This window comes from Paraburkholderia sp. WS6 (assembly GCF_030464835.1).
GTDB lineage: Bacteria > Pseudomonadota > Gammaproteobacteria > Burkholderiales > Burkholderiaceae > Paraburkholderia > Paraburkholderia madseniana.
On record NZ_JALQCK010000035.1, the window covers coordinates 1 to 57,671 of the forward strand.

52 protein-coding genes and 6 pseudogenes (1 of these 58 running past the window's edge) are annotated in these 57,671 nt (G+C 57.7%); 13 read left to right on the forward strand and 45 right to left on the reverse strand.

Annotation, left to right across the window (positions count from 1 at the left end):
- The first annotated feature begins 658 nt into the window (after positions 1-658).
- The 5 genes from M0D64_RS31805 to M0D64_RS31825 all read left to right on the forward strand — a co-directional run bounded on the left by M0D64_RS31805 (position 659) and on the right by M0D64_RS31825 (position 6,309).
- Entirely contained in the window at positions 659-1,624 is a 966-nt protein-coding gene (locus M0D64_RS31805) for an AraC family transcriptional regulator (RefSeq protein ID WP_266260708.1), read from the forward strand.
- Positions 1,625-1,750: 126 nt separating this feature from the next.
- Positions 1,751-3,148, forward strand: a complete 1,398-nt coding sequence (locus M0D64_RS31810; protein WP_266260709.1) for a Rieske 2Fe-2S domain-containing protein — start codon at positions 1,751-1,753, stop codon at positions 3,146-3,148.
- Entirely contained in the window at positions 3,145-3,642 is a 498-nt protein-coding gene (gene benB, locus M0D64_RS31815; RefSeq protein ID WP_266260710.1) for a benzoate 1,2-dioxygenase small subunit, read from the forward strand. The genes M0D64_RS31810 and benB overlap by 4 nt, the downstream gene beginning before the upstream one ends.
- Positions 3,643-3,664: 22 nt before the next feature.
- Positions 3,665-4,684, forward strand: a complete 1,020-nt coding sequence (gene benC, locus M0D64_RS31820) for a benzoate 1,2-dioxygenase electron transfer component BenC (RefSeq protein WP_266260711.1) — start codon at positions 3,665-3,667, stop codon at positions 4,682-4,684.
- Positions 4,685-5,187: 503 nt separating this feature from the next.
- Positions 5,188-6,309 (forward strand): hypothetical protein, encoded by a 1,122-nt coding sequence (locus M0D64_RS31825; protein ID WP_266260712.1) that lies wholly within the window; start codon positions 5,188-5,190, stop codon positions 6,307-6,309.
- A gap of 396 nt (positions 6,310-6,705) precedes the next feature.
- Here the strand turns inward: M0D64_RS31825 and M0D64_RS31830 are convergent, their stop codons facing one another.
- The 5 genes from M0D64_RS31830 to M0D64_RS31850 are packed head-to-tail and all read right to left on the reverse strand — an operon-like array spanning position 6,706 to position 12,885.
- Complete coding sequence (locus M0D64_RS31830; RefSeq protein WP_266260713.1) at positions 6,706-7,860, reverse strand: CaiB/BaiF CoA-transferase family protein; 1,155 nt, start codon at positions 7,858-7,860, stop codon at positions 6,706-6,708.
- An 18-nt stretch (positions 7,861-7,878) separates the two neighbouring features.
- Positions 7,879-9,486, reverse strand: a complete 1,608-nt coding sequence (locus tag M0D64_RS31835; protein ID WP_266260714.1) for a class I adenylate-forming enzyme family protein — start codon at positions 9,484-9,486, stop codon at positions 7,879-7,881.
- A complete protein-coding gene (locus tag M0D64_RS31840; protein ID WP_266260715.1) occupies positions 9,483-10,331 on the reverse strand; it encodes an enoyl-CoA hydratase-related protein in 849 nt (282 codons plus the stop codon). The genes M0D64_RS31835 and M0D64_RS31840 overlap by 4 nt, the downstream gene beginning before the upstream one ends.
- A gap of 48 nt (positions 10,332-10,379) precedes the next feature.
- On the reverse strand, positions 10,380-11,564 hold the full coding sequence (locus M0D64_RS31845; protein ID WP_266260716.1) for a porin: 1,185 nt from the start codon (positions 11,562-11,564) through the stop codon (positions 10,380-10,382).
- A 40-nt stretch (positions 11,565-11,604) separates the two neighbouring features.
- A complete protein-coding gene (locus tag M0D64_RS31850) occupies positions 11,605-12,885 on the reverse strand; it encodes a nitrate/nitrite transporter (protein ID WP_266260718.1) in 1,281 nt (426 codons plus the stop codon).
- 181 nt (positions 12,886-13,066) lie between these two features.
- Here M0D64_RS31850 and M0D64_RS31855 point away from each other — a divergent pair, with 181 nt between their 5' ends.
- A complete protein-coding gene (locus M0D64_RS31855; protein WP_266260719.1) occupies positions 13,067-13,825 on the forward strand; it encodes a FadR/GntR family transcriptional regulator in 759 nt (252 codons plus the stop codon).
- A gap of 844 nt (positions 13,826-14,669) precedes the next feature.
- Here M0D64_RS31855 and M0D64_RS31860 read toward each other — a convergent pair.
- From M0D64_RS31860 to M0D64_RS31935, 16 genes and pseudogenes are all read right to left on the reverse strand, one after another.
- Positions 14,670-14,852, reverse strand: a complete 183-nt coding sequence (locus M0D64_RS31860) for a hypothetical protein (protein WP_266260720.1) — start codon at positions 14,850-14,852, stop codon at positions 14,670-14,672.
- Positions 14,853-14,886: 34 nt separating this feature from the next.
- A complete protein-coding gene (locus tag M0D64_RS31865) occupies positions 14,887-15,735 on the reverse strand; it encodes an HNH endonuclease (RefSeq protein ID WP_266260721.1) in 849 nt (282 codons plus the stop codon).
- Between the two features lie 18 nt (positions 15,736-15,753).
- Positions 15,754-16,305 carry a GNAT family N-acetyltransferase gene (locus M0D64_RS31870; RefSeq protein WP_266260722.1) on the reverse strand — a complete coding sequence of 184 codons (552 nt, stop codon included), beginning with the start codon at positions 16,303-16,305 and terminating at the stop codon, positions 15,754-15,756.
- A gap of 81 nt (positions 16,306-16,386) precedes the next feature.
- Positions 16,387-16,752, reverse strand: coding sequence for a hypothetical protein (locus tag M0D64_RS31875; RefSeq protein WP_266260723.1), 366 nt, complete (start codon positions 16,750-16,752; stop codon positions 16,387-16,389).
- A 42-nt stretch (positions 16,753-16,794) separates the two neighbouring features.
- Positions 16,795-16,950, reverse strand: coding sequence for a hypothetical protein (locus tag M0D64_RS31880; protein WP_266260724.1), 156 nt, complete (start codon positions 16,948-16,950; stop codon positions 16,795-16,797).
- Between the two features lie 16 nt (positions 16,951-16,966).
- Positions 16,967-17,734, reverse strand: coding sequence for a hypothetical protein (locus M0D64_RS31885; protein ID WP_266260725.1), 768 nt, complete (start codon positions 17,732-17,734; stop codon positions 16,967-16,969).
- Between the two features lie 48 nt (positions 17,735-17,782).
- Entirely contained in the window at positions 17,783-18,589 is an 807-nt protein-coding gene (locus M0D64_RS31890; RefSeq protein WP_266260726.1) for a hypothetical protein, read from the reverse strand.
- A gap of 98 nt (positions 18,590-18,687) precedes the next feature.
- On the reverse strand, positions 18,688-19,131 hold the full coding sequence (locus tag M0D64_RS31895) for a hypothetical protein (protein ID WP_266260727.1): 444 nt from the start codon (positions 19,129-19,131) through the stop codon (positions 18,688-18,690).
- 10 nt (positions 19,132-19,141) lie between these two features.
- A complete protein-coding gene (locus tag M0D64_RS31900; protein ID WP_266260729.1) occupies positions 19,142-19,318 on the reverse strand; it encodes a hypothetical protein in 177 nt (58 codons plus the stop codon).
- 145 nt (positions 19,319-19,463) lie between these two features.
- Positions 19,464-20,153 carry a hypothetical protein gene (locus M0D64_RS31905; protein ID WP_266260730.1) on the reverse strand — a complete coding sequence of 230 codons (690 nt, stop codon included), beginning with the start codon at positions 20,151-20,153 and terminating at the stop codon, positions 19,464-19,466.
- A gap of 48 nt (positions 20,154-20,201) precedes the next feature.
- On the reverse strand, positions 20,202-20,378 hold the full coding sequence (locus M0D64_RS31910; RefSeq protein ID WP_266260731.1) for a hypothetical protein: 177 nt from the start codon (positions 20,376-20,378) through the stop codon (positions 20,202-20,204).
- Positions 20,379-20,429: 51 nt separating this feature from the next.
- Positions 20,430-20,771 carry a hypothetical protein gene (locus M0D64_RS31915; RefSeq protein WP_266260732.1) on the reverse strand — a complete coding sequence of 114 codons (342 nt, stop codon included), beginning with the start codon at positions 20,769-20,771 and terminating at the stop codon, positions 20,430-20,432.
- A gap of 9 nt (positions 20,772-20,780) precedes the next feature.
- Positions 20,781-21,002, reverse strand: a complete 222-nt coding sequence (locus M0D64_RS31920) for a hypothetical protein (protein WP_266260733.1) — start codon at positions 21,000-21,002, stop codon at positions 20,781-20,783.
- A 38-nt stretch (positions 21,003-21,040) separates the two neighbouring features.
- The gene (locus M0D64_RS31925) at positions 21,041-21,634 is read right to left on the reverse strand and encodes a hypothetical protein (protein WP_266260734.1); all 594 of its coding nucleotides are present in this window, start codon (positions 21,632-21,634) and stop codon (positions 21,041-21,043) included.
- Positions 21,635-21,794: 160 nt separating this feature from the next.
- Positions 21,795-22,493, reverse strand: coding sequence for a site-specific integrase (locus M0D64_RS31930; protein ID WP_266260735.1), 699 nt, complete (start codon positions 22,491-22,493; stop codon positions 21,795-21,797).
- A 210-nt stretch (positions 22,494-22,703) separates the two neighbouring features.
- A pseudogene (locus M0D64_RS31935) lies at positions 22,704-23,282 on the reverse strand (tyrosine-type recombinase/integrase); the annotation flags it as partial.
- Between the two features lie 495 nt (positions 23,283-23,777).
- Between M0D64_RS31935 and M0D64_RS31940 the strand changes: the two are divergent.
- Positions 23,778-24,434, forward strand: coding sequence for a hypothetical protein (locus tag M0D64_RS31940; RefSeq protein WP_266260736.1), 657 nt, complete (start codon positions 23,778-23,780; stop codon positions 24,432-24,434).
- 238 nt (positions 24,435-24,672) lie between these two features.
- On the opposite strand, the pseudogene M0D64_RS31945 reads toward M0D64_RS31940, so the two are convergent.
- From M0D64_RS31945 to M0D64_RS31970, 6 genes and pseudogenes are all read right to left on the reverse strand, one after another.
- Positions 24,673-25,528, reverse strand: a pseudogene (locus tag M0D64_RS31945) (ISKra4 family transposase); the annotation flags it as partial.
- Positions 25,529-25,566: 38 nt separating this feature from the next.
- Positions 25,567-26,175, reverse strand: coding sequence for a plasmid pRiA4b ORF-3 family protein (locus M0D64_RS31950; RefSeq protein ID WP_266260737.1), 609 nt, complete (start codon positions 26,173-26,175; stop codon positions 25,567-25,569).
- Positions 26,176-26,486: 311 nt separating this feature from the next.
- Positions 26,487-27,651: pseudogene (locus M0D64_RS31955) on the reverse strand (porin).
- Between the two features lie 154 nt (positions 27,652-27,805).
- Entirely contained in the window at positions 27,806-28,105 is a 300-nt protein-coding gene (locus M0D64_RS31960; RefSeq protein WP_266260739.1) for a hypothetical protein, read from the reverse strand.
- Positions 28,106-28,347: 242 nt separating this feature from the next.
- Complete coding sequence (locus M0D64_RS31965) at positions 28,348-29,817, reverse strand: ammonium transporter (protein WP_266260740.1); 1,470 nt, start codon at positions 29,815-29,817, stop codon at positions 28,348-28,350.
- A 32-nt stretch (positions 29,818-29,849) separates the two neighbouring features.
- Positions 29,850-30,188 (reverse strand): P-II family nitrogen regulator, encoded by a 339-nt coding sequence (locus tag M0D64_RS31970; protein WP_266260741.1) that lies wholly within the window; start codon positions 30,186-30,188, stop codon positions 29,850-29,852.
- A 958-nt stretch (positions 30,189-31,146) separates the two neighbouring features.
- Between M0D64_RS31970 and M0D64_RS31975 the strand changes: the two genes are divergently transcribed.
- Positions 31,147-32,436, forward strand: coding sequence for an EAL domain-containing protein (locus tag M0D64_RS31975; RefSeq protein WP_266260742.1), 1,290 nt, complete (start codon positions 31,147-31,149; stop codon positions 32,434-32,436).
- Positions 32,437-32,665: 229 nt separating this feature from the next.
- Complete coding sequence (locus M0D64_RS31980; protein WP_301717701.1) at positions 32,666-33,703, forward strand: methyl-accepting chemotaxis protein; 1,038 nt, start codon at positions 32,666-32,668, stop codon at positions 33,701-33,703.
- Between the two features lie 383 nt (positions 33,704-34,086).
- Here the strand turns inward: M0D64_RS31980 and M0D64_RS31985 are convergent.
- The 6 genes and pseudogenes from M0D64_RS31985 to M0D64_RS32010 form a co-directional block, all read right to left on the reverse strand.
- Positions 34,087-34,539: pseudogene (locus tag M0D64_RS31985) on the reverse strand (DDE-type integrase/transposase/recombinase); the annotation flags it as partial.
- Positions 34,517-34,663: pseudogene (locus M0D64_RS31990) on the reverse strand (chemotaxis protein); the annotation flags it as partial. The pseudogenes M0D64_RS31990 and M0D64_RS31985, both read right to left, overlap by 23 nt.
- 87 nt (positions 34,664-34,750) lie before the next feature.
- The gene (locus M0D64_RS31995) at positions 34,751-35,173 is read right to left on the reverse strand and encodes a Zn-ribbon domain-containing OB-fold protein (protein ID WP_266260743.1); all 423 of its coding nucleotides are present in this window, start codon (positions 35,171-35,173) and stop codon (positions 34,751-34,753) included.
- The gene (locus M0D64_RS32000; RefSeq protein WP_266260744.1) at positions 35,170-36,321 is read right to left on the reverse strand and encodes a thiolase domain-containing protein; all 1,152 of its coding nucleotides are present in this window, start codon (positions 36,319-36,321) and stop codon (positions 35,170-35,172) included. Before M0D64_RS32000 ends, M0D64_RS31995 begins: the two co-directional genes overlap by 4 nt.
- A complete protein-coding gene (locus M0D64_RS32005; protein WP_266260745.1) occupies positions 36,318-37,994 on the reverse strand; it encodes an AMP-binding protein in 1,677 nt (558 codons plus the stop codon). The genes M0D64_RS32000 and M0D64_RS32005 overlap by 4 nt, the downstream gene beginning before the upstream one ends.
- A gap of 1,150 nt (positions 37,995-39,144) precedes the next feature.
- Positions 39,145-39,573 carry a helix-turn-helix domain-containing protein gene (locus tag M0D64_RS32010; RefSeq protein ID WP_266260746.1) on the reverse strand — a complete coding sequence of 143 codons (429 nt, stop codon included), beginning with the start codon at positions 39,571-39,573 and terminating at the stop codon, positions 39,145-39,147.
- A 152-nt stretch (positions 39,574-39,725) separates the two neighbouring features.
- Here M0D64_RS32010 and M0D64_RS32015 point away from each other — a divergent pair, with 152 nt between their 5' ends.
- From M0D64_RS32015 to M0D64_RS32025, 3 genes are all read left to right on the forward strand, one after another.
- Positions 39,726-40,394 (forward strand): FMN-dependent NADH-azoreductase, encoded by a 669-nt coding sequence (locus tag M0D64_RS32015; RefSeq protein ID WP_266260747.1) that lies wholly within the window; start codon positions 39,726-39,728, stop codon positions 40,392-40,394.
- Positions 40,395-41,011: 617 nt separating this feature from the next.
- Positions 41,012-41,491: an Lrp/AsnC family transcriptional regulator gene (locus M0D64_RS32020; protein ID WP_266260748.1), complete on the forward strand. Its 480-nt coding sequence runs from the start codon at positions 41,012-41,014 to the stop codon at positions 41,489-41,491.
- Between the two features lie 65 nt (positions 41,492-41,556).
- Positions 41,557-42,492 (forward strand): hydroxymethylglutaryl-CoA lyase, encoded by a 936-nt coding sequence (locus M0D64_RS32025; protein ID WP_266260749.1) that lies wholly within the window; start codon positions 41,557-41,559, stop codon positions 42,490-42,492.
- A gap of 28 nt (positions 42,493-42,520) precedes the next feature.
- Here M0D64_RS32025 and M0D64_RS32030 read toward each other — a convergent pair.
- Positions 42,521-42,781: pseudogene (locus M0D64_RS32030) on the reverse strand (transposase); the annotation flags it as partial.
- Between the two features lie 94 nt (positions 42,782-42,875).
- Here M0D64_RS32030 and M0D64_RS32035 point away from each other — a divergent pair.
- Positions 42,876-43,196, forward strand: coding sequence for a hypothetical protein (locus M0D64_RS32035; protein ID WP_266260750.1), 321 nt, complete (start codon positions 42,876-42,878; stop codon positions 43,194-43,196).
- A 423-nt stretch (positions 43,197-43,619) separates the two neighbouring features.
- On the opposite strand, the gene M0D64_RS32040 is transcribed toward M0D64_RS32035, so the two are convergent.
- From M0D64_RS32040 to M0D64_RS32090, 11 genes are all read right to left on the reverse strand, one after another.
- Positions 43,620-44,555 (reverse strand): LysR family transcriptional regulator, encoded by a 936-nt coding sequence (locus tag M0D64_RS32040; RefSeq protein WP_266260751.1) that lies wholly within the window; start codon positions 44,553-44,555, stop codon positions 43,620-43,622.
- Positions 44,556-45,502: 947 nt separating this feature from the next.
- Positions 45,503-46,792: an EAL domain-containing protein gene (locus tag M0D64_RS32045; RefSeq protein WP_266260752.1), complete on the reverse strand. Its 1,290-nt coding sequence runs from the start codon at positions 46,790-46,792 to the stop codon at positions 45,503-45,505.
- A gap of 482 nt (positions 46,793-47,274) precedes the next feature.
- Positions 47,275-47,697, reverse strand: coding sequence for a nuclear transport factor 2 family protein (locus tag M0D64_RS32050; RefSeq protein ID WP_266260753.1), 423 nt, complete (start codon positions 47,695-47,697; stop codon positions 47,275-47,277).
- Positions 47,694-48,578, reverse strand: coding sequence for a fumarylacetoacetate hydrolase family protein (locus M0D64_RS32055; protein WP_266260754.1), 885 nt, complete (start codon positions 48,576-48,578; stop codon positions 47,694-47,696). The genes M0D64_RS32050 and M0D64_RS32055 overlap by 4 nt, the downstream gene beginning before the upstream one ends.
- 549 nt (positions 48,579-49,127) lie before the next feature.
- Entirely contained in the window at positions 49,128-49,364 is a 237-nt protein-coding gene (locus M0D64_RS32060; RefSeq protein WP_266260755.1) for a hypothetical protein, read from the reverse strand.
- 171 nt (positions 49,365-49,535) lie between these two features.
- On the reverse strand, positions 49,536-50,486 hold the full coding sequence (locus M0D64_RS32065; RefSeq protein ID WP_308102524.1) for an alpha/beta hydrolase: 951 nt from the start codon (positions 50,484-50,486) through the stop codon (positions 49,536-49,538).
- Positions 50,487-50,840: 354 nt separating this feature from the next.
- Positions 50,841-52,700, reverse strand: a complete 1,860-nt coding sequence (locus tag M0D64_RS32070; protein ID WP_266260756.1) for an FAD-dependent monooxygenase — start codon at positions 52,698-52,700, stop codon at positions 50,841-50,843.
- 27 nt (positions 52,701-52,727) lie between these two features.
- Complete coding sequence (locus M0D64_RS32075; RefSeq protein WP_266260757.1) at positions 52,728-53,345, reverse strand: VOC family protein; 618 nt, start codon at positions 53,343-53,345, stop codon at positions 52,728-52,730.
- A gap of 258 nt (positions 53,346-53,603) precedes the next feature.
- Positions 53,604-56,030, reverse strand: coding sequence for an RND family transporter (locus tag M0D64_RS32080; protein WP_266260759.1), 2,427 nt, complete (start codon positions 56,028-56,030; stop codon positions 53,604-53,606).
- Positions 56,031-56,066: 36 nt separating this feature from the next.
- Complete coding sequence (locus M0D64_RS32085; protein WP_266260760.1) at positions 56,067-57,158, reverse strand: YCF48-related protein; 1,092 nt, start codon at positions 57,156-57,158, stop codon at positions 56,067-56,069.
- 165 nt (positions 57,159-57,323) lie between these two features.
- Positions 57,324-57,671: the 3' end of a DUF1329 domain-containing protein gene (locus tag M0D64_RS32090; protein WP_266260761.1), read on the reverse strand. Its footprint extends 1,056 nt past the window's final position; 348 of the gene's 1,404 nt are visible here — the last part of the coding sequence; its start codon lies beyond the right edge, outside the window; the stop codon is at positions 57,324-57,326.

The window sequence follows — 57,671 nt, forward strand, 5'->3', positions numbered from 1 at the left end:
ACCTCCAGCGTCAGACCGTAGCCCCTACCGCGCGAGCGGTTTAGTCCTTCGACCCTCAACCGCCGTTGGACCCGTGCCACGTCAGCGGCGGCTTCCGAGAGATACAAGGGTCATTCATTCCTTCGAGTCTATCGACAAATCCTAGGCCGGAGCGGATCTTCGAGCCTGGGCCGTTACGAGCCAGGGCCGTTACCTCTGTTCAGATGAGAAGTGGTCATACTTCATTTGCTTAGAGAAGGAATGGCGACGAGTTCCTTTGTTCCAGGCCGGCCGGGGCCTGGCACGCTGCGCCTAGTCTCCGGCTTTCAGAAGAACTTTTCCGCCTCGCACGTGATGGGAGATTGCGGCGCCGATTTCCTCAAAACCTATATGTCTCGGCCACTGGAATTGCAACTTCGCCTGCGGCCACCATCTTTGATGCCTACATGATGGTGCCGGGAATCTGTCCGACAAAGTCCGGATTACCTATTGGTCAGGTCAGTTAAGATGACCTCGAAAGGGCTAACTGCCATGGCCGCAAAGCTCTGGGTAGCGTGCGACATAGACATATCCTCATCTGGCACACCCCACATACTTGCGTTTACCCGAATGTACAAAACATGGCGTCCTGTAGCTAAGTCAGTGTCAAGCAGATCATCCTCCATACAGATAGGGTCACATGGCAGCGCTCCTGCAGTCTATTCATCTATCAACAAAAAGTTCGATTTTCGATAGCGCCGACCCGCGAGACGTTTCGGCGTACGTCAACGCCTTTGTTGGCCGACATTCGATCCAGCTAACGTCCGCTACGACTGCACATGCCAGGCTGCTTTTCCGCAAATTCTCGGACATCGGGCTTTGTGATATCAGCTATGGAAATCAGGTCGACATCACGACCGAAGCGCTCGTTGATTCCTACCAGCTTCAAGTCCTGCTTAGGGGCACTTTTGCCTGGACAGGAACAGAGAGCCGACATCAGTTCAGACCGGGCGAATTTCTTCTGGTTAATCCATCTGACCCAATACGTGTTCGGTACTCCAACGACTGTGAAAAACTGATAGTCACGCTTCCTGTAGAAGCGCTGGAGGCGATGCGCTTCGAGGAGCGCCAAAGCTGGCCGCATGACGGTATTCGTTTCCTAAGGCCGGTGCATGCGCTGTCATCCGTTGACGGACTTGCTGGCTTGCTCTCACTGATGTGCGAGGAAGCCGAAAACACGACGTGCACTCCGACAATACAGCAACACTATGCCCAGATCCTCTTACGCAAGCTCCTTTCTCAGCTTGAAACGAATACGGTTGATGCGCGCTCGCCGGGAGATAGTCAGGTATTCAGCAAGATAAAGGACTATATCCTTGCGAATCTGCAAGAGAACATTACTCTCGAAGAGATTGCAAGTTTGGCAAATGTCAGCCTGAGAAAGCTTTATGTGCTGTTCAAGATCCACGCTCAGGAAAGTCCTCGCGATTTCATTCAAAGCCTCAAGCTTGGACGCGTCCGCGCCGATCTCCGGCGTGCCCGTCCCTCAGACAATGTGACCGATATCGCGATGCGATACGGTTTCTCGCATCTTGGCCGTTTCTCGGCAGTCTATAAGGCCCGCTTCGGCGAGTTGCCATCGCAAACCCTCAGTCGCTCCCGATAGCTGTTTAAACCGGCTGTCCACTGTTGGACGTGCAGAAAGTGGACAGCAAGTGTGCATGGCGCGGATATTGCCGGGGCTCATCCTCGATAAGAATGGGTAACACCACAATTCTTGGAGGAGCAAACCATGAGTACCCCACTCATTGGAGGCACGGGCACGAGTGTCTTGCGTCAATTGATTTCCAACGCTGTGCAGAACGACCCGATCGCCGGGAATTTCCGATGCCGCCGCGATATCTTCACCGATGCGGTTCTGTTCGACTATGAAATGAAGTACATATTCGAGCAGAACTGGGTATTTCTCGCCCACGAAAGTCAGGTGGCAAATCCCAACGACTATCTCGTCTCAAACATCGGTCGACAACCCGTCATCGTCACGCGTGACAAGGCGGGAAATCTGAGCGCTGTGATCAACGCGTGCGCGCATCGAGGCGCAGAGCTGTGCCGTCGCAAACAGGGCAACAGAAGCACGTTCACCTGCCAGTTCCATGGTTGGACATTCAGCAACACCGGCAAGCTGCTCAAGGTCAAAGATGGTCAGGATGACAACTATCCGGAAGGCTTTAACGTTGACGGCTCGCACGATCTTACGCGTGTTCCATCGTTCGCGAACTATCGCGGCTTTCTGTTCGGCTCGATGAATCCGGACGCATGCCCCATCGAGGAGCACCTGGGAGGCAGCAAGGCCATACTCGATCAGGTCATCGACCAGACGCCCGGCGAGCTTGAAGTGCTGCGGGGAAGTTCTTCGTACATCTATGACGGAAACTGGAAACTGCAGGTCGAAAACGGCGGCGACGGATACCACGTCGGCTCGGTGCACTGGAACTACGTCGCTACGATCGGGCGCCGAGATCGTTCGAGCGACACGATTCGCACCGTTGACGTCACCACCTGGTCGAAAAAAAACGTCGGTGGCACCTACACATTCGAACACGGGCACATGCTTCTTTGGACGCGGCTCCCCAATCCGGAAGTTCGGCCCGTGTTCGCCAGACGCGAAGAGTTGAAGGCACGTGTTGGTGAAGAGGTGGCCGACGCCATCGTCAACCAGACGCGCAACCTGTGTATCTATCCGAATTTGTACGTGATGGATCAGATCTCCACTCAAATTCGGGTCGTCCGTCCGATCTCGGTCGACAAGACCGAAGTCACCATCTACTGCTTCGCACCGCGCGACGAGAGTGAGGAGGTCCGCAATGCACGAATCCGTCAATACGAGGATTTCTTCAACGTCAGCGGCATGGGAACGCCTGACGATCTCGAGGAGTTCCGCGCATGTCAAAGCGGCTACAGGGGTAGCGCAGCTGAGTGGAATGACCTGAGCAGGGGCGCACCACGCTGGATTAGTGGACCCGACGATAACGCGCGTCGCCTCGGTCTTGCACCACTCATGAGCGGTGCGCGAATGGAAGATGAAGGATTGTTCGTGCTGCAGCACACGTATTGGGCCGAAACGATGCTCCGCGGCATTGAGGGTGAACCGAAAGTGTTTAAAGTTCAGCCAGTTGAGGTCGCACAATGACTTCATTAGAAAGCTCATACTTGGACGTTTGCGCGTTCATCTTTCGCGAAGCTCGTCTTCTCGACGACCGCAGCTGGGACGAATGGCTTGAGTGCTATGACCCGAAGGCGGTGTTCTGGATGCCGTGCTGGGATGATGCCGATACGCTCGTCGACAACCCGCGGAAGCATGTGTCGCTGATCTACTATCCTGATCGCATGGGACTTGAAGACCGTGTTTTCCGGCTCAGGTCAGAGCGCTCAGGTGCCAGCACTCCTGAACCTCGCACTACTCACAACATCGCCAACGTCGAGATCCTTGAACGAGCTGAAGGACAGATCGAAGCGCGCTTTAACTGGCACACGATGAATTATCGCTTCAAGTTGCTCGATCACTACTTCGGAACCTCGTTCTACACCTTGAAGGTCAGCAGCTCCGGACTGTCAATCCTGAACAAGAAGGTGGTGCTGAAGAATGACCTGATTCACCAGGTTATCGACGTGTATCACGTGTGATTTTTGTGGGTAGGCGCTTATCATGTTTCACTCAATTGCTTTGCGGTTCGAGGACGATGTTACATATTTCATCACGTCGTCTGAAAACGAAACTGTAGCCGACGCCGCATACCAGCAAGGCATCAGTATCCCCCTCGATTGCAGAAACGGAGTGTGTGGGACCTGTAAGGGTCTCTGTGAGCGCGGGGAGTATGACGGCGGCGACTATATCGAGGACGCCCTCAGCGCCGATGAGGCACGCGAGGGTTTTGTGCTCCCTTGCCAGATGCGGGCGCGCACTGACTGCGTGATACGGATCCTCGCGTCGTCTTCGGCATGCCAGGTCAAGAAATCGACCATGACGGGCCAGCTAACGGAGATCGACCGTGGTAGCTCGTCCACGCTGCAGTTCACGCTGGCAATTGATCCTTCCTCAAAGGTGGATTTTCTACCGGGGCAGTACGCGCAGCTCCGTATTCCGGGGACCACGGAGTCACGTGCATATTCGTACAGCTCCATGCCTGGAAGTAGCCATGCGACCTTTCTGGTTCGTGACGTGCCGAACGGGAAAATGAGCGGATACCTCCGGGACCAAGCGACGATCACCGAAACGTTTGCGTTTGACGGGCCATACGGCGCGTTCTACCTCCGGGAGCCAGTACGCCCGATCCTAATGCTCGCAGGTGGCACCGGACTGGCTCCGTTTCTGTCGATGCTGCAGTATATGGCGAGCTTGGAACGCAATGACCTGCCGTCGGTCCGGCTTGTTTACGGAGTCAATCGTGACGACGATCTTGTCGGTCTAGATAGGCTCGATAAGCTGGCAACACAGCTTCCAGGTTTCAGCTATATCACTACCGTCGTGGATGAGACCAGCGCACAACCGCGGCGTGGATATGTGACGCAACAGATCACGAAAGACGACATCAATGGTGGGGACGTCGATATCTACGTGTGCGGGCCGCCTCCCATGGTCGAGGCGGTTCGCAGCTGGCTGGCGGCTGAGAAACTGAACCCCGTCAATTTCTACTTCGAGAAGTTCGCCCCAACAGTTGGCGACTAGGTTCATCGAAAACGCTGACTGAGTTCTGGCGCAGTTCGCACGTGGTCCAGATTTTTGTACTTGCGAACGGCGAGAAATGTCTCGGTTGCGGCGGTGAGCAGCCATTCGCGCTCCAGTGCTGAATGACCGAACTTGCCGCCGGTCTGAGACTGTCGCCGGCCGGTTCGTGCGACGACGTTCGCAGATAGAAATCGATCGCACATAGGCTTTCGCGTTCCATACGAGCTGCCAACAATCCGTTAGTAAAATCAAAATGTATCAACTGAATTTACCAAATCGAGAGTAATCATATAACTGGTTGAATACGCAACGAAATATTCCACTTGGCGCGCAAGACCGCGCGCCTTTTTGCGCCGGCTGAAAATTATGTCTTCGACATTCCGCATTGCTCGTCCTAGTGTGCTTGCTGACGTGGCGTCCATTCGTGGCCTCGCCTCGCCATCTCGCAGCCAATAATGGTTCCCGTTCTGGATCGAACGTGCGGACCTGTTCCGGAGACAACAATGCAAAGACAGCTTTTGTTAGCGTTAACGCTTGGCGCATCGATTTTGCTCGCATCGTGCGGTGGAGGCTCGGACGTCACCTCCACTGCGCCGACCATCAAGACCACCGTCGCGGTGCCCAATTCGGCAACCCCGCCGTTCAGTTTCGACATCAGTTACGCCGGTAGCGGCAAGTACTTCCTTGCGGACCGCAACAACGCGGCGGTCGACGTCGTCGACACGAAGAGCAACACGCTCATTGCACAGATCAAGGGCGGCTTCACCGGCGTCGGCGCGACATCCGATACTTCCGGCCCGGACGGGCTCGTCGGGATTCCCGGCACGAACACCATATATGTCGGCGACGTCAACGCGGTGAAGATCGTCGACGTCGCCGCGCAGCAGGTCGTCGGCACCATCCCGATCAGCACCGCGGGGCACCGCGTCGACGAAGGCTGTTATGACCCGGACGATAACCTGGTAATGTTTTCGAGCCCGGGCGAGGCGCCTCCGTTCGCGACTTTCATTTCAACGAAGACGCAGGCGATCGTCGCGAAGCTTACGTTCGCGACGTCGTCTGGTCTCGAAGCGTGCGTGTACGACTCGAAATCGAAGAGCTTCATCGTCAATAACGACGGCACGCCGGCCAATCCGGAAGGTGAGGTGAACGTGATTGCCGCGAGTTCGGTGGTCGCCGGCACACCGGCAGTCAGCAAGGTGTTCCCGCTCGGCACATGCGCGCCGACGGGACTCGATCTCGGTCCGAACAACGACATGCTGGTGGGCTGCGATCCGCCCGCAGGGAAGCCGCTCATCACGTTGATCCTCGATCGCACGACGGGTGCCACACTGGCGAAATTTCCGTTCGGCGGAGTCGATCAGATCACGTACGATCCTGTGTCGAACCGCTATTTTCTACCGGCACGCCATGAGACCTCGTCCGGCACCGCGGCATCCTCCGGCTTTACGCCGATACTGGGTGTAGTCGACGCGTCGACGCGTACGCTCATCGACCAGCTGCCAGTGGGCACCGGCGTGCATTCGGTCGCGGTGGATGGCGCGTCTGGTCAGGCGTACGTGCCCTTTCAGCCAGGTGCCGCGGCTTTCCCGAATGGCGGGATTCTTGTCGTCACCACGCATTGAAGACGTATGAACCGCTGCCGGCGCGAGGTTGCTGCACGATCCCCGCCGGTAGCATTCCTTGAAAGCTGGAGGCTTCAAGGAGCGCGTGCCTGGTGCGCAGGAATGCATTGGGGTTGTCTCCTCCTCACCGACTGCGAAGGTCGAGACCGACCGCCGATCCATAGCGGCCCGGCTGCAACTCGCCGATCAGCAGACATTCGTACCCAAGTGTGCTACCGATTAGCTCGGCAAATAGTACTTTATCGAATTTCCGTCAGCGGAACGTCGCCAATCTGAGGGCATCTCAAGAAAGGGAAATTTACGCGCCCCAAGCGGCCGCGAGGTGTGCAGTTCGAATGTCTCTGATCCCACTACGGCCGGTGGACCCCGCAACCCCCAACGTCCGCAACCCGGCTGCTACCGGACGTTGCGCGTGAGGCGTGTCTGCATAACCTGCTCGGTGTGCTCTCCGAGCAATGGCGGCGGCAGTCTTATGTCCACGCTGTTCGCCGACATCTTGATCGGATTTCTGAGTACCGACACATCGCCTGCCGTTGGATGCCGGACTGACTGCACGATTCCATCGCGCACGACAGGATCAGCGAACACCTCTTCGAAATTGCGCACTGGCGCAAACAAGACGCCAGCCTCCGTCAGACGCTCGCTCCAACCGGCCAGCGTATCAGCCGCAAACGCACCGCTCAGTTCCGCTTCCAGCGCCTCCCGATGTGCCAGCCGTTCCCCGTTCGACTTGAAGCGCAGGTCTTCCAACAAATCCGGTCGCCCCACTGCTATCGCGAGCGAGCGCCAGAATTTTTCAGCGTGAGCCACCACCATGACGTACCTGTCGTCGCGCGTTCTGTATGTATTCCACGGCGATATCTGATAGTGCGCGTTGCCGAATCGACCCGGAGTCTGTCCGGTGGAGAAATAAAATCCCTCTCGAGGGATCATAGAAAAAACCGTTGCGTCCAGCATCGATACGTCAACGCGCTGCCCCTTCCCGCTCGACGAGCGCGCGTACAAAGCCGCCATCACGCCGATCGTGCCAAACAAAGGCGGCACGAAGTCGGAAATGAGTACACCTGCTTTGAGCGGACCACTGTCGGGCGTGCCGGTGAGTTGCATTACGCCGGACATCGCCTGAATGACCGGATCGAGCGCCGGCCGGTCGCGATAGGGTCCGTCGTTGCCGAATCCGGACATGCCGCAGTAGACGAGTCCCGGATTGAGGGTAGATAGCACGTCGTAGCCGATACCGAGTTTCTCCATCGTTCCCGGCCTGAAATTCTCGACGACAATGTCCGAATGGCTCGCAAGCGCCTTAAGGGTGTCGATGCCTTGCGCAGACTTCAGATCCAGCACGATGCTGCGCTTGTTACGGTTGAGGCTCAGAAAATAATCGCTTTCGCCACACGCCCGATTCACACCAATCTGCCTGCTCGCGTCGCCGTCGGGCGGCTCGACCTTGATCACGTCCGCCCCCAGATCGCCGAGCAGCAATGTACACAACGGGCCGGCCACCATTTGCGTCAGGTCCAGTACACGAATTCCATCAAGAACGCCGTTCATGGTCTTTCCGTAAGAGAGTCAAAGCGAGCTGACATCACGGGGCCAGCGCTGCACGACGTCGCGCTTCACGACCTTGCCGGATGCATTGGTCGGCAGCGCGTCGTACGTCAACCACCAGCGCGTGGGCACTTCAAATTTGGCGAGGTGTTGCGCCGCGTGACGCGTCAGGTCGGCGGCACTGACGGTCGCGCCATCGCGCAGCACAACTGCAGCCCCCACCTCTTCACCGAGATCCGCGTGCGGCAGCGGCACAACGGCGGCTTCGAGTACGTCGGGATGCGTCCGGATGCAACGTTCGACATGCACGCTCGCGATGTTCTCGCCGCCACGGATAATGGTGTCCTTTTGTCGGCCGACCACATATAGATAGCCATCGCCGTCGAGGCGTCCCAGATCGCCGGTCGCGATCCACCCGTCGGCGTCGTCAATCGGCGTCGGGTCGCCGACGAACCCGCTGGTTGCGCTCGGTGTGCGCGCCATAATCTCGCCGACGCCATCCAGATTTGGATTGCTGATCCGCACTTCGACGGTCGGCAACGGCTTACCGACGCATTGCGGTCGCTCGTCCAGGTCCTTTCCGGACCCCGCGGCCAGCACACCGCCAGCTTCGGTCAGGCCATACATGTTGCCGACCCGCTTCTGCGTCTTCGGAAACGCGCGAGCGATTTCCGCTCGTAGCTCGTGCGGGATGGCCGCACCACCCATGGGTATCGACGCAATGCTCGCGGTGTCGTACTTCGCGAAGTCGTCATGGTGAATAACACGCGAGACCATCGTGGGGACGCTGCCCCACGCGCGCACCTGTTCGCGCTCGATCAGCCGCAAGACTTCGAGGGCATCGAAACGGCCCTCAAGAAAAACCAGCGTGCCGCCTGACAGCAGGTTCATGATCTGAATCTGAAGGCCCGCGAGATGGAACAACGGCATCGTCATCAGGCTGACGGTTCCTGCGTGCGACGCCGGCAAAGCCGATGGCAGACGGCCAGTGAGGACCAGCAGATTCTGGATGTTCGCAATCACCGACCGGTGTGACATCACAATGCCCTTTGCCACGCCGGTCGTGCCTGACGTGAAAATGATCACGGCCGGCGCGTCCTCGTCGACAGATTCGGGAGCGAACGGCACATCAGTGATGTCGTCAATGGCATGCCGCACTGTCTCAAAGCTCACATGCGCTGGCTCGCTGGCGTCTGACGAAAGCCTGTCCGTCAAAACGATAGAAGGTTCGATCAACGTGAATGCCGCCGCCGTCTCTTCATCGCTCCACCAGCGATTGCCAAAGACAGCCGTGGCGCCGATGCACTGGATTGCCCAGAACGCAACGAGCCATTCAATGTGATTGAAGCCCAGCAACATGATCCGGTCGCCGCTTCTGGCGCCGTGCGCTCGTAGCAGCTTTGCCGTGCGCGCCACCGCAACCACGTGCTGCGCCCCGCTCAAACGCCTGTCACCCTGGACGAGCATTGTCCGATCCGCCCAGCGCTGCGCGTCGATCAGCAACTCGCAGAGCGACTTCGGCCTGATGTCGTACATCCGGCAGGGATGATGATTCACGGTGCCTCGTACGATGCCGGTGCCCCAGCGCTGGATCGTTGAGCTTTCGATCGCGGATGTCATCGCGTTCATGACCGGCTCCCCGGAAGACTGTCAAAGCGCGGCAGACGACGCTGTTGCAACGCCTCGACACCTTCGCGATAGTCGCCGCCGCGCATCAACTCGTTGATCAACACTTTCGACTGCTCTATGCATTCGCCTACGTTCAGCTCCATCAATTCGCCGTAGAGCTGACGCTTTGTCGTCAGTGCTGCCTGTGGCGATACCGTCGTGGCGATCGTCCGCGCAATCGCTTTGACGCGAGCATCGAACTCTTCCACACTGAACACGTCATTGAGAAAGCCCATGTGCCTTGCTTCTTCGGCGAGGAAGATACGCCCTGTCAACAAAACGTCCGCTGCATGCGTGACGCCCATCAAACGCGGAAGAATCCATGCGAGGCCGTACTCGGCGGGAAGTCCGAGACGCGCGGTCGCGGTCGTCAACTTCGCGCCTTCGATCGCGTAGCGCAGATCGCAAAATCCCGCGATTGCAACGGCAATGCCCGCACACGCGCCATTGATCGCGGCGATCACGGGTTTTCTCAATCCCCAATGCCACACCAGTTCGTGATTGAACTCATCGCGCACACCATGCCCCGGCTGCGCGAAATCGTCTGGGCGCACGCTGACGATGTAATCCTTGTCGCCGCCGGCGTAGAGATCTAGTGCCTTGAAGTCCGCGCCGACGCAAAACTGTTTGCCTGCACCGGTGAGCACAACTACCCTGACGGCAGGATCGGCGTCGAGCAATGCCATGATGTGCCGGTACTCGGCGTTCATGCGCGTGGTCCACGAGTTGCCTCGGTCGGGACGATTGAAGCGAACGGTCGCAACGCCGTCGGTGTCCACTTCATATGCAGTGACTTTGAGTTCCACAGGGAGCTCCTCAGTAGTGTGATGAAATGCCGTGGTGAACTTTTCTCATCAGAACCGATGCCGGATGCCCAGCACCGCGACGGCCTGCTTGCCAACCGACGACACCGAGCCAAGCGATGCGAGCGCGGCAACCGCTGCTTTGCCGGTCGAGTCGACCCCCGACGCGCGCTGGTACGTCGCGACTGCGTAGAGATCGGTACGTTTCGACAGCAAATAGTCGGTCCCAATGGTGAGTTGGTTGTAGCGCGCGTTGGGTTGATCGACTGGCGATTTCGTCGTGGTGAACTGATATGCGATACCCGCCTGCAGCGCAGGCGTGAACCGGTAAAGGAAACTGAATTCGGCCGTGTCGAATACCGCCTCGCCACCGTGTATCCCTCGCGGATTCAGGCCGTGACCTGACTCTGATCCGATGTCCTGGAGCCGCGTATCGCTGACAACCAGACCGAGCATGGCGTTACCGATCTTGTAGGTCCCGCCGCCCGCGACGATCTGCTGCGTCCGTGCGGACGCGTATCCGCTGATGATCGGACTGGCCATGTTCAGCGCGCTCGTCGAGGCGGCCGAGTTTGCCGAGGGATTCGTGCCCCAGTACGAGTAATTCGGATCGCGCGCGACGACCATCGCCACGCCCGCACTCAACGGACCGCCGATGTAATTGACTGCGACCGACCACACGCTGTTGCCCGTCACGTTTCCGGCCATCCCGCCGACGCCATACATCGCCGACAGACTGAATCCCATCCAATCAGGACTCCTGAATTTAATGGCGTTGTTAGTTCGCTTCGTAGCGTTCAGGTTATCCAGGTCCGCGGGATGCGCTGCATAGACGCTCGCCCACGGCGCAGCGGCTGAATAGATCGACAGGTATTCGGCGAGCGGGTCGTATTGGCGGCCCAACGTGATCTTGCCGAAGTTGCCGGCGATTCCCACGTACGCCTGACGGCCAAATTCCGCGCCACCCTGACCCAAGGTGCCAGTTGTCACGTTGAACCCGTTTTCCAGCACGAATATCGCAGAGAGGCCGCCACCCAGATCCTCGTTGCCCTTCAAACCCCAACGGTTGCCGACCAGATTGCTGTTCGCCAGCGACACGACCTGCTTGCCGGACGAGTTGGTGTTGTAAAGCAGGCCCTCGTCAATCAACCCATAAAGCGTGACCGACGACTGCGCATGCACTTGCAGCGCAACCATTCCCAGTCCGGTCATCATGATCAGATTCCGCGTCTTCATTGCTGTCTCCTTGTCCCTTGGATTTTGGGTTGTGGTTTTATCAATCGCGATGATCCGGCGCTGTAGTTGCGGCTGCGCTGCGCGGCATAGCTGCGTTGTCCTTTCGCATGAACAGCAGTGTCACAGCGGCAACTACGGGCCCCACTGCGACCACGACCAGCGCATAGAGAAATGAGCCGGTGCCGGCAAACGTATAGCCGACAGCGATCGGTGCGATCGCGCCACCGAGTTGCCAGAACGCGTTGCTGATGCCGGCAGCGGAGCCGGCCGAAGTCGCGCCCGCCACGTTCGTGATCTGGGCAATCAGTATTGCGAGGTAGCCGTAGCCGGCGATTCCGAGAAGCGGCGCGACGAGATAGAACTGCGTGAGCGTGCTGCAAAAGCCGAACACGAGGAGCACGACCGCGAATGTGCTCAGGCAACCGACCGCGAGATGGCGCCGGTAACGGGGCATCAGATCAGACGCCCAGCCAATAAGCGGCTTCGAAAAGAATGCGGCGACGCCCACGACGGTCAGCACGCTGCCGGCCACCGCCGGCGCGAAGCCAAAGTGCTTGGTCAGCAGGGCATTGGCCCAGGACACGAAGCCGATCGTACCCCACAGACCCGCGCCACCTGCCACGGACAACAGGATGAAGTCGCGGTTGCATGACAGCGCTTTCAGATGGGCAACTGTCAGGCGTTCACGGGAGACATTCTTCGGCGCGCGGCCGGCTCCGAGGAAGGCGATGATACCGACTGCGGCCGTCGCGATACCGAGTGCATGAAAGGCATTCGCCCAGCCATAAAGCGTGCTCAGCGCCGGGACGACCGCGTTCGCTGCCGCGATCGAGATCGACGTCGCGGTGGCGAAGATGCCGATCGCGCGTCCCTTATCGCGTCCGAACCACGCATTAACCAGCTTCAGCCCTGCGCAATAGTCCGCGCCGGACGCAAGTCCCATCAGGATCTGCACAGCGATTCCCGCCGCCAGCGTGTGCACGTAGCCGAAGCAGAACGTAGCCGCACCGAGCGGAAGCATCGCCATCAGCAGCGCCGTGCGGCCGCCAACCAGATCGGCCAGAGGGCCACCGGCGAGGTTCGCCGTGGCATAGCCGAAGTAGAACGCGGTCGAGAAAGCGCCAAGCATCGCCACCGAGATGCCGAGCGACTGGCCCACTGGCGCGGCAATCGTCCCCCACGCGTAGCGATCGACGCAACTGAGCACGAATGCGGCCCAGACCAGCGCCAGCACCCTCCATCGATAGGTGGACGACCCTCCTGAAACGGATGACCTGATCAGGTCCGGTTGAATTGGACCGATGTCGTTGCGCGTGTTCATTGGATCGTCCCGAAAGGATTGATATCATGCAGCGTTGGATCGATGGTACTACCATCGATCCAACAGGCCATCAGTGCATACCCGAGGGTCGCGGCCAAGACCCAATTGCAGCGAACTAGTGATCTCCCCCTTGCGGCCATGGCCGGATGGACTGAAGATCGGACCAAAGGAGATATTTCAGATGGATGCGACCAATCGCACGACGAACCCTCATTCGCCTTTCGCGCCGATCCAGCCGCAGCGGGCATCGGACGAGATCGCGCAGCAGATCCGGCAACTCGTTTCGACGAAACAACTGAAGGCCGGCGACAGGTTGCCGTCGGAACGTGATCTGTCGAGCACGTTCAACGTCAGCCGCAATACGTTGCGCGAGGCATTACGCTCGCTCGAGATCGCTGGACTTGTGGAGCTGAAGAAAGGCGGGACGGGAGGCGCCTTTATCGTGGCCGGCGGTTCAGGCGCGGTGGTCGCCAGTTTGCTCGATCTCTACCACCTGGGCAGTATCACGCCAGAGCAACTCACCGAAGCGCGCGTCCGGATCGAGCGAATCGTCGTGGAAGCGGCGGCGCCGCGCCTGACCAGCGAAGATATGGCCGCCCTCGAGGCCAACCTGGCAGCGACGCAACGTGCCGAAGACGCGGGCGACTTCGCGGAGCGTGCGTCGATTGGACTCGAGTTTCACGCGATCCTTGGACGGGCGACGAGAAATCCTATCCTTGCGATCACCATGGAAGCGATCCTGCAAATCACAGCGCAATTCGTTCGCAGCCTCGGCCCCGAACCGAATCTGTTTGCATTGCCGTCCAAGCGGCGCTTCATCGCATTGCTCAAGAGCGGCGACGTTCAGGCCGCCGCCGATGAGATGACAGAGTACGTGACCAAGGTGCAGGATCTATATCTGTCACGCGCGAACTTACGGACGTCGTCGGCCACAGGATAGCGACAGCCTTTACCTGCTGATGGTGCGACGACCAGGCGCGAAAGCCGCCATGTCTGCTTGCAGGTACTGAGGCAGACCGCGTAATTCCGCGAACGAACCGTCGTTTGCCTTGTGCCGACCTGATTGTCCGGAAACTGTCCTGGTTCGGACGTTCGCGACCGCTAGCTGGATGGCGCTTGTTGGCCGATCCGTGCCTCATGCCACTGCCTGTGATCGACCCACAAGTGTCCCTTAACCCAGCGCCTCCCGGCTGACCGCTTCCCGAGGGATGCTGTTGAAAAAGTCGCTGTACGTCGTTTGCAATCCGCTGGCGAAAAAATCGACCTCTCAGATCGCCCTACAAACCGCTCGCGAACATCGGTTAAGGGTAAAAAGACCCCTGAAACCCTTGCGCGGGAGACGGTCGGCGACTTTTTCGATCGTGACGGAAATCGTGCCGCTACCCATGCCGTTGCTCTTCATCACGCCGGAGTACGTTTTGCCCGAGTCTCGCGGCATCAGTACTACCTGTCCCGTGCAAGCTGTCAGGAACAGGCTTGCCGCTATCGCATATAGGCCAGCCCTTCCGGTTGCCCGGCCGACTACCGATCCGTGTTGATGCCTGTCGCGTTGTTTGACGGGGGCTTTCATGTGAGCTTTTCCGATTTCAAGAACGCAGGGCGCAGACACCGAAGACGATCCCGGCCACGAAAACGACCGCCCATGCTTTCATTGGGCCTTGCTCCGTACCATCAGTCTTCCCAGCTCGAAACAGCGCGAGCGAATATGCGATAAACGCAATTGCACCTATAGTTCCCTGCATCCCCGTCTCCTTTGTTTGCCGCGACCGTGGGCGCGACTTTTCCTACCCGTTGTACTCGACAGGCCAAGTTTTGATCGCGTACGGCGCTGCGAGGTCACTGAATGACGGCGCGAACACGTCTTTCTCATCCACGCGGTAGTGACCGAGGTTCACGAACGTGAAGATGATGGTTCGCCCGTCGGACGTCTCCATGATGTATGTACGGCCAGGCTGAGGACTTACCATTTGTATTCCTTTTCCGAGACTATTGGAGTTACCGTTACTCTTCCGCCGATTCAACCAACGTCCATGTGCAACGTTCCTCGTGGTGCCGAAGCGATGCCGGTGCCGGTGCCTTGTCTGGAGACCTCGTTGGACCCAAAAGGCGCCCCTCGAAGCAGGCATATTCGGACGCCTTGAGTTCGTCGCACAGATGAACGGTACGCAACTGCGGGTCGATGCGAAGCATATGCAGATCGAAGAGCTTATGCAAATCCGCTCTTAGCAGCAGACCGTTCGAGACGTCGTTGGTATGCGGGCCCAAGTAGGGAATGATGTGAGCGGCTTCGAGCAATGCTTCAACCTTGCATCCTGAAATCGCACATGCACCGGCATACTCGTCGATCAACGCGCGACGAAACTGAGGCTGTCCTTCTCGCTGCACCAAGGTCCGCATGATGCGACGCCTAGCATCCTCCGTCAGGTCGAAGTCGCCGTCGCTCGTGGCGTTTTTGCGCGCCTCGTCTAACTCGATGGCCTGCGGCGTCGCTATCTGGCGCGGACGAAGTTTCTTGTCGCCGACGTCGGCTAACTCCCACACGCCATGAACAGCCGGATTGTATTCTGCGAATTTCACCCCTCGGCCTTTACCTATACGGACAAGACGATCGTACTTGTTGCCGGTATCGGTCAGTCGAGGTTTCGTGTTGACGGCATGATTTGCCCGCGAGTAGCAGTTGACCGATAGCACGGACAGATCCGGGCCCAGGTTGTTTGTGCGAAAGTCTGGGACTTGAGCAACAAGATAGTCGCGCACCTCTGCGGTGCTGACCGGCCGGCCCATCGCAATTACCGCGTCGCCGACCATATCCCAGGTTGCCTTGTCGCCGTAACGATATTGGCGCGCCATGTTCGTCTACCGATAGGTTTAAGTATTAACCTGAAGCACATACTGAAGCGCCGGTTTTCCGCGGACCTGATCTGTTATCTCCTTCGGCTCGCCGAACCCGATCTTTTCGGCCACCCGCTGCGACGCAGCGTTGTCGGCGCCCACGACCGCTTCGATGCAAAAATTCTTCACGCCTGCGCGACCAAAACCGTGTCGCATTTCACCAATCGCGGCAAGAACTAGGTCTGAAGCAAAGCCGTGCCCCCTATATACGGGAGGCACCGCATAACCTAGATGGAAGCACGCAACACCCTCGATCGGCTCGACAACGACAAAGACGCCAAGCGACGTGACCGTCTCGCCCTCTAAGCGCACGTAGGTGAAGCGGGGCTTACCGTTGGGATGGTCCAGATGGACAAAAAGCTCGCGGTCCAGCTCACATCTCTCAGGCGTAAATAAGCCATCACGTAGGGCGTTCTGGAATGCTTTGAGCGTGTCGGTCGGATCAGTCATTCGCGGCGCATCGTTGACGCGCTGCTTGGCTTGCGCCATCCGCTGGTCCCGCGCCCCGCGTTGTTTTGCTTGTCCCATGCTCTCTCTCGTTTTCCTGTGTGGCCGGCGCGACCGGCGCGAGCGCTTTTCCTATCGCTTTACAACCATCCGGCGACGGGTCTATTGAGTCGTAGTTGTCGTGACTCCATTGTCCGGGCGCATATGAACGTCGTTGGCATGCACGACGCATCTGAACGTGATCGACGCCCCGCCCAACCGAACGCCAGGAATATTGGAGGTGGTTGTTTGCGTCACCAGTTCGAACTCTTTATCCATCGAAGCGCAAAACTGATTGCCCTCAACCATCAACTTCCCGCTCACCGCGCTCACGTCCCCGAAGATTCCTGCCGTGTTCGTCTTTGACGAATAGTAGGTATCTCCGCCGATCTTCGTTGGAGGGGTGCTAGCACATCCGCCGATGAAAACAGCAGCAGAGAGCATCACAACTCTCGTGATCAGTCCCGCCCCGTTTCCCGTCTTCATCATTATGTTTTCCTTGTCATGCGGCCTGGCCGCTTTCCCGACCTATTACATGTGCCGCGCGCGGTTCGCTGCGTGGTACGCATTGCTCGCGAGCGACTTCAACCAAGAATACGTCTCGACGTCCGTTATGCCCATCACGACGAGCACCACCACCGTGGCGACAATGACACCTTTAACTACTCTATGCTCGCCTCTTTGCATGTCGCGCCTTTCCTGTTTATCTCGACCAGGACGTCACATGCAAAAGGGCATTCTGCATCGGGATCGATGATATTCTCAAGAGGCCGTGAAATGGATTGTCCATCGCTAGAACCAAGAAGATAGCGCCTCCAATCGCGCATGCGCCGACCATAAACGCGGTAACTACGGTCGCATTCTGAGGTGCATTGAATCCGAAGCTCGCGAAAATCACCGTAATCCACGATACGAGTACGATCAGGACGATTGGGCGGATGTTCGGCCCTTGGTGTTCGATTAGTTGCCATCGCTGCCGAATCAACGATGTGACGCTCTGCAGTGCCTGATCCTGCAGCCAGTGTTGCCCCGCATCCACCGGCTTCAATGCTCGAATCTGTTCCCGGACGTGTTCCAGTGTTTGTCCTGTCCGCTCGTCTGCCAACTCGGCAGGCGCCTCGTCCGTCGGCCAAATGTCTCGGATCGTTTGCACCGTAAAGTCCCGCAGCAGCCCTGCCGGGATCGCCGCAGTCTGCCCGTAGTCACGCAACGTTTCGCTGAGCAGAATCACATCAGCTGAAAAACTACGGACATCATGGTCGGTGCTATCGGACGACGCCTTCGCCGTCGAAATCAACAGCCCAAGCACGAGCGACGCCAGTACCGATAGCATCCCGATGGCCAGTCGTACGACATCGCGGGTTTCTATGGTCTGGTGGGTCTCTGGCAACAAACGGTGCAAGACGATTCCGCCGACGCCGCCGGCGAAAACTAAGAGCGCACAAAGCGCGCTTGTGACAATGGGATTCATGGGGTTTTTCCTATGTGCCACGCGCAAACACGCGAGCGGATTTCCGTTTTAGCGCTCATAGTGGCTGGCCACGCGCTCAGCACGCAAATTCCACTTCTGGACCAACACGGATGCCTCCGGGTACGCGGCGAGGACGCGCTCTGCGTTCGGAAAGAGCGCAACGTAATGAAGTGCGAAAAAGCTCATCAGCACACACGCATTGCTTACAGACATCGCGGTCATCGCGGCCTGCTGAGGTAGTTCGCGTGCATCGCGGATCTGCAAGATGCTCAGCCAGCTCGTGTGGGAATACCCGCAGAGAAAGCTATATAGCTCGCGAATATGCACGGGATGAAACCCGGCCTCGACACCAATTGCAGTCCATCCCCGGCCTGCGCGCCATTCACCCTTCAGGAACGCCGCACGTTCCTTTTCGGAATACTGCACCCAACGAGCGTGCGCCTGCATCTCGGCGCGTAGCGTCTCGATACTCGCCCCTTCGTCTATGAGCCTTTGCTTGCTCTGAGGAAGGCGTGCGCTCGCCTGCAGCTTCTGCCGGTCCAGTAGGCCCGCGCAACGCCACGCCATGTGCCGAAATTCCCGCAGGTCAGATTCGCTGCACCCGAAAACGTGTGCAAAAGTCAGAAACGTTTCAAGCGCCGCGCGGGACAGAACCAACACGGAGCTATGGTCGATGTGGGATGCCGTACCTTGTGGCATCACCACCTCGACAGGCTGCACCAAAACGTGCAGCGACGTGAGATGGTAATAGAACTTCAGCGCTAAGACCTGCGCATCGTTCATCCATGGCGAGCCCGCCGGGACGTCCTTTCCTGCTTGTGAGTTCGTCAACTGCACGATCAAATTCAGCAACATCCGTGACTCATCGCTTCCCGGCTGCGTAGCGGTCCCGCCTACGCGCGTAGCTCTGTCTACCGAAGTCGATTGCCCCATGGGTCGCTTTTCCTAGCCGTCTAGCGGCAATCTGTGCTAGTGGTGTCGCCGAACTGGGTCGTCGTGCAATGAACTTGCTTCGCCTGCTGCAATTGGGTGGACGCACCAAAGGCCGAGTAAGCGGAATCGCGCGAAGTAGTGGCCGATGACGTCCCTGCATTCAGCGTTGCGACGAGATCCATCCGAATCGCCTCGGCGCTTTCGGGTTGGGCTTGCATCGCTGCGCAGTAGTGATCAACCCGATCGCGCACGTCACCCATTCGCGCGAAATGCGGTCGTATCGCGCTGCACCATCCGGCATACCACGTGGCGTCCTTTGTCTCCCTGTGAAGCGACGCATACTCGCGGCCGTCTGCTGCCGCGTTGTTGTACGCGTCGACGTGACCTTGCCAGCCCACACCCTCGATCGCACATCCGGCGAGAAGCGATAGCAGGCAACAGCAGCCAATGGTAGAAAGTCTCACTTTTCTTTTCCTACTCGTGGTCCAGAAGGTCGGACAAAGACTCTTCCAGGGTCTCTGCGGCATCGAAGTGCAGTTGCACAACCACTTCATTCAGCGGATCACCATTCGGCATCTTGCGCGATTCAGCCGAATCGCGAAGGACGTTGATCGCCGCCCGAAGCGCGAGTGCTACTGTCAACGTAGACATGGTTTGATTTTCCCTGTTTCACGACCCAACGTCCGAAGCATCTTTTCCTTGCTAACGCATGCGGCTCGTGGCCGCGCCGGCGTCAAACATGTAACCGACAGCGATCCACCATGGAATCGTAGCAGGCGAAAGGTGAAACCTCCGGTCACGGTTGCAGTCCTGCCATCGCGAGTTGATAGAGGCAGATTGTTGCGGCGACAGCAGCCAGGGCAATGGGCACGAGTACGTCGACCGCGCTTTTCGAATAGATGGCTGTCGATGACGCGCAGCGGAGCACAGTCCAGACCGCAAAGCGCCTCGTCAGATCGAACCCAAGACGCTGACCGCCGCTGCTGCGATAGTGGTTGCCGTCGGCCCATTTGAGCTCGAATGAGTACCCGACCTCTCCTTGCCATGGGGAATTTTTGTCCAGCTCGACACTCGCGGTCACTGTGGCCCGAGCGATCGGTCCTCGGTCGGCGAAGCGCTCCGTCAATTGGTCGTCCGAAAAGCCATCGAAATTCGCCAGGCGGGAAGGGGCGCGCTTGTATATGAGGTACCGCTCGAGCGTGTATTCAAGGTAACCCTTGATCGCGGCATAGCGGCGGTTCTGGAACTCTTGGGCGAGCAGCGTCAGTTCCTGATCTGTGTCCTCGTAGAACCAGTAGCGCAGGAACATGTAGACCAGCACGGCTGAAAGCGCTAGCCAGGCCTTAAGCGGCGTGACGTGGCCGACTTCGGCGAAGCCAAGCAGCATGCCGCTTGGCTTGAACGACAGGTCGAATATGTTGATGGCAACAATCGCGGCTGACAGTACGACAACATTGCGCCGCAATTTATCTGGCAGGTCATCCATAAGCGCTCCCGGTTGGTTTTTTTTGTATCGATCTTCTCCAGCCTCTGGTCAGTCGACTTTGACGACTTCGAGCTCGTACTCCGCCATCCAGTCGGAACCGGCACCACCGTCGCTGGTCACGACGCCGTTATCGAGTTGGTTGCGGATCTGTTCCTCAAACTCGTCGAGCGAGGTGCATTCCATTTCTTCGAGTTCCGCATCCGAAACTTCGATCCTGATGATCACGTGTCTCTCCTTTGCGCCGGCAGCACCAGCTTTTCCTATTCGAATTAGCCGTCACTTCGCGACGCAGCGAAACTGGATTTCCGCTGAGGCATAGGTCGCCATCCCGGAATCTTTAGATGTACTTTCCAAGGGGGAAATGTCACGCCCTTGTTCATTACAGAATTCTGATGCTTGTTTGTAGAGACGGGCCTTGACCGCTCCGCCCGAAAAATCCGTGAACGTACCCATCGTTGACTTCATGTAGGTATCTTGGCCGATCCGAACAAAGCCTGTGTCAGTAGCGCAGCCTGCGAGCCAGACAAGCATCGCGATGGTCAGGGCAGACGCTTTCGCGGTCCTTGTCCTTTCTGCATTGCGCTCCGTAGCGCCTACCTTAGATTTCGCTACCAACATTTGCTTTTCCTACTTCTTCGCTGGATTGGCTTCTGCATACAGTTCGCACAGAATGAGGCGAGCAACGCTTCCAGCGGCAGGACCACCATTTGCGGACTTTGATCCGCCCCCGGTCATCCTGACGGTCATCCAGTCTGTTCCATCGACACTAAATGAACCCGTTACCTCAATCCCATCGATCGTGACGGCAATATCGGTCCAATCGGTGGCCACGTTTTGTTGTTTCGTCATTTGCCTCTTCCCCTTTTGTCCTGTCCTTGCCCATCAGCTCAATCTACTGCAATCGAGCAAGACGAGCGATCTGCTTGGAGGCTGTCCGCAAGAACGATGTCTGCCGTCAGTGTGGCGACAAACACTTCATGATACGGACGCAGTTGCGGGTGTTCGTGGCGAATCATGCTTTGCAGATAGGCAAGTCTCATATGCCCTTCGATAAGCTGATACGGCTCCTGAAACGGCGCATTAGCTTCCCTCGGGTGACTGCAATGGCCCGCGTCCCGTGCAACTATAATCGGTGCCGGAGTCGTACCCATCTCCAACATTGTGCGACCAAGCCATGTCGCGCGCCTGGAACTCCCTTCAAAGAGATCGTCGCCCCAATATTTGAGTGTTTCCGGCCACGTACCCACGTGGCCAATAGTTAGGATTTCGCTGGAGCTCATCTGTTTGAGCTCGTACGCCCAATCGAGAGGGCGGAGCGGAAGCCAGCACTGGAAGTCGCGCCAATGACGGTAGACCCATGTCTCGACGACGCTAGACGGCACGTGCGAATATTCGTTCGGCCAGCGTTCGAAATAAGTCTCGAACGGCTCGACATCGGAATCTCCCCTATTAGTTGGCTCAGGTATGGGTGCTTTGCTCATCTTTTTCGATCCGTCAGACACCCGCAACATAACCGTCCCGGTATGCTTCGCTCGATGTAATTTCCGTGCCACGATAGTCTATTTAGCCAATTATGCGAATTGCATGAATCTGCGTTGAACGTCGAATCCGCACACAACGATAGTTAACGGCATCCACGCATCAATCTTTATCAAGAATCCTGTCGAATGCCGCGATAGCTTCCCATCGTTCCCGCCGGGTCACCTGCAGACACGGGGAAACGTGGTCCAGATGGGAATGCCCAAGCAGCAACTGCACCGTGTCGAGCGAGTGGCCCTGCGCAACCAGGCGGCTTGCAAACGTCCTTCGACCACTCTGACTGCTATAGCCGACCCCGAGGCCTGCCGAGCGGTACAGGCCGGTGGCATAGCTTTGGAGGCTGTCGGCCGCCAGATATTCGGCCGTCTCGCCATCGAAGTTGACTCGGCGCTTAACGCTTAGCTCGAAAGGGCCACCTTTCTGCGTGAGAATCAACCGCGTGCGAGGCATGAGGCCGCGATACTCGCGCCGATCAAGAGCCGCGCCCGCGCCGCGTTGGTAGCGCCATTCGATATAGCGGTCGAGCGCATCGATTGTGCGCGCGTGTGACAGGTAGATACAGCGAGGACGACAACCCTTTGTGATCGGGCTTCGCAAGCTGACCTCTTCGCGACGCACTCCCGATTTGGCAAGGACATCCCCGACTTCGATACGTGCGATCTCGGTGATTCGCATCCCGCAAGTGACACCCAGCAGCAGGATCAGCGTGTCGCGCTCCGGAAACCGGCTTGTCGCCTCAGTAACTCGCAGGACGTGGCGAAATTTGGCGGGGGTAAGGACTTTGGCGCGTTTGGGTTCCATGTTTCCTTTCTCGGAATACGCTCGAAAATCGAGCCTGTTACGAGAGAAAAAAAGCTGGGCGCTCCTTTCCAGTATATCGCCCGCGGTGCCTGACTTCCTCGGAAAAATCCCCTGCACCGAAATGACGTGGGCTTTCGGTCGGATCAAGCCGGACGGGTAAATGACCGTCGGCCCCGTCGATCTCATCGCTCGCCATTGCCGTCCCGGTAATCATTTGCTTCCGAACGCCCCTGCGATCTGCTGCGCCCGCTTGACATCATCGCCATGCAGGTAGATCGACGTCGTCGAGATCGAGGCATGACGAAGGTTGTCGCGCACGATGGTCAGTTCGGCACCGTGCGCGAGCGCATGGGTCGCATGGGTATGGCGCATCCAGTGAGGACTCGCCTGCTGCAGTTTTTGTGCAACCGCTGGGCTATCGGCTTCGACGAGATCTGCGGCCCTGGCAAAGAACCGCTGCAGCACGTTCCAGAGCCGCGCGCTGGTGATGGGGACCGCACCGTCCCCGGCGAGACTCGCGATCAACGGCGTGTCCGGGCGCCAGCGGCTGGGCGTCACGGGTAGCCGGCGCTCGACCAGGTGAAGATCGAGCGCGGTGCGGGCGAGCGGCGGCAAGGCGACCCTGGCCGCCTTGCGTCCTTTCCCGATGACCTTGAGCCAATGGTCGCCGCGCGCGTCGACCTCGATATCGCCGAGCGTCGCGCCAACCAGTTCGCTCGCGCGCAGGCCCGTCGCATACCCGAAGTCGAGGACGAAGCGCAGTCGCTGTGCCGCCACGGGCGCCCAGCCGGGAAACCCACGGGTCGAGGTTCGGGCGACGGTGTCGAGGTCAGGCGCGTTTTCATAGGTGCCAGTTTGACACGAAGATAGTGCTATTGTGATAAGGATACTTATCTTAATAGACTGTTTTTGATGACTTCATTCTTTGAGTATCACGTTGGCCATCCGCTCTGCAGCGGTACAAACACTACTCGTCGGCCTTATGGAAAGCTTTGAATAAGGCAAAAAGGCGCTGCAAGACGGCTCTGAAAACTGTCCTCGCGGTCAAACTGATCCTCAGGGCTTCGCCGCCCCGACCAACCGATTCACTTGCCACGAGCGCCGCGACAGAACTAAGAAGTCCTCTCTATTCCGCCATCTTGGGATTTTGCATAAAAGAAATTAGCAACATCATTGGTATGTTCTGGGCCGTTGCTCAGCGCATGGCCTCACGACGTTACATACCGCAACCGTGACATGCGCATATGGTAGGTTTTGCGAGCGCGTTCTGTTGCGGGGATTTCCATGTTCGTTCAGATCGGTGCCGACGTGGTGCCGCGAGCACTCCAAGGCGTTCTGCTGGTCGACAGCAATCATGTTCCTCGATACTGGGCCGCGGTCTGGCTGGTCATCGCTGCGTCACAGTGGGCTACGTCGACGCAGACGATGCGACTGCGGTTCATCGAGAATCTGTACGAACACGCGGATCGATCGTTCAAGGCAAATGCGCTCGATGACGCGCTTTCCAGTCTTGATGAAGCGCGGCTTGCCGACATTCTCGAGTCGTGGTTCGTGAGTTTGCGCAACCAGCCTGTCGCAAGCAGCGGCAACGAGGACCGGTGGCGGACCAGACTGGGTTTCGTGACGTCGGTGGTCACGTGGCTTTCGAAGTCTGGCGACGCGAACATGCAGCAGATTGAAGCGCGGATCCATCGGCTTTCGACGCTTTACCGCCAGTTGCACATACGGCAAGGCGGCCGTACGGAGACTCTTCGATCGCTGCCAGCCAGCGTGGTCGAAAGTCTCTATCAGATACTGGATCCGGACTCGGATGCCAATCCGTTCCGACGTTCTCATACGCGCTGGCGGGTCTTCATCGCGTTCGTGTTGATGCTCCATCAGGGACTACGGCGAGGCGAAACTGTTGCTGCTGACCGCGGATGCCATCAAGAGCAGCCATGACCGCAAGCTTGATCGGACACGGTACTGGTTGAACGTCCGACAGAATGGGTATGAAGAAACGGACGGCGATAGCCGCTACTCGAAACCCAGCATCAACACCATCCATTCGATCAGGCAGATTCCTGTCAGCGACGCGACTGCCCGCCTTGTGCAGATCTATTGCGAGAATTATCGGGGTCGGTCTCCCCATTCGTTCATGCTGAATGCCCAGACTGGCGGCCCCCTGTCCACCGAGTCGCTGGGCGCGGCGCACGGTGTCGCCGCCGTCGGACAGGAAAGTTACCGGCTGGTCCGCGCCGACGCCTTCCTGCGCAAGAAACGCCAGCATGCGGTCGGCGGGCTCGTGCTCGAGTGTGTGAACGTAAGCGAAGCTGTGCCCGCGACCGTCGTCGCGCAGTGATTTTCCGACGATGACTTCGAACCAGCCGTCCTGCCGGCTGCTGTGTCCGGCCAGGCGGATGTATCCGCCGTCGATTCCCACGGCGCGTACTGAACTGTGCTGCGGAATAGCGCATCGGCCCGCGGTGAGATCTGCGGACCGCCGTTGCTCGACGGCGATCGCTGCGTTCGAGCTCTCAAGGCGATGGCCCAGTGTGGCGACGCGCCTCCGGATCGTGGTGGCCGCCAGCACATGCCCAAGCGGTAACACCTCCTCCAGTACCCGGACGGTGAGCGCATACGACATCAACGCGGCAAACTTGGCCTCGAGATACTGCAGTTCGGGACTCGTCCGCTCACGCAGGCAACCGGCCAGCGGGCTGACGGATCGGAGCCCGCTTCCGGAACACCGGCATTGGTAGAACCGCGGGCTGTCGATCGATAGCCGGCCAAACACCGAGCGGTAGACCAAGCGATGGTGGCCCTTGACGGTCAGACGGGAACCGCACTCCGGACACACGCTCATTCGAGCGATCGCTTCAGCGGCCTGGGCGTCAATCATCGAACGCTGCAGCCGGCCGAGCAGCGCCTTCGCCTCATCAAGATGCAAGCCGAGAGCCTGCATCGAAGCCTTCCCGTTCGAAGCGGGCTATCTCCGTGACGCTCGCCTGCCCGTCGACTTCCGTCTGAACCACAATCTGCACGCTGATCTGCATGGCAGCCTCCTGCCCGGCACGTCGCCTGGGCGATCAGCTTACCGCGCAAGCGTCTGCAGCCGTTCATTCGCCGCCCGACGGTCGAAACGCCGATCCAGCCAGAAGAGCCATTCGTCGGCCTCAACACGCAAATCGTTCAGGTCTATCCGGTTTTCGCGTAGCGTCTCGAGCCACTCGAGAAACTCGTACTCGCCGTGCTCTTCCAGGGCCTTCATGTATCTCTCGGGACCTCCGGTGTGTTCTGGCGGGCAACCCCCGGCGCCTGCGATGCAGCGCGGTACCGTCTTCGGCCGCTGGTTGTGCATTCGCCGCTCGACGCGTACGTCATGTAACCACCACGCGGTGAAGTCGTAGACGTAGGCAAAGCGCTCATGTTCGTGCAGGCCAAACTCCGCTAGCGACAAGGAGTCTGGACCCTCAAAGAACTGCAACGCGCCGTCGCGATGTCCGCCGTAACGCCAGCCGCGGATGATGAACTGGTGCAGGTGTTCGTCGGTCCAGCCCATGGCGAGCTGCATCAAATGGTGCAGTTGCGCAACCGTGATCCGCTCGGGAATCAGGAGTCGCCGCAAGACCGGCGGGCTGACGCCGCGCAGACTGATTCGCAACTGGAGCAGGGACGTCGCTTCGGAAGGGTCGGAGTACATCGAGTCACTATAAACTTTCCCTTCAGCCATATTCGCAGGCCCGACTTCAGCCCCCGCTTTGGCGCGGTCTCCATTGCGCGAAGCCGTAGGGCCGCAGAGCCTTGCTGCGACCGGCTCTGCATGAGACCACCACCAGATTTCGCACGAATCGCACGATTACCCGAGCTCGCCGAATACCCGGCTCGGGCTATGGATGCCGAGCTTTTCCTTGAACCATCCAACGGCAGCGCTCTTTCTTGCCCGCGACCGGGGGCTCGGTCCCGACCGGAGTCAGCCACAGGGCATCGCCGGTCTTGCGCAAGCCAGAGCACTTAGAATGCGTGCCGCAGCCCGACGGTGACTGCCACTTGAGTGCCCGTCGACGACGGAGAAAGCGTGTTGATCATCGCATCGCCGAGCACGGAGCCCGCAGGCGCGCCATGTACGTTCTGATAGACACCTTCGAGGTAGACGTCGGTGCGCTTGCTCAGCGAGTAATCGGTCTGGAGCATGACCGTATTCCACGCTGGGGTCGCGTTTGTCGCACCGTCCGAGTACGCCCCGTCCGTAAATGTGTACGCGGCCGATACGGACAACGCCGGAGTGAGCGAATATTTCGCGTTCACTTCGTAGTTGTCGAGGCGCAGGGTCCCGCCCAGCGGCATGTAGCTGCCGGAGCCCAGGGAGATCACGCTCGCCATATCGTCGATCTGCGTATGGCTCCAGACGAGGCCGACGGTGGCAGCGCCGAACGTGTAGCTGCCGCCGGCGCCCCAGATACGTTGACGCTGCGCGATAAAGTTCGCGCTGCCATCTCCTTGCGCGATGGCCCCGCTCGGATTGGTGCCGGTCACGCCGCCACCGGGATTGTTGAACTGGAGGTATCCGGCCGCCAGATTCACAGGGCCCTGGCTATACGACGCGCTGAAGCCGTAGACGCGGTTGTTCGCGAATCCGCCCGCCTTGTTGCTGAACGAATACATGGCTTCGCCCGTGATGCCGGCAATGGTCGGACTCACATACTTGACCGTATTGTTGACGACAACCGAGTCTGCAGCCAGGTTGTCGTTCTCGAACGGATGCGCAGCGATGTTGCCACCCCACGTATTGCTTTCTGCGGAAAGTGGTCCGAGCAGGTCGTTGACCACGTCGAACTGGCGGCCGAAGGTCACGGTACCATACGGGTCACTCTGCAGCCCGACCCACGCCTGTGAGCCGAATCCGTCACCCGGGAAGGCCTGCGCGCCGTTGTTCAGGTTGAATCCCTGTTCGAGCTTGAAGGTCGCATGCAGCCCGCCCCCCAGATCCTCGGAGCCCTTGAGACCGAAGACGGTGTTCTGGGTCGAGCTGGTACCCATTTGCCAATTGCTATGACCAGATTGGTTGTTCGTATAGACGAGGCCAGTATCGATGAGGCCGTAGAGCGTCACGCTGCTTTGCGCATGGCGCGGATACGGCAAATGCTCCAAGTGCAAGCACAGGCAAAAGTTTTTTCATCTTCGTGATCTCCTTGAGAGGTAACAAATAGCGGAAGTGAATAAGGTCAGTCGGCAGTGCATGCCGCATGTTCGCCGCGTCGCTGCTTCCAGGTGGACCGAACGCACTCCCCCGAGCGGTGCGAGCGTTTCCTCGAAATCTGCGCGGGTTCCGCTCAAATTGACTTCATCAGCAGTATTGACGCAGCCTCGCCGGCGGTCGCGATCGCGACCGCCAGATAGACGGGCTCTGCCTGAAGAAAGCGGAAAAGACTCAATTCGTCGCTTCGCCCGCGCCACATAGCGTAGAAGCCGAGCGAGAGAATTAGACCGAACAGAAAGCTGAATCCGAAAAGCGCACCCACGCATTTACTTTGCCGAATGAGATCCTCGGCAAACGCGAACATCGTTAGACAAGCGATCTGACACAAAAGAACGACCGATACAAAACCATGCTCCCAATTGCGCCTTTTCATGGATTCAAAGCGATTTAGTATGACTGAGCGGCCGTGTCCCAAGCCTTGCTCACCGCCGCAATCCAGCGGAATCGTGTTATGGCGCCGCCCGGACATCAGGCAAAGGCGATGCCCCCCGAGCGAATCCCGTCAGTATGGTTTGGATGCGCGTTATTCTGGGTTCGGTGTCTTCCAGCCTGGTCTGGCTGGAAGACACCGGTTCTCCGAAGCGGATATGCGGTGACCCTCGCTTGGTCTATTGGTTATTCGACTGCTTCACCGTGCAGCACCAGGTCCAAGCCCTCGCGTTCCTCTTCTTCGGCCACGCGCAGGCCCATCACCATGTCGATCGCCTTCAAGAGGATGAAGCTCACCACGCCGCTGTATATCAGCGTCATCAGCACGCCCTTGGCCTGCAGGATCACGCTGCCGTCCGAGCCGCCGATGTCCTTGACCGCGAACACACCAGTCAGCAGCGCACCCACGATACCGCCGATGCAGTGCACGCCGAACGCGTCGAGCGAATCGTCGTAACCGAGCTTGTGCTTAAGCCACGTTGCCGACCAGTAGCAGATCACGCCTGCCGCGATGCCGATCACCAGCGACCCCGTCATTCCGACGAAGCCCGAAGCCGGCGTAATCGCCACCAGACCTGCAACGGCGCCCGACACGATACCGAGCACCGACGGCTTACCCTTGGTTGCCCATTCGGCGAACATCCATGCGAGTGCTGCTGCTGCGGTTGCCACTTGCGTTGCGAACATGGCGAAACCGGCACGGCCGTCTGCCGCCACTGCCGAACCCGCGTTGAAGCCGAACCAGCCTACCCACAGCATGGCGCCACCGATCAGCGTGAGCGTCAGGTTATGCGGCGCCATCGATTCCTTGCCGTAGCCGACACGCTTGCCGAGCACCAGCGCGCAGACCAGCGCCGCGATACCCGCGTTGATGTGCACCACCGTGCCGCCCGCGAAGTCGAGGATGCCCGCGGCAGCCAGCCAGCCGGTCGGTTCCCAGACCATGTGCGCGATCGGCGAGTAGACGATGATCGACCACAGCGTCATGAACACCAGCATCGCCGAGAATTTCATGCGATCGGCAAACGCGCCCGTGATCAGTGCCGGGGTAATGATCGCGAACGTCATCTGATAGACCACGTAGACCGTTTCCGGGATCGTCGGTGCGAGGTGGCTGACGGTCAGCGTCGTGGCCTTGTCACCGTGGATGTAGTTCATGCCCGTCATGAAGAAGCGTGACAAGCCGCCGATGAACGAACCGCCCGGCGTGAAGGCGAGGCTGTACCCCACCACGACCCAGATGATCGACACGAGGCAGGTGATCGCGAAGCTTTGCATCAGGATCGCGAGCACGCTCTTCTTGCGGACCATGCCGCCGTAGAACAGCGCCAGACCCGGGATCGTCATGAACAGCACGAGCGCGGTGGAAGTCAGCATCCAGGCGGTGTCGCCCGAATTGATCTTCGACGAATCGACCGAGAACGGCGCGGTCGGAGCGGCCGGTGCGGCGGCAGCGGATGCGGCCGATGCATCAGGTGCGGCTGCGGCGCTGGCGGCCGGCGCGGCGGACGCGTCAGCAGCCGGTGCCGACGCCGCGGCGGCCGCGGGAGCGGCCGAGGTGACGGTGGGGGTAGAAGCGTCGTCCGCGAGGGCGGCGCCGAGACCGCCGGCGAGCAGCGAACCGGCCATCAGCAAGGACATCATTAATTTGCGCATCTTTCGTTTCCTCTTGTCGCTATCTTTTGGTATTACAGAGCGTCCACGCCGGTCTCCCCGGTGCGAATCCGAATCACCTGTTCAAACGGCGCGACGAAAATCTTGCCGTCGCCGATCTTGCCGGTGCGTGCCGCGCGTTCGATCGCCTCGATCGTCTGGTCGCCGATGTCTTCGGAGACTGCCGCCTCGAGCTTCACCTTCGGCAGGAAATCGACGAGGTATTCAGCGCCGCGATACAGCTCCGTGTGGCCCGTCTGACGACCGAAGCCTTTGACTTCCGTCACCGTGATGCCTGAGACGCCAATGGCCGACAAGGCTTCGCGTACGTCATCGAGCATGAACGGCTTGATGATTGCGGTAATGAGTTTCATGGACTCCTCAGCTATTGGATAAAAAGCACAGAATCCATCTTTGGAACTGCGCTCCTTTCTTTCCGGGAACAAACAAGAGCAACTGTCATGCCAGGCAGATCGCAATCGACGAAAGAAGTGTTAGCGGGAAATCGTCTATGGGCGATGGGACGTCAGCATGATTGCGACAACCCTTGCATACACGCGTCGAGCATCTGATCCGATACATCGGCTATGCGGATGAAATCTTGGAGAGTTCATGCCGCCAATCTTTTATTGAACATTCATGTCGCACTACAGACTGATGTCTGAAACGGTGCACCTGCACCGGAATTAGCCACAGCCACGATGCGATGATCTAAGAAGGGGCGCCAAACAATATCTTTGCAATCACCTTTCGTACAAAGATGTCTGAACTGTAACTTCGACCAACTCAGATTCGAAACACGCCGACCACGCTGTCTCCGGTGCAACTGATCGGATAGTCAGAGCATGCTAGCGCTCGCTTTCTACGATACCGGTTCGAATAGGCCTACTCAGTCGCCGCCATGTACGCGTTCCGTACGCGCTGAAGTACCGCGACCGGAATACGCGGTTGCACTTTTTTTCTTCAGGCACGATCATCGAATGTGGCACGTGTTCCCGCCTGAGCAGGACACGCAACAATAGGCGAATATGCAAACGTGGGATGGCCGGGATATCGGACAGGACTAGTAGCCAAAAAAGGAGTCCATCGACCTGCTACGGGATCATCATGTTGGAAGGGCAAGATACAAAACGCGCCGAAACTCGAACGAGTTCCAATTGATGCATTACTTTCCGTAAGTCAACAGTTGACTCGCGACGCATCGCTGGTCGCGACTTGCAATGAATAGAGTAAGCGCAAACGTGATGCGTTTGCACTAACCGAAGATAGAGTTCACTACTACGGCGTCCCCATCGATGCGGAACACGACACGCCATCTTAGCGAGAATCCAATTGGGACTTCCAGACCTCCTGCTGTTCTCTGGCAACGATGCAACGCTCCAGCCATCCTTCGCCCGATTCGGCGATTTGACGCTTTCGAGCACTTTCCAGCCGATTTTCTGCTTTTCACACCATACTCCGATCGGCTATGAGGCCCTGCTCCGAGCATACGATTCGTTCGGCAACGAAGTTGCACCTCTGAAGGTACTGACCCGCCCCGTCGCACCAGGGCGTTGGAACGATCTCGAGCGGAGTATTCAATTGCTGCACGCGTCCAACTTCATGCAAGTAGCGAACGCACAGCAACAGCTCTTTCTCTATGCTCGGCCAGACAGTTTCATCACCTCGGATGCCTATCGCCGTCTCGTCGAAGACACCCTAACGCGCTTGCAATTGATGCCTGAACGTGTGGTTCTCGAAGTTCTCGAAACACCGAACGGGAATCTTGAGCGATTACTCGAAGGTATCGTCTCCTTTCGGCGGCAGGGATTTCTGATAGCACTCGACGACTTCGGTGCAGGTCACTTGAACATCGATCGGGTCTGGCGACTTCAACCCGATATCGTCAAGCTGGATCGCAGTGTCATCACACAGGCAGCTCGGGAACCTCGCGTTGCGCGCATGTTGTCGCGCCTAGTCTCGCTATTGCACGAAACCGGCGCATTAGTCCTGGTCGAAGGCGTGGAAACGCAATCTGAAGCACTTCTGTCGATGGAGTGCGATGCGGATTTCGTGCAAGGATTTTACTTCGCACGCCCAGCTCCAGGCAAAGTAGATGAGGAGTCTTGTCGTGCAGTCATGGACTCGATATCTGAGATGTACCGCGCCCGCGTCGAACTGAATGAACGCACGAAGACCACGCTTCTGTCGGCTTACACGGACGCGCTGCAGACAGCGGCAGATAGGCTTTGCGCCGGCATTGATTTGCCTCATGCTACCGAAGACCTCCTTCGCGTGGAAGGCGCAGCTCGCTGCTTTTTACTAGACGGTCAAGGTTATCAGATCGGAGACGACCTTAAAGCAACGCAGCCTCGCGCATCAGCACCAAATCGGTTTCGATCCACGACCGTTGCGTCGGGAGGTTGTTGGGACAGGCGTCCATACTTTCGCGATGCAATCAGCGAACCAGGAACGGTGCAGATTTCTGAACCCTACCTGTCAATCAACGGGATGCACCTCTGTATCACGTTTTCAATCGCGATCTCTGCAAGAGGATCAATGTGGGTGTTGTGCGCGGATACTGATTGGCAACACATGGCAGGGCGCTATGACGTCGGCAATGCGATGAGCTGCAATCGGTGACAAGAAGTTCGTCGGTTGCTGCATGAACCGGGGGTTCACCTGCCGTTGACCGCTTTTCAGTGCGTCGGACCCCTATATACGAACTTGTAGGTCGTTTGTTCCAGTAGAGCACAGCAAAGCGACTCACCTCCCTAAATTCGCTACATATCAGTACGCGTCGACACTACGTTAACAGGCCCGATCCTTGCATTGCCGGACGGGTGTTGAACCATCTACCAAGGCGTGACCAATGTCGAATCCGCAAGAAATCGTTGAACTTACACACCACGTTAAAAAACTCGCGACAAACAAGATATCAGACATTAACGACATCAATAGAGAAACCACGTTTCTCGCGCTCAATGCGCTGATTGAGGCGGCGCGTGCCGGCGATGCAGGCAAGGGATTCGCCGTCGTAGCAAACCAGGTCAAGCACGTGTCAACACGGATTTCAGACATTACGACAGTACTCAACAAGGAACTTGCAGGTTCGTTGTCGAAGCTGACAGAGCTGGCCGACGGCATGATTGAGCGTGTGCGCTCACACGAGGGGCAACGATGCACCGATCTTGCGCTTAATATGATCGATATCATCGACCGGAACCTGTATGAGCGATCGTGCGACGTCCGGTGGTGGGCCACCGATTCGGCGGTGGTCGACTCCCTGGCCAATCGAAATGCCGCAGCTTACGAATATGCTTCCCGTCGATTGTCAGTTATTCTGGATAGCTATACCGTTTATCTGGATCTCTGGATCGTAGACGCTGGAGGGACCGTCGTGGCCAACGGTCGCCCTCGTACCTATCCTGTCATTGGCAAAAATATCGCGAATGCCAGATGGTTCATGGACGCAATGAAAACCGCGTCGGGATCAGATTTCGTAGCTGCGGACGTGGAAGCGCTCCCGCAATTAGGCGGTGCGCACGTAGCGACCTATGCCACGGCAATTCGTGAACGGGGCGCCGTTGATGGTCAACCAGTGGGCGCCCTCATCATTTTTTTCGACTGGACACCACAGGCCGCCGCAGTCGTTCGCGGAGTGCGCCTTAGTGACGACGAGTGGGCGCGAAGTCGCTGCATGATCGTGGACTCGACGTTTCGCATTATCGCAAGCTCCGACGCAAAGGGAATTTTGAACGAACCATTCCGACTCACCACTGAGGGAAAGCCACGCGGATCTTACCGACTATCGGACGGGCGGACAGTCTCCTTCGCATTGACACTTGGGTATGAAAGCTACCGCGGGCTAGGTTGGTACGGTGTCGTGATACAGGCGCCGACTGCCTGACGTCGCCCTAGCATCGCCGGCGCCAGCGCTGGCGTTCGGGGAGCGTCCCTTCTTCGAGCGTGTTCACATGACCGCCTGTTTGCATTAAGTGGAAACGATACTCCCAAGAGCTTTACGGTGACTCAAGATGAGTTGCGTATTGCTTGATGGCTGAAGGGTACTACGTTTGCTGCAAATCGGTGAGGCCGCCTCTTAATACGCTCTATTTGGGCGATTCTCGCACCTCCCCGAACGGCTCCCTTACTTCAAGTCGGCAGAGTCCACCCGACAATGAAGGCGCCCCCCCCTTTTTTATCCGCTCCCAGAATTGACGAACATCAACAGCTGCGACACGTCAAACGGGGGCACCGCAACCGTTCACAATTCAACTAGTTAGCAGTCGCCGTCTTCACGAAGCTTTCCGCCATGCCGTTACTTTGCGGGCTGCACACGGGCGTGGTCAATGGCTTCAGGCCAATATCTGAAGCAAAGGTCCTTGTTTTCTCCGCCGTGTAACCCGAGCCGTTGTCCGTCAGCCATTCAATTTCCGACGGCGCCTTCAGGACGTCACCGAACCGGTTCTCAACGGCGGCCAGCATGACGTCGCGCACCACGTCGCCACTGTGGCCACCGGTCGTCGCCGCCCAACTCATCGCTTCGCGGTCGCAGCAATCCAGAGCGAACGTGACACGCAGCTGTTCGCCGTTGTCACAACGAAACTCGAAGCCGTCAGAACACCAACGCTGATTGCTCTTCGCCACCGCGACCTTGCCATCGTGTCGGCGCTGAGGGCGCAGCGGTGCCGTGCGGCGTTCCATCAGCAGACCGTGAACGCGCATCACCCGCACGGGACGCTTCAATTAGTGCGTTCAGAGCGAGGAACGTCGTCTCCCGGTTGATATCGTTGATTTCGTTGATCTTGCCTGTCGCCAGGCGTTTCACTTCATGCGTTAGGTCGACGATTGCTTGCGGGTTTGTCATAGAGGCGCCCATTGAATAAGTCGCTAAAGGTTGGGGGTCCACATGCAAACTTTATGCCGCATCCGCACACCAGCCATTGAAAGGGTGTTAAGTGAGAGAGTTGCTCTCGCTTCGGCTGAGCCCTCTTTCAACAACCGGTGTGAACATCGGTGCCTCTCGACCATCGTCGATTCGCCGGAACTTAACCTGCACGACCTGGCCGATGCCTAAACTGTCTAGGTCGCAGTCAACGATGTTGGTCAGCATTGTCACTCCTTCGTCGAGAGTGACGTAGGCTATGGCGTACGGCGGGTTAGCCCGGCGCATTACGCTGAAGGAGTAAATCACGCCTTTTCCACTTCCGACCCGCCACCGGGTATCGGAGCTACCGCAATGCGGACAGATTTCGCGTGGATAATAATGATATTGCTGGCAGGCGCCGCACCACTTGACCAAGAGCTCGCCTCGCGCTGCAGCCTCCCAGTATTGGACGTTCTCCGGCGACCACGCGGTAATTCCATTTGTAATCATTGGCGCTCCAAAATAATGGTCGCGCACCCGTGCCTCTGGTCCAACGTCCCACCGCAGCCATGCGCCATTGCCAATTCAAGATTGGGAATTCGAACTGCAGGGTGCACCTCGCCCCGCAATTGGCGTACCGCCTCAATAATCTTCGTCACTCCGCCCCGATGCGCCGGATGATTGTTGCATAGCCCCCCCCCGTCCGTGTTGACGGCCAGGGGCCCCACACCCGCAATCAGTTTGCCATCCATGACGAATTTCCCACCCTCCCCCTTTTCACAGAAGCCAAGATCTTCGAGAGCGATGAGCACCGTGATCGTGAAGCTATCGTATGTGGACAGGTAGCGAATATCTGACGGTCTCACTCCGGCCGCGTGATAGGCGGCGCTGGACGAGGCGTGGGCGGCCGACCGCGTGAGGTCAAAGGGCGATCCGGTCTGATAGCCTAAGGCCTCTCCGGCTCCACGCAGGGCTACGAGGGGGCGTCCGCAGCTTTTTGCTATTTCTCGCCTCGTAACGATTACGGCACCCCCGCCGTCGCTAATCACGCAGCAATCCAGCCTGTGTAAAGGATCTGCAATCATGGGCGACTGAAGGACATCCTCGACCGTGACAATGTCACGGAAAACCGCGAACGGGTTACGCGAAGCATGATGCGAGGCCGCGACACGGATCCATGCCAACTGCTCACTGGTGGTTCCATATTCATACATATGCCTTTTGGCACACATAGCGTATCCGGCCACCAACGCCGGTCGGTAAGGCAATTCGAATTCGTTCTCGGGGTACTCACGAACGGCAGTCAGGGTACCGGGAGTCGCTCCTTCACTTCGTGGGCGCCCTGCCAGTGTGATCAGCGCTACATCGCACTTTCCCGCGTCAATGGCCAGCGCCGCATGAGCGACGTGTGCGATCGGAGAGCTTCCGCCAATGTCTGTCGATTCGACGTAGCGCGGGCGGATACCGAGATATTCGACCATTGACAACGGTCCGATACCGGGAGCGTCCGATGCACAAAAGTAGCCATCAACGTCGGCCGTAGTGAGTCCCGCATCAGCAAGCGCCCCGTTGGCGACTTCGGCATGCAGGAGCTGTGTGGAGGTGTCCGGTGCGAATCGGAGCGGATGTTCGTAGACACCGGCAATGTATGCGGTCATGCCACACCTGCGTTGCCGGTAGGGCCGGTAGTGTTACTCGAGCTCAACTTCAACTGCCGTTTCACCGCCCTGAGGTCATGCGAACGCCTATCCGCCCGCGGATCCTGCCCAACGTCAAAGATCTGCCCCTTCTGGACCTTTTGGGTTCCGGTCACAGGTATCGTGTCAACGAAACTGATCCACGCGGGCACCTTGAAATCCGCGAGAGTTTGCCTGGTCGCAAACAGCAGAGCCGTCGCCGTCTCCACCGTTGGTTCAACGCCGGGCATAAGCACGACGCAGGCCATGATCTCCTCGTCGTGGAACTCATCAGGCACGGCCATCGCCGCCGCGCTCTTGACTTGAGGAAGGATATGAAGAGCCTCCTCGATCTCAGCGGCCGCAATGTTTTCGCCGCTACGACGAATGATGTTTTTGAGACGATCCACGAAGAACAGCATTCCGTCCACTCTCTGCGTGACTATGTCGCCTGTGTGAAACCAACCGCCACGCCAAGCGTGTTCAGTCTCGTCTGGTTGATTGAGGTACCCCGAGAAAAATCCGCGACGAGGATCGTCGCCAGCGGCGCGGATTGTTAGCTCGCCGGGCGTATTGAGCGGCAATTGCCTGTCCGACTCGTCCACGATGCGAACCTCGAGCGGTGGCCCGGGGCGACCGAACGCTCGTGGCTCTAAACAGCGGGGTGTATGACTGTTCTGGATGGCGCGTGAAGTTTCCGTCATTCCCCACGCCTCGATAAGGGGAACGCCGAACCTTTCCTCGAACGCTTCGCGTACAAGGGGATCGACTCCCGCACCCTGGCCAAACTTAAGGTTATGACGCTTGTCATCCTCGACTGGCGCTGACTTGAGAAGCAAGGGCGGAATGATCCCCATGTAGTGGAAACCGGTCGCACGTGTTTCTCTGATATCGGACCACCATCGAGAGACGGTGAATCGGTCCTGCATGATGAGACAACCGCGAATCTTCGTTATGGTGTTCAGCGTATAAACGGAGACGTTCATGTGGAACGCCGGCAGCGGAATATAAATTCTCTCCTTACGTTGCACCAAGTCGAGCAAACCGCCGGCGTCTGTGTAGGAGTTTGCCGCGGCAAGGCACGATGCGTTGGAAATGATGCAGCCTTTGGGTCGGCCCGTTGTGCCCGAGGTATAAATGATCAGCGCCGGCCATTCACTCTTGTCTGCACCCACCGGATCCGGCGCCCGCGCAGGTGGTGGATACCGGGCCGGGAGCGCTGAAGCGTCAATGACTGGCACAGCGGGAACCAACGTCTGTGCCACTTCCTCTACGTTGGCGATCCATGGATCTACAGCGACGACAGCTGAACATTTCGGGAAGTCGATCCCGTAGGCCAATTCGTGCGGCCGGTACTCGGGGTTCAAAGTTACGACGCAGACACCTATTGAGTTGAGTGCAAGAAAGTGCCAGAAATGTTCGGGCCTGTTACCGGCGATCAAAGCTACCCTGTGCCCGTGGCCGTATCCCGCGTCTCGGTAGCGCGCGGCCAGGTCATCGACAATTGTCAGTCCATGACCATACGAAAGCTCACATCCGTCTGGCATGTAGCTGCGCGTGGGCGACGACGGGTAGCAAAGGAAAGGCAGCTCGGGACCTTCGTGCGCGGCCTCGGAAAACTGTCCGTAGACCGTATTGCTACTGGCGATATTCATATCCATTTACCGACAAACGTGGCGAAAGAAGAGCTTTGCTGCGGATCGTGAGCTTCGGCGATTCCGACATTCCTGTCATGTAGGTGTTTTCAAAGCCTGAAAATGACGAGGGATTGGTATGCCACCCGCGAAAACAAGCTAGCCGACTGACTATCCCACTCGATGCGAGCGTCAATCTCCTAGCCAATGCTAGTCCCTTGAGCCTTGAATTGTCAATGGGCAACTGTATTGCCCATACACAATTTATGATACTGTTGCCGAGTTCTTCGCTCGAGGATGGCGCGTCGTGCATGGTCAGGGCGGCCCAACCCGACGGTAACGGGCACCGTTGGACGTTGCGTAAAATAAATCCAGATTGGCTGGCAGCGGCAGCCCGCCTAAGTGGGACTCACATTGGAGGCACGACGAATCCAGTCGAGCACGATCCCGCCAGGATCGCCCGTCTGTTGTGGATTTCGCTGCCATTTGATCCCCGCGGCCAGACCGATCCCGAAGCGCTTCGCGTGTCTCGGTCTCCCTCCTCGATCGCCGACGCCAGAATTCTGTTTTGGCCCGCATCCACACCTCACATGTCGGGTGCCCGAGGAGATGATTGAACACTCACGTCACTATGCGCCGTCGTCAGGAATTCGTCCCATTGGTCCAGCGGGCCAGCGGGCCAGCGGGCCAGCGGAATCAACGCGAGTTTTGCTACCCGTTCCGCGTTCGCCGATAGGGCAACGTGGCGAAGATATAGGATTACGCCGGCACCTCCTGCTTCTTCAACAAGAGACGCGTGCCGGCGGCTGCAACGGCCGTCGAAAGCATCGAATTCGTCGGACTCGTTCCGCCGAAGAAAGACGAGACGTATCGCCTGGAAGTTTTTCTGAATCGCCGCTAGCACGTGAGCCATCAAATCTAGACAGCCCTCAATTTGCGGCAGCGCGACAACAAAGTGCCGGAGATAGCAGACAGCCTTTGCCCCACTCGGTAAATTTGCTATTTCGCCATTCGGGGGTGACGGTGTCGAGTTGGTTTGAACCAGACAAGCGACACAATCGCCAAGGTCGACTTCATCTCTCGAGAACGGCAGTATGCCGACTCGATCTTACTGAGTTCGCTGTTGTCCAATTGCCGTCATGACGTGCCGCCGCGATGCCCTGCCCAGTGTCTACATCGGGCGGACGCAGGCGCGTGTCGACGCGCCGCGCTGCTCCTTCTTTGCGAACTCTTCTCGTGCAGCCAAGATAGTAGGTCGATGTTCTATCGCCCATCCGTAGAGTGCTTCCAATGGCACGATCAATTTTTCTCCCAGGTCCGTAAGCTCGTAGTCCACCCGTGGTGGAATCGTCGGATACATCGTTCGAATCACGAGTCCGTCCTGCTCCAAGCCTTTCAGGGTAAGTGTGAGCATCCGCTGTGAAATCCCTTCAACGGAGCGACGAATCTGGTTGTACCGCACCGGTCCGTGCGACAAGGCCCCGACCACCATTACGGTCCATTTGTCACCAATGCGGGCAAGGATGTCATGCACCTCCCTGCACTTTTCATTGGAATGGGATTCCTCAAGGACGGGAACAAAATTGTTCGTATCGCTCATAAAAGTGCCCTCTTGCGCGCAGTTCTCCAGAATTTATATTAGCGCAAGGAACATATTGTTCCTACTCACGAGAGGGCCCATCACATAACCTTATGTGCCGGGAAATTCGCCACAGCGCCGGCAGCCCGGTGCAATCCGACAGGATATTCAAAATGAAGCTCTTACATATCGACTCCAGCATTACTGGAGCGCAGTCAGTCACTCGCCAGCTTTCAGCTATCGTCGTTTCGCGTCTCGAGAAGACCGCAACTAGTCTGTCGATCACTTATCGCGATCTGGCAGCAGAACCAGTTCCACATCAGTCTCCGTCGATCCAGTTTGCCAAGCTGAAGGAACTGCACGACATCGGCGCGTTGTCGGGTGACATCGGCGAGATGGTGGATGCCGCCTTAAAGGAAGGGGCCAAGGTGGAGCCCTCTGCACAGGTGGAGTTCGCCGAGACCAATGTCGCCCTGGAGGAGTTCCTGGAGGCAGATGTCATTGTCATCGGTGCACCGATGTACAACTTTGGAGTCCCGAGTCAGCTGAAGGCCTGGATCGATTGTCTGGCTGTGCCAGGTAAAACATTCAACTACACCGCGACGGGCGTAGAAGGTCTCGCGGGCGCCAAGAGGGTGATCATTGCATCATCGCGTGGCGGCATCTATTCAGAGTCGTCGCCCATTGCCGCTATGGACCACCAAGAGCCGTTCCTGAAAAGCTTCTTCAGTTTCATCGGCGTCACCGACATCACGTTCGTGCGTGCAGAGGGCGTCAGCATCGGCCCAGAGCAACGTCAGCAGGCTCTCGATTCCGCGCTGGTTGCGGCCGCAGCACTGTGAGTTAAGCAAGGCCGTCGAGGTCTGAGGATGCGAATCCGACGCATCGGGGAACTCTCTGCAAAACCCACGCGCGAGGCGATCGCCTTCGCTTTAGTTGGGACGAGGAAGCTCACCCGAGAGCAAGCGGGACTTGGGATCGAATCTGTCGAAAAATCGCGAAAAACGCCGGGCTCTTGAATAGGGATGGACCGGGCGGGTCCTTGAGCGAAGCGGGACGCCCGCCAGTTCCAATTAGGACAGTGTTGCGCGCCCACTTCCTTCACCGGTGATCGGGTAGTCGGGTCCGGTTGTGAGGGGCACGACCGGACCGAACCAATGCTGATGCCAGGGAAGCACCGCGGCTGGTAGCGCCCTCTCCGAGAAGGTCGAAGTCGCGTTTCTCGTCGAGAATACCAATGCCGGCGGTTGTCCCATTCGGTGGCGTTCTCGCCCCATCTGTGTCGGCTAGATGCTCGACCAGCGCGGGATGCCGCGTTTGTGGCCGCGAGTCTCGCCATCGCCATGTCGCGGGCCCACGCACCCCTCGTACCTATCGCCTACTATCGCCTTCGCCGACTCGGTTATCCATCGGAGCGCGTCCAGGCGCCCCCCCTCAACTCGACAATTACGGACGCACCATGCAGGAACCGCCACTCGATGACATCAATATCCGGATTCTCGAAGAACTGCAGCGCAACGCCTGCCTTACCAATGTCGAACTGGCCGCGCGCGTGCACCTTTCCCCGTCTCCATGCTTAGCTCGAGTCCGTGCGCTGGAACAGCGTGGGCTGATCAAGGAACGGGTGACTCTGCTCAATCCCCAGAAGCTGGGCCTCAACGTCAACGTGTTCATTCATGTTTCGCTCGAAAGACAAGCGCGTGAGGGGCTGGACGCCTTCGAGCGCGCGATCCGTGCGCTGCCGAACGTAATGGAATGCTATCTGATGACCGGCGACGCCGACTACCTGATCCGTGCGCTGGTGTCCGATGTTCAGGCATTGGAGCGCCTTATCGTTGATGAGATCACCCGCATCCCGGGTGTCGCCAATATCCGCAGTAGCTTCGCACTCAAGCAGGTTATGTACGACACAGCCGTACCACTTCGCAACATGCGTTAGATCGTGCCGCAGACGTACGCAGACGTCCGCACTGACTTTTCCATCGAACTACTCGAGGATTTGCAATGCCTGAAAAATCATTCCCTACTACCGTTAAAATCGTCGAGGTCGGGCCTCGCGATGGTTTGCAGAATGAACCAACGTTTGTCCCGACCGCAATGAAGGTCGAACTCATCGGCAGACTGGTGCGCGCTGGCGTGACTACGATCGAAGCCGCAGCGTTCGTCTCCCCAAAGTGGGTGCCGCAGATGGCTGACGGGTTCCAGGTGCTTCGTGAGATTGACCGGCACCAAGGTGTTGTCTTCTCCGCTCTGGTCCCAAATCTCAAAGGCCTTGAGGCTGCACTCGAGGCGAAATGCGACGAGGTCGCGGTATTCGCCGCCGCCTCAGAAACCTTTTCCCAAAAGAACATCAATTGCTCGATCGCCGAAAGCATCGACCGGTTTGCACCCGTGCTGGAAAGAGCGCTGCGGGAGGGCGTGCGTGTGCGTGGCTACGTTTCCTGTGTTCTTGGCTGCCCGTTCGACGGTGAGATCGATCCACATCAGGTTGCCCTAGTAGCTTCCGGTCTCTATCAGATGGGCTGCTACGAGATCAGTCTCGGCGACACAATCGGAACAGGAACACCGCTTAATGCTCGTCGCATGATCGAAGCTTGTGCGAAAGATGTACCCGTATCGGCGCTCGCAGGGCATTTCCACGATACGAGGGGCATGGCAATCGCCAATGTATACGCTGCACTTCAGTCTGGTATCGCGATCTTTGACAGTTCGGTATCCGGTATCGGCGGGTGCCCTTATTCACCTGGTGCAACTGGTAATGTCGCTACGGAAGACGTCGTCTACCTGTGTGACGAACTCGGGCTTACTACTGGTGTTAATCTGCCCGCGCTTGTAGAAGCTGGTGAATTCATTTCGACGGTGCTCGGCAGGGAGACCTCGTCGCGGGTTGCTCGGGCGATGGCAGCACGCCGCGCCCGCGCGGCGTCGAGTCACTCGTAGAGAAGGGACCGGGTGACCATGCTACAGCGGCCGAGAAATCGAGTCTTCCGGCGATGAGGAAGAGGACAGTGCGCATGGTTTCGAAGCGGGCGTATCCGCGTGCTTTGCGCTTGGCAGCCTGAAACAAACCGTTGATCGCTCCGATGAAGCCGTTGGTCTGGCGGGTCTGGGTCCAGGCCACGATGCCGTCGAAGTGCCGGCGAATCAATCTCGCCACGTCCTTCGTCGGTTCGACCTTTGAGCGCATGACGTTGGTGCACCACTGTTGTAACATCTCGGAGACGACATTGCTGGACGACACGCCTGTCTGCCGTGGGCTGATGCATCAGTACGTCGAGGTTGTTGAGTATCCCGATGGCGTGATCGAGGTATAGGCTACTGGTGTGGCGCTGCCGTACCGGCAATACGAGCGTATCGCGCGCATTGATCAGGGCGCGGAGGTCGAAAACAAGCGGCTTGAGAGTGCGTTGCAGGTCGCGCGGCAGGTTCAGGCCCTACGCGACGATCGTCGTGCGGCAGGCTCACCGTCACGCACGCATTGCGGGGAGCAGGTTCGCGCAAAGAAGGCGCTCGTCGGACTGAAGAAACAACGCGCCATTGATATTGCTGAAATCAACGAAGCGATCCTCGAAGTCAGTGCCACGGCAATGAGGGAACGGGGGGCGGCTCGGTGCTTGAAAGCCCTTCCAGATAGAGATCTCTGAACCTCAAAACCGGACATTTCTAAAAAGTCCAAACCCGGACATCTGAAACCAGCCTCGACAAGTAGTGTAGGAATCCATACTACGTGGACTTGCTGTCCAAGGTCTAAGGTGCGGCCAGACGGCCCGGTGTGTCCGGCTCTAAGAGCAGCGACTTCTTAAGCGTATGTGCCACTGCGGCAGAAACTGCTGCGGGAAAGTGATGTGGCGGCAGATTCATTTTCTTGCACCGTACCAGAAGGTTTAGTTTGGTAGCCCATGCGTCTTGTCCGCTCGTACAATTCATGGACCGTAGACGTTGACAGCCCGATGGGCCGGTCTTGCAGCGTAGCGCTTCCCAGGCCTACGCTGTTTTTCTAACGTGCGCACGTCGACCCAGACGTAGGCGAAATCGAGGCTGCCTCGTAACAGAGGTAATCCTCGTGGTCAGGAACCACCGGCGCTCTCCGCCTGCTGACCATTGCCAGACAGCGGATAGACACCAGAGGCGGTTTCGCAGATGATCTTCGCGAGCCGTCGTTCGTCCGGACCCGCGTAGTCACGATTCGCCAATACAAGGTATAGATCGGCAAAGCGTTCAGCGCTTTGTACAAGGGGCAAGACCTTGAGAGCACCACTGGCAAGTTCATTGCGGATAAAGTCGATGGGGTACCACGCGAATCCCATCCCCATTGTTGCCGCGCGGATCGACGTAGCCATGTTGCTCACGGTCCAGATCTGTTGACTGTCGACCGTGTGCGATGCACGCTTTCTCTTCGTACCAGTCTCGCGAATGAGCAAGTGCCGATACCGCGCCAGGTCTGAGTAGTCGAGAACGCGTCCCAACAGATGCAACGAGTGGTCAGGATGCGCGGCAGCAACAAACGGCTGACGTAGCAGAAGATCGCCTGGCATGCCATTCGGAAGCCCGCAACATATCGCAAGGTCCACCTGACGGGTTCGGACTGCTTCCTCGGTACCGCCAATTACCGATTCGTATAGTTCGATGTGCGTCTGCGGACGCTCCTGCGCAAAGTTTTTCAGACAGCGGAGCAGCAATTGCGTCGGGAACGCGATATCGACGGCGATCTTCAATACCGGCTTCCAGTCGCCCGCCATGGCTCGTGCACTCTGCTCAAGCAATGTGGCTTCCCCGATTAGCTGTTTGGCACGTCGGTGTACAACCTGCCCTGCTTCTGTGAGGACTGCCCTGCGGCCCTGTATCTCGAAGACTTTGACGCCGAGGTCAGCTTCGATCTTGTTTACCGCGTACGTCACGCTAGATTGGGTCTTGTGCACGGCGGCCGCGGCCTGCGCATAGCCACCGAAATCAACGATTGCGATAAGCGTGCGCCAATGTTCCAATGAGATGCGAGGCTTCATATAGACATTCTAAACGACCAATTCTCCATAGATCCAGGCTTCGCCACGTAGAACAGATCAGGAAGCCATCTCCTACAACCGCGAGGACGTCCATCGGTTCCGAGCGAACGGGACGGCAGCAGCAAGAGTACTGTGCTCCGACGCGTCGACAAGTCCAGGGACATGATCGTCGTTCGGATGAATCGCGTCAGAGCTCATCCTGTGGTCGCCGACGGCAGCATCTGGAACGGGGAAATGACAGAGTGACCGGCTATCTGCGCGCCGAATACTGCCCTCTGCGTGTGCAGCAACTAGTCATAATAGCCGATGACGACTGCGTTGAGATGGAAAAGCACCTTGAACGCCGTTGCGACGCGTTGGAGCATTGAGTACCGCGGCCGGCGCCCTTGCTCGCTTCGAGCGAGACGGAGAGGCCGAGGTTGCGTACTTCACTTGAAGACTACGAGCATTTGCATTGACAAGGGCCGGGTGCCGCGTAAAACGCAAGCGAGTAGTCCCGTCACTCTGGACGATTTGCCGGGACGCGGAAGCCGGACAACAGGTTATCCACGCGTGGGGAGAAGGGTTGCGCGTGCTTTTGGAAAGCTCGGAGGTGCATCAGAGGCATGCTCGCGTATAACGCTTCGCGGCGACTGTGGAGGAGTATGGTCGGCGTTTCAAACCATCACGGCTGACATACCGCAGTCGTGGCAACTTGATGCCAGCGCATGAAAAGCGTGGGCGTTCCAGTCGATACCGTTGTCTCGCGAAGCGGTGAGACGCGTGACGGGCCGTACGTTTGGTGCGCGGAGTAAGAAGACCCTAGAGATCGACCCGTTGCGGGACGAGAAAACGTGGCGATGGATGGCGTTGGAATCGAGATGAGCGATCAACGGTGACCGACTACCGTTCAGGTACGCCGAGCTTCCACGTGGCGCAGGCTGTTATGGGTGCCTTCTCAGCTAGCATCATTGCAAAGCCATCGACGGCGGATCCTTCATCTTTGCTCGCGAATCATTGTCCGGTCTCCATTCGACGTCCGCGCAAAGAACGTTCAACTCTCCGTGAACGAGCAATGCGATCGACAACGTGACGCAAAAATGCGCCCCGCTTATCGACAGATAAGGTTCAGTCGCTTGTATTGCGCCCGGGTGGGTGATCGCAGCTTGGAAATAGGTCCGCCGCTCCCAGCAAGCACCGAGCGCGCCATCCAACGCAAGAAATGGCTTCAATTGTGAGAATGGCGATTGAGCGGAGGTGACATCACTGCCGATCTGTTCACCTAGAGCGTTCAGTACGAAGCAGCGGGACGCGTCCTCTAACTCCAGAAAGTCGCCGCAGCTCGTGACAATATCGATTCCGGCTGCATATCGCTCAGCCGCAGTCCGCAAAGCGGGTGCATACACTGACAGAAGACGCCTTTTTTCTCGCTCCTTTTCTTCGGCGCGGCTACGAAATTGATTCCACAGAGAGTCCATTACCGTTGGGCATTGGGATATTTCGACTCCGAACGGGATTGGACGGCCGAAGTAAAAACCCTGGGCAAAGTCGGCATCTGATTCCATAGCGAGCAACGCTTCATGCTGCGTTTCGATCCCTTCAATCAGCACTAGTGCGCCAGTTTGATGTAGGAGCGATACCAATTGCGGAAGAGAACGCGCGATGCGTGGATTCTGAGCGGCTTGCTCGATGACTCGCCGATCCAGCTTGACAATATCGGGTTGTAGTTGCCACACACGATCAATATTGGAATGCCCTGCGCCGAAGTCGTCCAATGCAATTAGAAACCCCTGCTGGCGGAATGAAGCGATGCCTTCGACTAGTCTCTGCAGATTGCCGCTTGGTGTCTCGAGTACTTCGAGAACGATACGTTCTGATGGAATTTGAAGTGACCGCAAAGTGCTCTCGACTCTGCAACGGTATGAATCTGACACTATAAAGCCGTCTGGGCGGCTATTAAGGAAGAGCCAGTCCGTAGGGCCCGCTACGCGTGAGAAGTTGCAGACATGCAGGAATTGGACGCCGCGCTCGAGGTTATTCCAGCCGCCTTTCGCGCACGTCTGGTCAAATATATCTCGCGGTGGGATATCGTTTCCTGCTGGATCGCGGGCACGGAGCAACGCCTCGTACCCAATCGATTGACGATGTGAAAAACTGAAAATCGGCTGGAACGCGCTCGTAAGCATCAGATCCCCGAAGCTGAGATATGGCGGCTGGAATGGCGCGTGTCCGGGAGACGGCGGAAGATCTGTAATCATCAATTTGATCGCCTATGGCGCGCGATATGGGCGACATTCTTGTCGCGGACGAACCGATTTGTCTGCGTGTATTTGGAAAAAAACTTCACTCCATCGGCATCGCCTTACTCGCGTATCGGGATTCAGTCAGTTGTGGCTTTGAAAAATACATGCGGACACACTTATGGGGGCGCGTCCGCTTCCCGTTAGCGGCCGTGGATGTGCGTTAGGTGGGCGTGGCGCTATGGATCTCGAAAACGCCGTCGGATAGTCTCATCGTTTCACACCGCGCCAATCGAAATCGCCGTCGAACGACGAGGAAAACACGGCTATCTTCGATTGTTTTTGCGGAGCAGACGGCGGCGGCCGAATGTGGGGATCTTTTAACACGGTCCCCGTGTGCTTATCGCACAGGGTCCGGCGCCGGAGATGACGGAGATCAAAAATGCTATAGCTATTTCACCGTGTGAGCGAAATAGCATCCAGACCGCCCCACTTTTCTGCTATTTTTTCATCATCGCAAGCACCACGCGGCGTTCCGCGAAGCGCCAGTCACGCTCGATTCGATGCAAGCGGTCGTGGTATTCGCCGATCGCAACGGGTCCATCTAATCCGGGCACCGCCTCGTCGGAAGACTCGCTCTGATAATAAGCAAAATAGGTGATCGCTTCGGCCACATCGCTCGACGTGAGGCTAATGACCTGCGTGCTGCACATATGACGGCAGATTACTTGTGGTGAACGCCGCTTCATCAATTCGAGAATCGCTGCCCGGCCTGCAACCTCTACATCAGGGCGGCACAAGATGCCATCTTCTGTAAAAAGCTCAACGAGTTCTTCGTAGCGCGTCTGGTCGACGTACCAGGCGTACGTGCTGATGAGCTGTGCGCACGCTAACTTGTCAACTTCGGAAACAAAGGCAGTCATTTCTTCTCGTCCCATGTAGTGCCGGACACCTCGTCGACAACTTCATTTTCAATAAAACCAATTCCGTCAATCTCAACGCGGATCCGGTCGCCAGCCTTCATATATTGCGGCGGGTTCATCGCAATACCAACGCCACCAGGTGTGCCTGTGAAGATCACGTCGCCAGGCTCCAGCGTCATCGCTTGAGAGAGGTGCGCCACTTGGGCAGCGCAATCAAAAATCATCCGTCCCGTGTTGGCAGCCTGGCGTCTCTCACCATTTAGAAAGCTTCTGATTCCGAGATCTTTCGGATCAACTTCGTCTGCCGTAACGATCCAGGGGCCGAACGGTGCGTGCGTATCAAAGGACTTTCCGATCGTGTACTGGCCGCTGCGCAACTGCCAGTCGCGAACGCTGACATCGTTGCCCACGCAGTAGCCGAAGATCACGTCACTCGCCCGCTCCGCAGGAACGTGACGGCAGCGCTTCCCGATGACAAAGACAAGCTCCGCTTCGTAGTCAAGCTCGATGGATACTATGGGCCGTTTGATAGGCTCGTATGGTCCTGCCACAGCAGTGGCAGGCTTGGAAAACCAGACCTGATGCATAGGCGCTTCAACACCATGATCAGTCGCTTCGGCCAGATGAGTAGGGTAATTGAGGCCAATACAATAAATTTTCCCCGGGCGCGCTATGGGCGCCAGAAGGTTCACTTCTGAAAGTTTGTAATCTGGGGAGCGCGGGAGCTGGCGAATTGACTCACCAAAGTGCTCCCACTCGGCAATGAGGCCAGTCATGTCCGTGGGTAGGCCGGCGATGCGTCCGGTCAACGAGGTCACGGTCTCCCCGTCAACTATGCCAAGCAATGCGTCCCCGTCTGTTGAATAACTAACCAGTCTCATCTGCCGTCTTCCTGCGCCGGATTCGACCGGCGAGTGTGGTGGTGGAAAGGAGGGGCACCAATTGATCGCGCCCACGAAGCTTGTCGATGATGTGTATTTCGGTCGCTGTCCAATCGACAAACTAGCTCGTTTGTCGCCGCAGCCCGTCGCAAGAGATGCCGCAGAAGAAGTCTTCTTGTAGTTTCCGCTCGCGTCGAGTTAGCAGGACAACGTGGCCACACCACATTGTCGATTCATCGAATCAAGAGTATCGGGTGTTTGATTTGCCTCGATCATCTTGATTTTCCAGTCGATCAACAAGTGAAATTATTCGGTTATATCTATCGAATTCGTTGATACGAATTCCCCTCTTTCGGTCGCTCCCTAGACCCTCATGTCGGATTCCTGTGCCCTTCCTCGACGCGGAGCCGGCAAGCTTCGGCAGGGCGTCCCGCAAGTCAACGGCGCAGCCCTGCAGTATGTCGTGGCCTCCGATGCAGGATTCGTGATGCTCATTCCGGAAGGCCAACATGGCGCATTGGATGCGCTCGATCCCGTGCCTTGGGGCGACTATGTGTCGGCGGAAGTCTTTGACATATCGATAGCCGTGACGATTATGTCGCTAGGCGGATGGCGGCGCCGCGTCGCCATCTGCTCGACGACCCATGGAATGCCCGCGCGCCAGAAACCGGCTATCGATCGGAGCGCCAACGCCCTCCTCCACGCACTTGAGTCGACGAATAGATAGTCCAACAGGCCGCTTTTGGTATTGCGCGTCACTACGGCGGTGGTCTTCAACTCCTTCATGCAGGCTTCGCCCAATGCCCGGCGAAAACGCACCAAAGCGGGGAAATTTCATGACGAGTAAATCGAGACCAACGTAATCCCGAATCACTATCGCACTGCTCGGCTCGTCAACGGACTTATCGTCGCCCTACCCACTCCGAGCTCCACTCATTGCGTCGCGCATAAACCGTGCTAAGGAATGTCATTCAGATCGTCGGTGTCCATCCGATTGATTAATTCGGCCCGCCGATCCGCTTGAAGTTCAGCGCCAGCAACCGGAACCTTGCGAGTCAGGAACTCTACAACCGCTTTGCCAAAGGTGTCGTTACGGTCGCCAGCGACCATGTGACCGGCAGAGGTGATGTTGACGTACTCACTGTTTCGTGCAAGTTCGCGAAACTGCTGAACGCCGTCGTCCGTCAATACATCCGACATGCCGCCGCGCACGAGCAGAGTTGGGATTGCCAGTGCGCGCGCGCAGGACTCGAGGCGATTTTGCCTGCCGTCCAAATTTCGATCGGAATACAGGAATCTCGGATCCCAATGCCAGTGGTATCTGCCGTCAGGCCCAAGGCGCACATTTTTGGACAATCCTTGCAAGTTCTTAGGTCGTTCGCGATGGGGTTGATAACTGGCAATCGCGTCCGCAACCTCTTCAAGTGATCCGAAGCCATTCGGATTGCGCTTCATGAACGCCAGGATGTTTCGTACGCCCGTCGGCTCGACACGCGGGGCACTATCCACAAGCACAAGGGCCGCAACATCAACTATGTGTTCGCCAGCTGCGACAAGGCTGGTCCCGCCACCCATTGAGGCTCCTACCAGGACAGGGCGACGGCCTCCTAATGCTGCGAGGATGTGCACCAGGTCTTCCACCATCGCGTTCTGGCTATAGTTGCCATCGGCCGCCCAATCCGAATCCCCGTGACCGCGCGCGTCAAGGGCAACCGCATGGTAGCCAGCTTCCCCAAGAACTTCGCCCGTTCGCTTCCACGCATGACGCGTTTGCCCTCCTCCATGCTGCAGAATAACGAGAGGCCCGGAAGGATTACCCCATGAATCCCCGGCAACCCGCACTCCTTGAGCCGCCTGCCAGTAATGCATCGGCTCAGGTGTCCCGGGTAATGGTTGGCCCGCAGTCATGTCGGCCTCTTAATGGTAGATCGATTGATGGTTTTCATACTATTTCCACGAGTGTCATTGCTCAATGCGTTCCAACGAAGAATGCTGTCGGTGTGCGGCCGGCGGACCAGCGAATTGTGACAATCCGCCTACCCCAGATGCAGTGGAGAACAGTCCGCGGAACGTGCAGCGGTGAGCGACGCCAGTTGACCGACAATGGATGCCGCAGGTCTGTAGGGCAGTACATGGTATTGATTGGCGTCGGGAACAGCCGGCGGTCCGGCTGCGGTCACTAGAGCGGCGCCGTTGAGGCCGGGCACCCCAGTGACCGCGCCACACATTACGTGTGGCCGATTCCGCCAGCCGGGCTTTCACTTACGCGGCCCGTACCACCGCGACCGCGTCGTTGTCGCGTCCGAGTATGGAGGTCAGTGCATTGATCAGCACCTGCTCAGGGGCCACCGCCATAGATTTCGAGCGGAATGCAACATAGCCGTCGGGGCGGACAAGCACTGCACCGTCCTGATCTATTGCCTTAAATGTATCCCATTCGCCCGTTACGTCTACATAGTCAAACGGACGCTCACCCCCCAGTCCGATTCGCGCTACCTGCATCTTGATGCCGAGCGCCTTTGCGGCGTTCGTCGCGGCGGATATCCAGGGTAGCCCGTCACTGCCCGTGATAAGGACAAACGCTTCGCTGGCACCAGTCAGGTCGTGAGTGGAAATTCGGAGGCCTGCCTGCTCAATCCAGCCGTGCGGCAAGCGATGGCCGGGGCGCGTTGCAGGTACATGGTTGTCGCCCATCGGGTCGATCTCGGGCGCGGGTGTGCCGTCGGGAACGATGGCGTCGCTGTTATAGGTGATGCCCATCTCGATTTCTGGTTGCCCAAATTCCGTACGCTGAATGCCCACGACTTCCTTGGCGCGCGCGCGCAGCATTTGACCCATCGGTGTGTCCGAAAGGTATTCGGAGATCGAAGCTGCGTTCTGCTCCAAAGTGCCCCCTGGAACAAAGCCGAGACCGACCTGTGTGACAGCATGATTTCGGAACGTGAAGAGCGACCAGTCATGGTTGCGCCAGGCGGCAGCACGTCGCTCGGTTTCGTAACTGTCGAGCAGTGATGGATTCGCGGTGCCCTTGAGTACCGCTGCGAGCTTCCACGAGAGGTTGTGAGCGTCATGGACGGCCGAGTTAAGTCCAAGACCGCTAGTTGGAATCACGCGGTGCGCCGCGTCGCCGCCCACGAAGATGCGCCCGACGCGAAATTGATCGGTGACCGAGCATTCTGCGCCCCATTCGCTGCCGCGATGGACCGTCATTTCTAATTCGGGGAGCTTGAGGCACTGGCGAATAGCCGGGATGACCTCCTCGTCCTTCAGCCGCTGTGACGGATCGGTATAGGCAAAATTGAATGCCCATTCCTCACTGTGCCGTCCCCATGTGGGTCCCAACTGAATGAGCACGCCCCAGCGGTACGGGCTCTCAGGATGCATGAACCACGTGAGCTGGGCGTCACCCGGAAGCCATGGGGACAGGTCTGCGGTTATGTGAAACGTACAGAGCGTCGCGAGTCGTCCAGTCGTTTGCTGGGTTAGGCCGAGTGCTGGACCGATCGTCTTCCCGCCATCGGCCGCAATCATGTACTTCGCGCGCACGCGATACGTTCTGTCTGTGGCGGCGTCCCGGATAGTCGCGTCGACACCTTCGTCGTCCTGGCCGAATTCGATGACCTCATGATTAAAGCGGATACGCTCGGGTGCCCGTGCGTCAGCATGGCTCCGAAGAAGTGGCTCGAGTCGAAGCTGCGGGATGTTTGTAGGAAGGCAGTGTGAAAGTCGCCGCGACGTCGCGCGCCGGGAGTTACCGCCGAAAGCGTCCATGACAAACAATTCTTTTCCGTCGAGTGGACCATCGCCGCCCAAGCTGGTCATAAAGCGCGTGGTGCAGTGAGACAAAGGCATCGCTGCTTCGTAGATGCTTTGCGCTACCCCGTGCTGACGGAAAATCTCCATCGTGCGGGGATTGAGGTAGTGCGCCTTGGGGAGCGCTGTGGTAGTCGAGCGCGCTTCAACCAGCAAATGGTCGATGCCTGCATCCGAAAGGATGATCGAGGACATCATCCCGCATGCGCCGCCACCTACGATGAGAACATCGGTTTCGATGATTTCAAGGTTCGCTTCAGGCATTTTCAACTCCGGGAAAACTGTGCTCATCGTGTGTTCGTTAATCATTTGATATCGTGCTTGACGCAAGCGGTGTCAGATCTCAGCGTCCGACGGGACGCTTTCCATGCCGCGCGGCCCAATGCGCGGCCGACGCTTAAGTTCAGTTTCCGATTCACCCGCTCGCAGACGGCGCAACAGATCGGACGGGTCAAAGTCGACCCCGATGGGGTTCTCGCTAAACTCCTCCGTCGCGCAGTAGGCCATACCTTCTTCGTCGGTATCAAAATTGTCGATCTGGAGTTCAACCCGATTTTTGTCTGGATCGAAATAGTAGAGCGAACTCGTGGGTCCGTGATTGATTGCCCAATAGGGCTCAATACCTTGTTCCATGAGCCGTTCGTGCGTCAGCAGCAGGTCTCTCAGGTTGGCATAGGTGAAAGCGACATGATGGAAGCCCGCATAACCTTTGGGCTTGTCCTTGAGTCCCGGGGCGCTGACGATCGCCACGCGGTGGTGTTCGTCGTCATAGGTGAGGAACGCAACATAGTCGTTCTGGTAGGACGGGTGTGCGTTTAGAACGGTGCGGTACCATTCCCGTGTCTCGTCGAACCGAGAAGACCACAATACGAAGTGCGCAAACTTGATCGGGACAATTCCCTTCGACTCCTCGTGAGTGGGAATCTGCGTGGCCTCATTGTCGGCGGTGGTCATGATGCTGTTCCTCTCTTGTGTGTGATCAATCTGAAATGGAGAACGGTAGCGATATGCATAGATGCTATTCGCGGGCCGTGAGAACTTTGCGTTCGGAGCTCGCGCACCCGAAAGACTGCGACACGCGCGGGTCCGGATACTTGGCCGTCGCTGGACAGGCTCGGCCGCAGGATCGAGTGCTGGGTATCGCAATCCCATCGAGGCGGCCAAGCCTTTCAAGCGGTTGGCGGTGGCGTCGGGGGACGCTGGGCAATGTGATCAGGTGCATTGCTGTTCAACCCGTGAGCCTTCAACCGCCGATCCGGAATCGCGAAGTGATGGCTGCAGGAGAAAATGAGCCAATGCGGGCACAAGAATGAGGGCACCAAGCATGTTCCAGAGGAACATGAAAGCGAGAAGCACGCCCATGTCGGCCTGGAACTTGATTGGTGACCAAAACCAAGTGATAACAGCTGCGGCCAATGTAATCCCGATAAGCGCGACCACCTTACCGGTGCAGGCGAGCGCTTCGCAGTAGGCGTCGGTTACAGAAAGTCCGCGGCGTTGCTGGGCGAGGTACACCGTGAGCAGGTATAACGAGTAGTCCACGCCGATACCGACACCCAGAGCGACAACTGGAAGGGTGGCTACTTTTACGCCAATGCCGAGCATCACCATTAGCGCTTCGGCGAGAACTGAAGTCACGACAAGTGGAACCATTGCGACGAGCACAGCGCGCCAACTTCTGAAGGTCACATAGCACAGCAGGGTCACTGCCAGATAAACGTAGATCAACATGGCGTGATTGGCGCTGGCCACTGCGATGTTGCTTGCCGCTTCAATTCCGGAATTCCCGGCGGCAAGCAGGAATTTCCGGTCGTCAGTGTTGTGCTCGGCAGCAAACTCCTCCGCGGCTTTTAATACCCGCGCGAGTGTCTCTGCCTTATGGTCAGCAAGGAAGGCGATCACCGGCGCGACGCTGCGCTCGTCATTCAGCATTTCCGGGTTGGAAGCGAATACGTAATTGACGGCGTCGTTACTTACGAATGGATCGCGATTGATCGTAATCCATTTCGGCGACCCTTCGAAGCCGGCCGCAGTGTAAGAACGGGCCAGACTCGCGGTCGATACCGTTGTTTGCACGCCGGGCAGATCTCGCAGTATCTCTTCCAACCGGTCCATCTCGAGTAATGTCTCGAACGTCAAGAGGCCATTAGCTGGCGTCGTAACTATCACAGCAAGCTGATCACTCGAGAGCCCATAGTGGCCCGTGATGTATGCGTTATCCCTGTTGTATTGTGAATCTGGACGCAATTCTGGAGCACCCGGGTCCAGATCACCGATCTTGAGATGTTGCGCGACGACGAAGCCACCTCCTGTTAGCACTGCGGCGACGATCAGCGTGGCAGTGGCCCAACGGCGACGGGTGAAGCGGGCCAGCCAACGTATCAACGGATGCTTGCCAGCACTACTGCGGAGCGCGCGTTCGGCAGCATTTCGCCCAACCCCCGTGTATGAAAGTACAACAGGAAGTAGGATAAGGTTGGTAAATATGAGGATTGCGACACCAATACTCGCCTCTATCGCGAGCAGTCTAATTACCGGAATGTCGACAGAGGTTAGTACTGCAAATCCAACTGCATCGGCGAGCAAAGCGGTCAGGCCTGCGAAAAACAGGCGTCGAAACGTATATCTCGCCGCGATGTAACGGTGTGTTCCGCGGCCGATATCCTGCATGATGCCATTCATTTTCTGCGCACCATGGGACACCCCAATCGCGAAGATCAGAAACGGAATCAACACGGAATACGGGTCGATCACAAAACCAAACACTTCCATCAATCCGAGTTGCCAGATGACAGCAATCAGCGAACAACCAACGACAGTAATTGTGCTACGGACGCACCTGGTGTAAAAGTAGATGATAAGCGTAGCGATTGCTGCAGCGATCGCAAAGTATGCGAGGATTTGAATCAGTCCGTGAATTAGATCGCCGACCAGCTCTGCGAAGCCAATGATGTGGATTTGAATATCGGCTGATCCATATTTTTCGCGAATTTTCTCGAGCCTGTCCCGAAAGACCCTATAGTCAAATTCTCGACCGGTTTCCGGATCTTTCGACAGAAGTGGCACAAAGATCATGCTCGACTTTTGATCATTCGAGACCAGGGAACCGACAATCCCGGCCCGAAGAATATTGAGCCGCAACGCATCAAGGCTGCGGACGGACCCGTCGTATCCATCCGGCATTACGGCGCCGCCCTTGTAGCCTTGCTCGGTGATTTCTGTCCATCGGACAACTGGCATCCATAGAGACTTTACAAACGAGCGATCGACCCCCGGGAGCAGATACACTGCATCGTTGATCTCGCGCAGTTGCGAGAGATACCTTGGGTCATAGATATCGCCTCTTTTGTTCTCGACAACTATGCGTACGGAATTTCCGAGACCTCGCAATGAAGGCGCGTTGCGCAGATAGTTCTGAACAATGGGCTGTGATTGCGGCATCATCTTCTCGAAACTTGCGTTCATTTCAAGCTTGGATGACAGGATCGCGCACACGGCGGTAACAACCAGGCATAACCAGACCAGCAGTTGCCGATTGTTAAATATGAGTCGCTCGATAACTGATCCGGTCCGCTGATCGAAATCTTCAATCTGCGTAATGACGGGCATCGCATTCATTTGATCGTTGGGCATTGCCATGACTGTTTTCAGCCCTCTTGCTTTGTAAGTCAATGTTCAATTGGGCGTTGGAACACGCTCGGTTGCTACGCCACCGAGACCGGTGATCACTACCGATTCGTCGGGTTGCGAAATGATTCCGGTCAAGCGCATGCGGGTTTGTGGTCGAACGATCGTGAACTGCAGCGCATTGCGATCACCGACGATGAGTTCGCCAGCACCGTTGACAAGCAGAAACGAGCCATCTTCCCGTCGTGCCACTCCGGCAGAGATCGTCGTTTCGGTAGGCATTTTTAGTTGTTTCCAGCTGTTGCCGTGGTCGTCGCTCTTAAATGTGACGCCACGCAACCCGAACGCCAGGAGCGTAGATCCGTTTCCTGCGAGACCGAAGAAGCTTCCGGTGTAACCTGTCTCGATCGTTTTGAAACGCTCGGCTTCTTGCTCGAGTTTGTAGATCTTTCCCTGCTCACCGGCTATGAAGACGTGGTCGCTAATGCCGTACACGCAGTTCAGGTTAAGTTGACCGCTGTCAATCCGGTCTAGCCACGGGACCCACGTTTTGCCTCCATCGGCCGTTGCTATCAGCATTCCATAGGACCCGACCGCGAATCCCCTGTTGGTGTCCGAGAACCAGACATCAAGATACGGAAGTGCGGCGCCATTTTTGTAGTTTGTTTCGATCAGATGCAACGCCTGTTTGTCCTTAGACTGGCCACTTGCGACGCGGCTTTCGTAAAACCTCCGGAAGGAGTCAGCCGCGAGACGCCCGTCAAGTTGTTTGACCCAATTCAAACCACCGTCGTCGCTGCGAAGAACGACGCCATCGTGCCCGACGATCCACCCTGTCAATGGAGTGGGAAAATGGACAGCAAGCAGATCGCTTTGGACAGGCACACGGGCCTGGATCCAACTCTTCGCGCTGTCACTCGACACTATGACAAGTCCTCGGGAGCCGACCGCGACTAGTCGGTTTCCTGCCGCCGTTACGCTCATCAACGGCCGGGAAGACAAATTCGCGACCGGTCGGGCGGAGTAGTCAAGCGGATCTTTGAAGCGTTCGGTAGCAAAGGTCGAATCGGTAGCACAGAGCAATACGGCTAACGAACGAAGGATTGCTGATCTTCTCGACCGAGAGACGGGGTCCTGCATGACTTAGGGTCCTTTCTTGACTGACAAAAAAAATGAGTACTTCAAGTTACTAAAGCGACAATCAGGACGCGCCTTTTTTATTGAGGTTCTGCAGTGCGCCCGGGCCGTGGTCCGACTCCGCCAAACCATGCGGCAGTGTCGGGCCTCGTCCTTCTTAGCCGCTTGTCACCGCTCACTACCGGCGGCGACTGCCTGAGGGGTCAGTGCCATTCCGGGCAAGCCATCACCACTGGCGTGGCCTCGGATGTATTGACCTGGATCACTCGCTCCAATCGCAGATACCACATAGCTCCCTTTAATCAGGTCGTACCAGACCCATGAATTGCCGTTGGTGCCACCGACGTCATACGTTGGAAAGGTGAAAACTCTTCCCACACGCCACAATTTACCGGCGTTGTCGTAGGTGTCATGAGCCACGATGCACCAGCAATCTTCTTCGACGTAAAAGGTGCGCCGGCTGTATGCGTGACGGGCGCCCTCCTTGCGAGTGGCTTCTATGACCCAGACGCGACG

Excerpts from the sequence above, each read along its gene's own strand:
- M0D64_RS31805 (WP_266260708.1), top strand. The coding sequence starts at position 659 with ATGGCAGCGCTCCTGCAGTCTATTCATCTATCAACAAAAAGTTCGATT.
- M0D64_RS31810 (WP_266260709.1), top strand. The coding sequence starts at position 1,751 with ATGAGTACCCCACTCATTGGAGGCACGGGCACGAGTGTCTTGCGTCAA.
- benB (WP_266260710.1), top strand. The coding sequence starts at position 3,145 with ATGACTTCATTAGAAAGCTCATACTTGGACGTTTGCGCGTTCATCTTT.
- benC (WP_266260711.1), top strand. The coding sequence starts at position 3,665 with ATGTTTCACTCAATTGCTTTGCGGTTCGAGGACGATGTTACATATTTC.
- M0D64_RS31825 (WP_266260712.1), top strand. The coding sequence starts at position 5,188 with ATGCAAAGACAGCTTTTGTTAGCGTTAACGCTTGGCGCATCGATTTTG.
- M0D64_RS31830 (WP_266260713.1), bottom strand. The coding sequence starts at position 7,860 with ATGAACGGCGTTCTTGATGGAATTCGTGTACTGGACCTGACGCAAATG.
- M0D64_RS31835 (WP_266260714.1), bottom strand. The coding sequence starts at position 9,486 with ATGAACGCGATGACATCCGCGATCGAAAGCTCAACGATCCAGCGCTGG.
- M0D64_RS31845 (WP_266260716.1), bottom strand. The coding sequence starts at position 11,564 with ATGAAGACGCGGAATCTGATCATGATGACCGGACTGGGAATGGTTGCG.
- M0D64_RS31850 (WP_266260718.1), bottom strand. The coding sequence starts at position 12,885 with ATGAACACGCGCAACGACATCGGTCCAATTCAACCGGACCTGATCAGG.
- M0D64_RS31855 (WP_266260719.1), top strand. The coding sequence starts at position 13,067 with ATGGATGCGACCAATCGCACGACGAACCCTCATTCGCCTTTCGCGCCG.
- M0D64_RS31860 (WP_266260720.1), bottom strand. The coding sequence starts at position 14,852 with ATGGTAAGTCCTCAGCCTGGCCGTACATACATCATGGAGACGTCCGAC.
- M0D64_RS31865 (WP_266260721.1), bottom strand. The coding sequence starts at position 15,735 with ATGGCGCGCCAATATCGTTACGGCGACAAGGCAACCTGGGATATGGTC.
- M0D64_RS31870 (WP_266260722.1), bottom strand. The coding sequence starts at position 16,305 with ATGGGACAAGCAAAACAACGCGGGGCGCGGGACCAGCGGATGGCGCAA.
- M0D64_RS31875 (WP_266260723.1), bottom strand. The coding sequence starts at position 16,752 with ATGATGAAGACGGGAAACGGGGCGGGACTGATCACGAGAGTTGTGATG.
- M0D64_RS31880 (WP_266260724.1), bottom strand. The coding sequence starts at position 16,950 with ATGCAAAGAGGCGAGCATAGAGTAGTTAAAGGTGTCATTGTCGCCACG.
- M0D64_RS31885 (WP_266260725.1), bottom strand. The coding sequence starts at position 17,734 with ATGAATCCCATTGTCACAAGCGCGCTTTGTGCGCTCTTAGTTTTCGCC.
- M0D64_RS31890 (WP_266260726.1), bottom strand. The coding sequence starts at position 18,589 with ATGTTGCTGAATTTGATCGTGCAGTTGACGAACTCACAAGCAGGAAAG.
- M0D64_RS31900 (WP_266260729.1), bottom strand. The coding sequence starts at position 19,318 with ATGTCTACGTTGACAGTAGCACTCGCGCTTCGGGCGGCGATCAACGTC.
- M0D64_RS31905 (WP_266260730.1), bottom strand. The coding sequence starts at position 20,153 with ATGGATGACCTGCCAGATAAATTGCGGCGCAATGTTGTCGTACTGTCA.
- M0D64_RS31915 (WP_266260732.1), bottom strand. The coding sequence starts at position 20,771 with ATGTTGGTAGCGAAATCTAAGGTAGGCGCTACGGAGCGCAATGCAGAA.
- M0D64_RS31920 (WP_266260733.1), bottom strand. The coding sequence starts at position 21,002 with ATGACGAAACAACAAAACGTGGCCACCGATTGGACCGATATTGCCGTC.
- M0D64_RS31925 (WP_266260734.1), bottom strand. The coding sequence starts at position 21,634 with ATGAGCAAAGCACCCATACCTGAGCCAACTAATAGGGGAGATTCCGAT.
- M0D64_RS31930 (WP_266260735.1), bottom strand. The coding sequence starts at position 22,493 with ATGGAACCCAAACGCGCCAAAGTCCTTACCCCCGCCAAATTTCGCCAC.
- M0D64_RS31940 (WP_266260736.1), top strand. The coding sequence starts at position 23,778 with ATGTTCGTTCAGATCGGTGCCGACGTGGTGCCGCGAGCACTCCAAGGC.
- M0D64_RS31950 (WP_266260737.1), bottom strand. The coding sequence starts at position 26,175 with ATGTACTCCGACCCTTCCGAAGCGACGTCCCTGCTCCAGTTGCGAATC.
- M0D64_RS31960 (WP_266260739.1), bottom strand. The coding sequence starts at position 28,105 with ATGAAAAGGCGCAATTGGGAGCATGGTTTTGTATCGGTCGTTCTTTTG.
- M0D64_RS31965 (WP_266260740.1), bottom strand. The coding sequence starts at position 29,817 with ATGCGCAAATTAATGATGTCCTTGCTGATGGCCGGTTCGCTGCTCGCC.
- M0D64_RS31970 (WP_266260741.1), bottom strand. The coding sequence starts at position 30,188 with ATGAAACTCATTACCGCAATCATCAAGCCGTTCATGCTCGATGACGTA.
- M0D64_RS31980 (WP_301717701.1), top strand. The coding sequence starts at position 32,666 with ATGTCGAATCCGCAAGAAATCGTTGAACTTACACACCACGTTAAAAAA.
- M0D64_RS31995 (WP_266260743.1), bottom strand. The coding sequence starts at position 35,173 with ATGATTACAAATGGAATTACCGCGTGGTCGCCGGAGAACGTCCAATAC.
- M0D64_RS32000 (WP_266260744.1), bottom strand. The coding sequence starts at position 36,321 with ATGACCGCATACATTGCCGGTGTCTACGAACATCCGCTCCGATTCGCA.
- M0D64_RS32005 (WP_266260745.1), bottom strand. The coding sequence starts at position 37,994 with ATGAATATCGCCAGTAGCAATACGGTCTACGGACAGTTTTCCGAGGCC.
- M0D64_RS32010 (WP_266260746.1), bottom strand. The coding sequence starts at position 39,573 with ATGAGCGATACGAACAATTTTGTTCCCGTCCTTGAGGAATCCCATTCC.
- M0D64_RS32015 (WP_266260747.1), top strand. The coding sequence starts at position 39,726 with ATGAAGCTCTTACATATCGACTCCAGCATTACTGGAGCGCAGTCAGTC.
- M0D64_RS32020 (WP_266260748.1), top strand. The coding sequence starts at position 41,012 with ATGCAGGAACCGCCACTCGATGACATCAATATCCGGATTCTCGAAGAA.
- M0D64_RS32025 (WP_266260749.1), top strand. The coding sequence starts at position 41,557 with ATGCCTGAAAAATCATTCCCTACTACCGTTAAAATCGTCGAGGTCGGG.
- M0D64_RS32040 (WP_266260751.1), bottom strand. The coding sequence starts at position 44,555 with ATGAAGCCTCGCATCTCATTGGAACATTGGCGCACGCTTATCGCAATC.
- M0D64_RS32045 (WP_266260752.1), bottom strand. The coding sequence starts at position 46,792 with ATGATTACAGATCTTCCGCCGTCTCCCGGACACGCGCCATTCCAGCCG.
- M0D64_RS32050 (WP_266260753.1), bottom strand. The coding sequence starts at position 47,697 with ATGACTGCCTTTGTTTCCGAAGTTGACAAGTTAGCGTGCGCACAGCTC.
- M0D64_RS32055 (WP_266260754.1), bottom strand. The coding sequence starts at position 48,578 with ATGAGACTGGTTAGTTATTCAACAGACGGGGACGCATTGCTTGGCATA.
- M0D64_RS32060 (WP_266260755.1), bottom strand. The coding sequence starts at position 49,364 with ATGAAGGAGTTGAAGACCACCGCCGTAGTGACGCGCAATACCAAAAGC.
- M0D64_RS32065 (WP_308102524.1), bottom strand. The coding sequence starts at position 50,486 with ATGACTGCGGGCCAACCATTACCCGGGACACCTGAGCCGATGCATTAC.
- M0D64_RS32070 (WP_266260756.1), bottom strand. The coding sequence starts at position 52,700 with ATGATTAACGAACACACGATGAGCACAGTTTTCCCGGAGTTGAAAATG.
- M0D64_RS32075 (WP_266260757.1), bottom strand. The coding sequence starts at position 53,345 with ATGACCACCGCCGACAATGAGGCCACGCAGATTCCCACTCACGAGGAG.
- M0D64_RS32080 (WP_266260759.1), bottom strand. The coding sequence starts at position 56,030 with ATGGCAATGCCCAACGATCAAATGAATGCGATGCCCGTCATTACGCAG.
- M0D64_RS32085 (WP_266260760.1), bottom strand. The coding sequence starts at position 57,158 with ATGCAGGACCCCGTCTCTCGGTCGAGAAGATCAGCAATCCTTCGTTCG.